Annotated in this window: 56 protein-coding genes, 1 pseudogene, 1 riboswitch and 1 other annotated feature (1 of these 59 running past the window's edge); of the genes and pseudogenes, 46 read left to right on the top strand and 11 right to left on the bottom strand. The window is 42.9% G+C overall.

The window, feature by feature from the left end; all coding sequences use genetic code 11:
* On the top strand, nt 1-510 hold the 3' portion of the coding sequence (locus KHM83_RS14355; RefSeq protein WP_213237722.1) for a class I SAM-dependent methyltransferase. The gene continues 411 nt to the left of window position 1, outside the view; 510 of the gene's 921 nt are visible here — the last part of the coding sequence; its start codon lies beyond the left edge, outside the window; its stop codon occupies nt 508-510.
* A 21-nt stretch (nt 511-531) separates the two neighbouring features.
* On the opposite strand, the gene KHM83_RS14350 is transcribed toward KHM83_RS14355, so the two are convergent.
* On the bottom strand, nt 532-1,470 hold the full coding sequence (locus KHM83_RS14350) for an AEC family transporter (protein WP_213237721.1): 939 nt from the start codon (nt 1,468-1,470) through the stop codon (nt 532-534).
* Between the two features lie 244 nt (nt 1,471-1,714).
* On the opposite strand from KHM83_RS14350, the gene KHM83_RS14345 reads away from it, so the two are divergent.
* From KHM83_RS14345 to recQ, 5 genes are all read left to right on the top strand, one after another.
* Nucleotides 1,715-2,722: a threonine ammonia-lyase gene (locus tag KHM83_RS14345; RefSeq protein ID WP_213237720.1), complete on the top strand. Its 1,008-nt coding sequence runs from the start codon at nt 1,715-1,717 to the stop codon at nt 2,720-2,722.
* A gap of 289 nt (nt 2,723-3,011) precedes the next feature.
* Nucleotides 3,012-3,806 carry a transporter substrate-binding domain-containing protein gene (locus KHM83_RS14340; protein WP_213237719.1) on the top strand — a complete coding sequence of 265 codons (795 nt, stop codon included), beginning with the start codon at nt 3,012-3,014 and terminating at the stop codon, nt 3,804-3,806.
* 90 nt (nt 3,807-3,896) lie between these two features.
* On the top strand, nt 3,897-4,601 hold the full coding sequence (locus KHM83_RS14335) for an amino acid ABC transporter permease (protein WP_213237718.1): 705 nt from the start codon (nt 3,897-3,899) through the stop codon (nt 4,599-4,601).
* On the top strand, nt 4,585-5,331 hold the full coding sequence (locus tag KHM83_RS14330) for an amino acid ABC transporter ATP-binding protein (protein WP_213237717.1): 747 nt from the start codon (nt 4,585-4,587) through the stop codon (nt 5,329-5,331). Before KHM83_RS14335 ends, KHM83_RS14330 begins: the two co-directional genes overlap by 17 nt.
* A gap of 298 nt (nt 5,332-5,629) precedes the next feature.
* The gene (gene recQ, locus KHM83_RS14325) at nt 5,630-7,438 is read left to right on the top strand and encodes a DNA helicase RecQ (protein ID WP_213237716.1); all 1,809 of its coding nucleotides are present in this window, start codon (nt 5,630-5,632) and stop codon (nt 7,436-7,438) included.
* A gap of 124 nt (nt 7,439-7,562) precedes the next feature.
* Here the strand turns inward: recQ and KHM83_RS14320 are convergent, their stop codons facing one another.
* Entirely contained in the window at nt 7,563-8,408 is an 846-nt protein-coding gene (locus tag KHM83_RS14320) for a DegV family protein (protein ID WP_213237715.1), read from the bottom strand.
* A gap of 282 nt (nt 8,409-8,690) precedes the next feature.
* Here KHM83_RS14320 and KHM83_RS14315 point away from each other — a divergent pair, with 282 nt between their 5' ends.
* Nucleotides 8,691-9,305 carry a DNA-3-methyladenine glycosylase gene (locus KHM83_RS14315; RefSeq protein WP_213237714.1) on the top strand — a complete coding sequence of 205 codons (615 nt, stop codon included), beginning with the start codon at nt 8,691-8,693 and terminating at the stop codon, nt 9,303-9,305.
* Nucleotides 9,306-9,442: 137 nt separating this feature from the next.
* On the opposite strand, the gene KHM83_RS14310 is transcribed toward KHM83_RS14315, so the two are convergent.
* On the bottom strand, nt 9,443-9,898 hold the full coding sequence (locus KHM83_RS14310) for an ImmA/IrrE family metallo-endopeptidase (protein WP_213237713.1): 456 nt from the start codon (nt 9,896-9,898) through the stop codon (nt 9,443-9,445).
* Entirely contained in the window at nt 9,891-10,244 is a 354-nt protein-coding gene (locus KHM83_RS14305; RefSeq protein WP_213237712.1) for a helix-turn-helix domain-containing protein, read from the bottom strand. Before KHM83_RS14305 ends, KHM83_RS14310 begins: the two co-directional genes overlap by 8 nt.
* A gap of 465 nt (nt 10,245-10,709) precedes the next feature.
* On the opposite strand from KHM83_RS14305, the gene KHM83_RS14300 reads away from it, so the two are divergent.
* From KHM83_RS14300 to KHM83_RS14195, 23 genes are all read left to right on the top strand, one after another.
* Complete coding sequence (locus tag KHM83_RS14300; protein WP_213237711.1) at nt 10,710-11,021, top strand: hypothetical protein; 312 nt, start codon at nt 10,710-10,712, stop codon at nt 11,019-11,021.
* A gap of 4 nt (nt 11,022-11,025) precedes the next feature.
* Complete coding sequence (locus KHM83_RS14295; protein ID WP_213237710.1) at nt 11,026-11,439, top strand: phage tail terminator family protein; 414 nt, start codon at nt 11,026-11,028, stop codon at nt 11,437-11,439.
* A 281-nt stretch (nt 11,440-11,720) separates the two neighbouring features.
* Nucleotides 11,721-13,037, top strand: a complete 1,317-nt coding sequence (locus tag KHM83_RS14290; RefSeq protein WP_213237709.1) for a phage tail sheath C-terminal domain-containing protein — start codon at nt 11,721-11,723, stop codon at nt 13,035-13,037.
* A gap of 23 nt (nt 13,038-13,060) precedes the next feature.
* Nucleotides 13,061-13,534, top strand: coding sequence for a phage tail tube protein (locus KHM83_RS14285; protein WP_213237708.1), 474 nt, complete (start codon nt 13,061-13,063; stop codon nt 13,532-13,534).
* 22 nt (nt 13,535-13,556) lie between these two features.
* On the top strand, nt 13,557-13,982 hold the full coding sequence (locus KHM83_RS14280; RefSeq protein WP_213237707.1) for a phage tail assembly chaperone: 426 nt from the start codon (nt 13,557-13,559) through the stop codon (nt 13,980-13,982).
* Between the two features lie 190 nt (nt 13,983-14,172).
* Nucleotides 14,173-16,332, top strand: coding sequence for a tape measure protein (locus tag KHM83_RS14275; protein WP_213237706.1), 2,160 nt, complete (start codon nt 14,173-14,175; stop codon nt 16,330-16,332).
* The gene (locus tag KHM83_RS14270; RefSeq protein ID WP_213237705.1) at nt 16,332-17,042 is read left to right on the top strand and encodes a LysM peptidoglycan-binding domain-containing protein; all 711 of its coding nucleotides are present in this window, start codon (nt 16,332-16,334) and stop codon (nt 17,040-17,042) included. The genes KHM83_RS14275 and KHM83_RS14270 overlap by 1 nt, the downstream gene beginning before the upstream one ends.
* A gap of 1 nt (nt 17,043) precedes the next feature.
* The gene (locus tag KHM83_RS14265) at nt 17,044-17,973 is read left to right on the top strand and encodes an XkdQ/YqbQ family protein (protein WP_425513878.1); all 930 of its coding nucleotides are present in this window, start codon (nt 17,044-17,046) and stop codon (nt 17,971-17,973) included.
* Nucleotides 17,973-18,221 carry a DUF2577 family protein gene (locus KHM83_RS14260; RefSeq protein WP_213237703.1) on the top strand — a complete coding sequence of 83 codons (249 nt, stop codon included), beginning with the start codon at nt 17,973-17,975 and terminating at the stop codon, nt 18,219-18,221. Before KHM83_RS14265 ends, KHM83_RS14260 begins: the two co-directional genes overlap by 1 nt.
* Nucleotides 18,218-18,610, top strand: a complete 393-nt coding sequence (locus KHM83_RS14255; RefSeq protein WP_213237702.1) for a DUF2634 domain-containing protein — start codon at nt 18,218-18,220, stop codon at nt 18,608-18,610. Before KHM83_RS14260 ends, KHM83_RS14255 begins: the two co-directional genes overlap by 4 nt.
* A complete protein-coding gene (locus KHM83_RS14250) occupies nt 18,610-19,629 on the top strand; it encodes a baseplate J/gp47 family protein (protein WP_213237701.1) in 1,020 nt (339 codons plus the stop codon). Before KHM83_RS14255 ends, KHM83_RS14250 begins: the two co-directional genes overlap by 1 nt.
* A gap of 2 nt (nt 19,630-19,631) precedes the next feature.
* Nucleotides 19,632-22,511: a DUF4795 domain-containing protein gene (locus KHM83_RS14245; protein WP_213237734.1), complete on the top strand. Its 2,880-nt coding sequence runs from the start codon at nt 19,632-19,634 to the stop codon at nt 22,509-22,511.
* A gap of 3 nt (nt 22,512-22,514) precedes the next feature.
* Nucleotides 22,515-23,132 (top strand): putative phage tail protein, encoded by a 618-nt coding sequence (locus KHM83_RS14240; protein WP_213237700.1) that lies wholly within the window; start codon nt 22,515-22,517, stop codon nt 23,130-23,132.
* 11 nt (nt 23,133-23,143) lie between these two features.
* The gene (locus tag KHM83_RS14235) at nt 23,144-25,570 is read left to right on the top strand and encodes a hypothetical protein (RefSeq protein ID WP_213237699.1); all 2,427 of its coding nucleotides are present in this window, start codon (nt 23,144-23,146) and stop codon (nt 25,568-25,570) included.
* Between the two features lie 10 nt (nt 25,571-25,580).
* Complete coding sequence (locus KHM83_RS14230; protein WP_213237698.1) at nt 25,581-25,922, top strand: hypothetical protein; 342 nt, start codon at nt 25,581-25,583, stop codon at nt 25,920-25,922.
* A 32-nt stretch (nt 25,923-25,954) separates the two neighbouring features.
* Entirely contained in the window at nt 25,955-26,065 is a 111-nt protein-coding gene (locus tag KHM83_RS20040) for a CD1375 family protein (RefSeq protein ID WP_425513877.1), read from the top strand.
* Nucleotides 26,066-26,132: 67 nt separating this feature from the next.
* The gene (locus KHM83_RS14225; protein ID WP_213237697.1) at nt 26,133-26,495 is read left to right on the top strand and encodes a hypothetical protein; all 363 of its coding nucleotides are present in this window, start codon (nt 26,133-26,135) and stop codon (nt 26,493-26,495) included.
* The gene (locus tag KHM83_RS14220) at nt 26,482-27,210 is read left to right on the top strand and encodes a peptidoglycan recognition protein family protein (RefSeq protein WP_213237696.1); all 729 of its coding nucleotides are present in this window, start codon (nt 26,482-26,484) and stop codon (nt 27,208-27,210) included. The genes KHM83_RS14225 and KHM83_RS14220 overlap by 14 nt, the downstream gene beginning before the upstream one ends.
* A gap of 179 nt (nt 27,211-27,389) precedes the next feature.
* Nucleotides 27,390-27,704, top strand: coding sequence for a hypothetical protein (locus KHM83_RS14215; RefSeq protein WP_213237695.1), 315 nt, complete (start codon nt 27,390-27,392; stop codon nt 27,702-27,704).
* A gap of 539 nt (nt 27,705-28,243) precedes the next feature.
* Nucleotides 28,244-29,392 (top strand): lysophospholipid acyltransferase family protein, encoded by a 1,149-nt coding sequence (locus tag KHM83_RS14210; RefSeq protein WP_213237694.1) that lies wholly within the window; start codon nt 28,244-28,246, stop codon nt 29,390-29,392.
* On the top strand, nt 29,392-29,538 hold the full coding sequence (locus KHM83_RS14205; RefSeq protein ID WP_213237693.1) for a hypothetical protein: 147 nt from the start codon (nt 29,392-29,394) through the stop codon (nt 29,536-29,538). Before KHM83_RS14210 ends, KHM83_RS14205 begins: the two co-directional genes overlap by 1 nt.
* On the top strand, nt 29,529-30,749 hold the full coding sequence (locus tag KHM83_RS14200) for a sodium/glutamate symporter (protein ID WP_246543120.1): 1,221 nt from the start codon (nt 29,529-29,531) through the stop codon (nt 30,747-30,749). Before KHM83_RS14205 ends, KHM83_RS14200 begins: the two co-directional genes overlap by 10 nt.
* Nucleotides 30,750-30,792: 43 nt before the next feature.
* Nucleotides 30,793-31,047, top strand: a binding site (T-box leader).
* A gap of 81 nt (nt 31,048-31,128) precedes the next feature.
* A complete protein-coding gene (locus tag KHM83_RS14195; RefSeq protein ID WP_246543119.1) occupies nt 31,129-33,621 on the top strand; it encodes a valine--tRNA ligase in 2,493 nt (830 codons plus the stop codon).
* 199 nt (nt 33,622-33,820) lie between these two features.
* Here KHM83_RS14195 and KHM83_RS14190 read toward each other — a convergent pair whose 3' ends face one another.
* Together KHM83_RS14190 and KHM83_RS14185 are read right to left on the bottom strand one after the other, a co-directional pair.
* Nucleotides 33,821-34,063 carry a hypothetical protein gene (locus KHM83_RS14190; RefSeq protein ID WP_213237691.1) on the bottom strand — a complete coding sequence of 81 codons (243 nt, stop codon included), beginning with the start codon at nt 34,061-34,063 and terminating at the stop codon, nt 33,821-33,823.
* Between the two features lie 34 nt (nt 34,064-34,097).
* Nucleotides 34,098-34,496: a nuclear transport factor 2 family protein gene (locus KHM83_RS14185; RefSeq protein WP_213237690.1), complete on the bottom strand. Its 399-nt coding sequence runs from the start codon at nt 34,494-34,496 to the stop codon at nt 34,098-34,100.
* A 194-nt stretch (nt 34,497-34,690) separates the two neighbouring features.
* Here KHM83_RS14185 and KHM83_RS14180 point away from each other — a divergent pair.
* From KHM83_RS14180 to KHM83_RS14165, 4 genes and pseudogenes are all read left to right on the top strand, one after another.
* A pseudogene (locus KHM83_RS14180) lies at nt 34,691-35,051 on the top strand (ATP-binding cassette domain-containing protein); the annotation flags it as partial.
* Nucleotides 35,052-35,235: 184 nt separating this feature from the next.
* On the top strand, nt 35,236-35,706 hold the full coding sequence (locus KHM83_RS14175) for a hypothetical protein (RefSeq protein ID WP_213237689.1): 471 nt from the start codon (nt 35,236-35,238) through the stop codon (nt 35,704-35,706).
* A 186-nt stretch (nt 35,707-35,892) separates the two neighbouring features.
* A complete protein-coding gene (locus tag KHM83_RS14170; protein ID WP_213237688.1) occupies nt 35,893-36,381 on the top strand; it encodes an RNA polymerase sigma factor in 489 nt (162 codons plus the stop codon).
* The gene (locus KHM83_RS14165; RefSeq protein ID WP_213237687.1) at nt 36,374-37,429 is read left to right on the top strand and encodes a hypothetical protein; all 1,056 of its coding nucleotides are present in this window, start codon (nt 36,374-36,376) and stop codon (nt 37,427-37,429) included. Before KHM83_RS14170 ends, KHM83_RS14165 begins: the two co-directional genes overlap by 8 nt.
* Before the next feature lie 329 nt (nt 37,430-37,758).
* Here the strand turns inward: KHM83_RS14165 and KHM83_RS14160 are convergent, their stop codons facing one another.
* On the bottom strand, nt 37,759-38,418 hold the full coding sequence (locus tag KHM83_RS14160; protein ID WP_213237686.1) for a peroxiredoxin: 660 nt from the start codon (nt 38,416-38,418) through the stop codon (nt 37,759-37,761).
* Between the two features lie 216 nt (nt 38,419-38,634).
* Nucleotides 38,635-39,393 (bottom strand): peroxide stress protein YaaA, encoded by a 759-nt coding sequence (yaaA, locus tag KHM83_RS14155; protein WP_213237685.1) that lies wholly within the window; start codon nt 39,391-39,393, stop codon nt 38,635-38,637.
* 241 nt (nt 39,394-39,634) lie between these two features.
* A riboswitch (cobalamin riboswitch) is annotated at nt 39,635-39,813 on the top strand.
* A gap of 137 nt (nt 39,814-39,950) precedes the next feature.
* Between yaaA and KHM83_RS14150 the strand changes: the two genes are divergently transcribed.
* On the top strand, nt 39,951-40,340 hold the full coding sequence (locus KHM83_RS14150) for a TrmO family methyltransferase domain-containing protein (RefSeq protein WP_213237684.1): 390 nt from the start codon (nt 39,951-39,953) through the stop codon (nt 40,338-40,340).
* 255 nt (nt 40,341-40,595) lie between these two features.
* On the opposite strand, the gene KHM83_RS14145 is transcribed toward KHM83_RS14150, so the two are convergent.
* Both KHM83_RS14145 and KHM83_RS14140 read right to left on the bottom strand, forming a co-directional pair.
* Nucleotides 40,596-40,952: an RNase H family protein gene (locus KHM83_RS14145; RefSeq protein ID WP_246543122.1), complete on the bottom strand. Its 357-nt coding sequence runs from the start codon at nt 40,950-40,952 to the stop codon at nt 40,596-40,598.
* Nucleotides 40,949-41,380: a hypothetical protein gene (locus KHM83_RS14140; protein ID WP_213237683.1), complete on the bottom strand. Its 432-nt coding sequence runs from the start codon at nt 41,378-41,380 to the stop codon at nt 40,949-40,951. Before KHM83_RS14140 ends, KHM83_RS14145 begins: the two co-directional genes overlap by 4 nt.
* A 343-nt stretch (nt 41,381-41,723) precedes the next feature.
* On the opposite strand from KHM83_RS14140, the gene KHM83_RS14135 reads away from it, so the two are divergent.
* The 4 genes from KHM83_RS14135 to KHM83_RS14120 all read left to right on the top strand — a co-directional run bounded on the left by KHM83_RS14135 (nt 41,724) and on the right by KHM83_RS14120 (nt 46,790).
* Nucleotides 41,724-42,533, top strand: a complete 810-nt coding sequence (locus tag KHM83_RS14135) for an MBL fold metallo-hydrolase (RefSeq protein ID WP_213237682.1) — start codon at nt 41,724-41,726, stop codon at nt 42,531-42,533.
* A 66-nt stretch (nt 42,534-42,599) separates the two neighbouring features.
* Complete coding sequence (locus tag KHM83_RS14130) at nt 42,600-43,691, top strand: amidohydrolase (RefSeq protein WP_213237681.1); 1,092 nt, start codon at nt 42,600-42,602, stop codon at nt 43,689-43,691.
* A 227-nt stretch (nt 43,692-43,918) separates the two neighbouring features.
* Nucleotides 43,919-45,325, top strand: coding sequence for an AbgT family transporter (locus KHM83_RS14125; RefSeq protein ID WP_213237680.1), 1,407 nt, complete (start codon nt 43,919-43,921; stop codon nt 45,323-45,325).
* A gap of 31 nt (nt 45,326-45,356) precedes the next feature.
* The gene (locus KHM83_RS14120; protein ID WP_213237679.1) at nt 45,357-46,790 is read left to right on the top strand and encodes a M20/M25/M40 family metallo-hydrolase; all 1,434 of its coding nucleotides are present in this window, start codon (nt 45,357-45,359) and stop codon (nt 46,788-46,790) included.
* A gap of 260 nt (nt 46,791-47,050) precedes the next feature.
* Here the strand turns inward: KHM83_RS14120 and KHM83_RS14115 are convergent, their stop codons facing one another.
* The gene (locus tag KHM83_RS14115) at nt 47,051-48,046 is read right to left on the bottom strand and encodes a YhdH/YhfP family quinone oxidoreductase (RefSeq protein ID WP_213237678.1); all 996 of its coding nucleotides are present in this window, start codon (nt 48,044-48,046) and stop codon (nt 47,051-47,053) included.
* Between the two features lie 318 nt (nt 48,047-48,364).
* Here KHM83_RS14115 and KHM83_RS14110 point away from each other — a divergent pair, with 318 nt between their 5' ends.
* The 7 genes from KHM83_RS14110 (at nt 48,365) to KHM83_RS14080 (ending at nt 57,547) form a co-directional block, all read left to right on the top strand.
* Nucleotides 48,365-49,036, top strand: a complete 672-nt coding sequence (locus KHM83_RS14110) for a DsbA family oxidoreductase (protein WP_213237677.1) — start codon at nt 48,365-48,367, stop codon at nt 49,034-49,036.
* Between the two features lie 284 nt (nt 49,037-49,320).
* Complete coding sequence (locus tag KHM83_RS14105; protein ID WP_213237676.1) at nt 49,321-50,964, top strand: GGDEF domain-containing protein; 1,644 nt, start codon at nt 49,321-49,323, stop codon at nt 50,962-50,964.
* 231 nt (nt 50,965-51,195) lie between these two features.
* Complete coding sequence (locus KHM83_RS14100) at nt 51,196-52,629, top strand: sigma-54 interaction domain-containing protein (protein ID WP_213237675.1); 1,434 nt, start codon at nt 51,196-51,198, stop codon at nt 52,627-52,629.
* A gap of 334 nt (nt 52,630-52,963) precedes the next feature.
* On the top strand, nt 52,964-54,280 hold the full coding sequence (locus KHM83_RS14095; protein WP_213237674.1) for an acetyl-CoA hydrolase/transferase family protein: 1,317 nt from the start codon (nt 52,964-52,966) through the stop codon (nt 54,278-54,280).
* Between the two features lie 17 nt (nt 54,281-54,297).
* Entirely contained in the window at nt 54,298-55,602 is a 1,305-nt protein-coding gene (locus tag KHM83_RS14090) for a GntP family permease (protein ID WP_213237673.1), read from the top strand.
* A 74-nt stretch (nt 55,603-55,676) separates the two neighbouring features.
* Entirely contained in the window at nt 55,677-56,588 is a 912-nt protein-coding gene (locus KHM83_RS14085; protein WP_213237672.1) for a beta-keto acid cleavage family enzyme, read from the top strand.
* An 8-nt stretch (nt 56,589-56,596) separates the two neighbouring features.
* Nucleotides 56,597-57,547, top strand: a complete 951-nt coding sequence (locus KHM83_RS14080) for a 3-hydroxyacyl-CoA dehydrogenase family protein (protein WP_213237671.1) — start codon at nt 56,597-56,599, stop codon at nt 57,545-57,547.
* Nucleotides 57,548-57,671 lie beyond the last annotated feature (124 nt).

Below are 57,671 nucleotides of genomic sequence, written 5' to 3'. Positions count from 1 at the left end.
GAGATCAATGATGGCGCACCGTTTGATAGTATCTATGCTGTCAATGCCAACTATCGGATTATCGACATGGAATCGGCGTTAAAGAAGATGAACAATAGCGTTCGAGAAAATGTCGTCCTTATATGGACGATGCAGCGTCATATGTTTGATCAAGTTTTGAATCAGTTCTCTGTCAAAGGAATTGAGCGGTGTCAGGAATACATATACCTGATTAATTTGCTTTACAGTTTGGGAATTGATCCACAGTTAACGATTAAGACAGTCACGAAATCTATGGCACTTGAATCGCCGGAAGCGTCTTTGAAAGCATTAAAAGAAATATGTAATGAGCATCATTTACCCTATCAGGACGCAAAGAAAATATTTGAAAGCGCCATTATTGTAAAAGAGGGCATAAGCTATTATCAGCGTCAGCTTCAAGTGGCTTTTATCCATTTCAAACCGACATTTCGCTTCAAAGAAGCGCATGAGGATGTGCATGAGGATGTGCAAAACGTTTCTGAGCACTAACATTTTTTGACAAGGTCGCCTTTAACCGATCCATTGACTGGATATTTCAAAAAAAGTGATCAATCCCGGTAATGTAATGATCGAAGAAATGGTTGACAGTGCAATGACTTGTGTAGAGAAAAGATAATCGGTTTTATAAATTTGGGCGAACATCGCACTAATGATGGCAGTTGGTGCAGCGACGCCAACGAGCAGTGTGATTTTTGCCGTCATTTCAAGCGGAATAAAGTAAAGAACGAGCATTGAAACCGCCGGTATAAGGAGCAGGCGCACCAGTGAAACGCGCCATGCCGCCCAGTTTTTTAAGCTGTCAATTAAGTTGAGCTGCGCGAGGAAACAGCCGAGGACGAACATTGCAATTGGCGTGTTGAGCTGTGCAATGTAGCTAACAGTCGTGTAAACAGTGTCTGGCAGTTTAACCGGTGAACAGAACAGTGCAACACCGATATACATTCCGACGATTCCCGGATTGAGCAGAATTTTTTTTAGGCTGAACTGATACTTATCCCCCTCGAGGAGAAAAACGCCATATGTCCAGACGACGACTGCCATGCAGACGATATGTCCCGTTGCTAAAAACACGCCGTAATCGCCAAACATCGCATTGAGCAGCGGCAGTGCCATAAACCCATTGTTTGAAAAAATGGCACACATCTGGCGATCTGCGTAATTGTCGAATTTTCCGGGACCATATAGAAATCGTGAAATGGTAACGGCGACTAAGAACATGAGGATTGCAGAGAGAAAAGTAATCCCAAGTGTTTTGGCCATGTTAATGTCAAATGCGCGCTGAAATGAGGCGACAATTGCACAGGGAATGACGAATTTGGACAGCAGGTTTGACATGCTCTGTGTCGTATCGTTATTAAATATACGATAACGGTACAGTGCGTAACCGGCGGCAACGAGCAGCGCCATAATAACCATTTGATTCAGTACGATTAGTCCATTAGTAAACATAGAATAGGCTCCTTTTAAAATGTCATTTCTATCATATCGCATTTTTGATAAATTGTGCGCAGTTAATTAAAATAAGTTAATATTTTATACAAATACATTTTTATGTATTTTATTTTACCGCAAGATGCACTATAATAATGATGATAAATGAATGGCGGCTAATTTCTTCGACAGTGATTAGCGGCTTTTTTTTGAGACGGTGGCGATGAGACACTGTACAAAGAGATGAAAAGGGGCAAAACGATTGACTGAACAAGGATTGAAGGCAATAAAACTTTCAGATATAGAAGCTGCTTATCAACGTATTAACGCATATATTTATAAAACGCCACTGGAGAAATCACATTATTTGAGCCGAGAGGACCGAGCGATTTTTCTAAAACTTGAATGTCAGCAAGTTGGAAAATCATTTAAAATAAGAGGTGCGGCAAATAAGCTCAATCTTTTGACAAAGGCGGAAATTGAAAAAGGTGTTGCCACAATTTCATCGGGCAACCACGGCATTGCCGTTGCTTATGCAGCTGCTAAGCTCGGCATTTCGAAAGTTCGAATCATTGTGCCGGAAACGACGCCTGAAAGCAAGCTTGAAAAAATAAGATTCTATGGCGGCGAAGTTGTTTTGCTGGGTAACAATTATGACGAAGCGCATATGATGGGAATGGCCTATATTGATAAATACGGCATGGTCTATATTGACGGCGGTGATTTTGACGCTGATATTTATGCGGGACAGGGGACGGCGGCACTTGAAATTATGGAACAGAATCCGCTGATAGATGCCATTTATGTTCCTATTGGCGGCGGTGCTTTCGCCATCGCGTCAGCGGTTGCTGCGAAATCCGTTAATCCAAATGTAAAAGTTTATGGTCTTTATTCAGAAGCGTGCCCTGCTTGGCTTGAATCAATCGAACAGGGCAAATGCCTTGTGACTTATGACAGTGCACCTTCTATTTGCGAAGCGATGGTCGGCGGTATTGGCGCGTTAGCTTTTGAGATGCGTCACTGGTTAGATGGTGCTTTTGAAGTGAAGGAATCGATCATTCGTGAAGCACTTTGCCATGCTGTTCTCAATGAAAAAATTGTTGTGGAAGCTTCAGGCGCCGTGCCGATTGCAGCTGTAATGCAATATGGTGATAAATTACCGGGAAAACAAATTGCCTTGATCTTAAGCGGCGGCAATGTAGACAGTTCACTGCTACAGTGTACTTTGGCGGATCATTTATCAATAAATCAATCAACTAGCCATCAATAAAGCTATCAATATATGATCAATAAAGAAAACGTCATTTCATGACATGCTATTATTTTTTGATGAAATTTGTTTAAAGTTATGAAAACCATGTATTAATAGTTGGAAGATTTGCATCCGGCTATCGGTTTAACACCATAAATAAGGCAATTGTATCATTACTTTTCGTTGATCCTTCATGTCAAGTAGGTTGAATTTTAGTACAATAATACTGTTGCGTATTGTCGTGAAAGGATTAAAACTTGAATGATGTAATTGCCTCAAATAAGTTAGAATTAAGGAGAAATGGGTTATGAAGAAGTTTGTAATATTGTTATTGACATTTGTCATGTTGTTTAGCATGACAGCATGCGGTGCTAAAGAAGAAGCGGCACCAGAAAAGACGAAACTAGTCCTTGGCACATCTGCGGATTACCCGCCTTTTGAATTCATCGTTTTAGATGATAACGGCGATCAGGAATACGCAGGGATTGATGTTAGCTTTGCAAAGAAAATTGCAGATGATATGGGACTTGAACTCGAAATTGTCAACATGAGTTTTGACAATCTGATGGCATCGCTGCAAAAAGGGGAGATCGATATGGTGATTGCAGCCATTGAAGCGAGTGAAGAGCGTGCAGAAGTCGCTGATTTTTCCGATCCGTACTATACGGATCTTCCGCCGATGGTTGTGACAAAAGCTGAAAATGTAGGCGATTATACATCGCTTGAAAGCTTTGACGGCAAAACCGTTGGTGCACAAATGGGAACGACTAAAGCGGATATCGTTTCAAATGATATGATGGGTGCAAACCTTGTCACCATGTCAACGGTGACAGATCTTGTCAATAACGTCGTTTACGACAAATGTGATGCCATCGTTCTTGACGGCGCCGTCGCACAGCAATATGCTGAAAATGATGATAATCTTGCAATTGCAGAGGTTAGCCTCGGCGAAGCATATCCTTACTGCGTCGCAGTACAAAAAAATGATCCACTTGGGCTGCTCGAATCAATTAATACAACTGTAGCAGCTGTTACAACTGACGGTTCAATGGATACGTGGATTCAAGAAGCAAATGATTTAAGTGATCAAGCGATTGAATAATAAAATGAATGAAGTATTGTGTATGACGCATGAACGCCGAATGACGTTCATGCGTTTACAACAATGATCGAATGCTTGGAAAGGATTATTATGTCTCCGACGAGTTTTTTTAACTTATCTTTTTTACCTAAATATACGTCTTTTTTCATTAAAGGTGTTGAATACACACTCTTAATTTCCATTGTATCTGTTTTAATCGCCGTCATTCCGGCACTGCTGCTGGCATTGATGCGACTAAGCAAATCACGGGTTATTAGAAGTATTTCCGGCATATACATTGCCATTTTTAGATCGACGCCGCTGCTCGTTCAATTGGCACTTGTTTATTATGGCCTTTTTAATTTGGTGAAAATACCGTCGTATCATTTATTTGGTTTTATCAATCTCGCCATGTTTATTCCGGGGGTTGTTGCATTGGCACTCAACAGTGCTGCCTATGTTGCAGAAATTTTTAGAGCGGGCATTCTCGCAGTGGACTCTGGACAGAATGAAGCGGCAAGGAGTCTCGGGCTTCCGGCATCAGCTTCTATGCGATATGTCGTATTGCCTCAGGCGATTAAAAATATTCTGCCGGCGCTTGCCAATGAGGTAATCACTATGGTCAAAGAATCATCCATTCTATCCACTTTGGGCATGATGGAGCTGATGTGGGCGGCAAAGACCGTTTCCGCAACGACCTATATTACCATTGGCCCTTATGTCCTTGCGGCACTCGTGTATTTCACCATCAATTATCCTGCAAGCAAGGCAATTGATGCGATAGAGAGGAGAATGAGACGTGGCGACAAGCGATAAACTCATTTCGGTAAAACAATTATCAAAGACGTACAATAAAGGTGAAGTGGTTGCCCTCAATAACTGTAATATCGATATTTACCGTGGTGAGGTCGTTGTGATTATCGGGCCTTCCGGTTCGGGTAAATCGACGCTGTTACGCAGTTTAAATATGCTTGAGGCGCCGACGAAAGGCGATATTTTCTTTGAAGGTGTCAATTTGGCAGACAAAAAAGTCAACATTGATTTACATCGTCGCCGTATGGGCATGGTATTTCAGCACTTCAACCTCTTTCCGCATATGACGGTTTTGCAGAATATCACACTGGTGCCGACAAAACTCAAAATCAAAACGCAGGCTGAAGCAAATAAAACGGCGTATGCCCTGCTAGAGCGCATTGGTCTTTCTGATAAAGCCAATGAATACCCTTCGATGCTTTCGGGTGGACAAAAACAGCGCATTGCCATTGTGCGCTCACTGGCGATGAACCCTGAGGTCATGCTCTTTGATGAGCCGACGTCGGCGCTGGATCCTGAAATGGTCGGCGAAGTCCTTTCGCTGATTAAAGACCTTGCTAAAGAGGGGATGACCATGGTCATCGTGACGCATGAAATGGGATTTGCCAAAGAGGTGGCAACGCGCGCCGTCTTTATGGCGGATGGTGCCATTTTAGAAGAGAATACGCCTAAAGCACTTTTTGATCAGCCTGTAGATCCAAGGCTGAAAGATTTTCTTTCAAAAGTGTTATAACGGAAAGTTCACTGATTTTTGAATTTTGGTTAAAAGTTGTGTTTTGGACTTGAAACATAACAGATCGGTCGATAGAATGAAACTGGGCTCAATCATATACGTTCATATACGTTGATTGGGCACAGTTTTTTTACATAGCATTACAGATAGCTTGCAGCAGATAGTTTGACTTTTCAAAACGGTACATTGGTGAAGACAACACGATGAACGCGCAAGGGTTCGATGACATTTATCAACACATACATGACACATTTATAAAGTGATAGACGCATGTGACATCATATTAAAAGGAGCTGACATGGAAACACTGTTAAAACGATACTTTGGATATGAGACATTTAGAGAGGGACAGGCAAGTATTATTGAGCAGGTGATCGGTGGTCGTGACGCATTGATTATTATGCCGACCGGCGGTGGCAAATCGCTTTGCTACCAGATCCCGGCGCTTCAGAAGGAAGGCATGACCATCGTTATATCACCACTTATAGCCCTGATGAAAGATCAGGTGGAAAATCTGATTCAAAATGGTATCGCTGCGACATTCCTCAATAGTACATTAAGCCAATCAGCGCTGAATGAGCGTATCTATGAACTGGAAAACGGTCGGTATAAACTGCTCTATGCGGCACCGGAAGCCCTGTCGACCCCTTATTTTAATAGACTCTGTCAGAAGCTGACCATTGACATGATTGCTGTGGATGAAGCGCATTGCATCAGTCAGTGGGGACATGATTTTAGGCCCAGTTATCGGGCGATTTCTGGATGGATAGAAACACTGCCAAAGCGCCCTGTTGTCGTGGCGCTTACGGCGACTGCGACTAAAGCAGTGCGAGAAGATATTCTTTTGCTTTTAAAACTACAAGACCCCTATGTCCATATTAATGGCATTAAACGGGAAAATCTTTTCTATGATGTTGTAAAGCCTGTTCACAAATACAATTATTTAAAAAACTGGTTAGCGAAATCGCCTGAAACACATACTGGAATCGTTTATGCCGCGACGCGAAAAACAGTCGAATCACTAACAGATAAACTGCGAAAAGATGGTTTTAATGCCTTGGCATATCATGCGGGGATGTCCGCCGAAGCACGCAATCAGACACAGGATGATTTTATGCAGGACAAAGTATCTATTGTCGTGGCAACCAATGCTTTTGGCATGGGCATTGATAAACCCGATGTGCGTTTTGTCATTCATTACAATATGCCAAAGAATATGGAAGCATACTATCAGGAGGCAGGACGTGCCGGCCGCGATGGACTTGAAAGCACGTGCCTGCTGCTTTACGATGCTTCGGATATCGTTAAGCAAAAACTGCTCATTCACCAAAGTACATCAGATACCGAAAGGCACCAGATCATGCTGGAAAATCTTCAAGCCCTTGTTCGTTACTGCCATACGAGTGCTTGCCTCAATGCAGAAATGATGCGCTACTTTGGTGAAACGGTTACGGAAGAGACTTGTGGATATTGCGGGAACTGCACGGACTTGACAGCTGCTGTTGACTACACTGTGGAAGCTCAAAAAATACTCTCTTGTGTTTACCGAGTGGGGCAGCGGTTTGGACTCAATGTTGTCATTGACGTTTTAAGAGGATCCAAGTCGCAGCGCATTATGGACTGGCATTTAGATGAAGTGTCTACCTATGGTATTATGCAGGATCGATCGGTTGCTGAAATAAAGGAATTGGCAATGTTTTGCATCGCTGAGGGATATCTTACCATGACGGCAGATACGTATCCTATTTTAAAACTCAACGCGATGTCACAGCGCGTTCTAAAAGGAAAGCAACGTGTATTAATGAAGCCGTCGAAACAATTTGAACGTGCAAAAATTGAGAAAACCGGCAGTAAGAAGACACGCAAAAAGAGCGGTTATGAAGGCGATTCGCCAGTACTCTATGAAGCATTGATCGCACTTCGCAAAACACTGGCAGAGGAAAAGGGTGTGCCGCTTTACATTATTTGTTCCAATGCTGTACTGGAAGCACTTGCAGATGAGCAGCCGTTAACAAAAGATGATTTTTTGACCATTAAGGGCATCGGTGAAAAGAAATTTGAAACTTATGGTGAGCGGATGATCGATGTGATTAAAGCTCACCAATAAACACCAATAAACACCAATAAACACCAATAAACATCAATAAATACTGATTAACACCAATGGGAACTTATTGCCTCACGGTAGCACCACTGCATAATCATTTTATCGCAACAGTCGTTGCGGTTGATTAATCGCTAAAGAAAAAGAGACCGATTCCGCCGATTCCCAGATGGCTGGCTAATGTGCTGCCAATTGAACTGATTGTTAATTCTGCGGTGCGGAAACGTTCTTTGATCATCGATTCAATGAGCAATGCATCGTTAAGGCTATCGGCATGTGTAATGCCAATGCGAGGCGAAGCCGTGTTTTCGATACGTTCAGTCATCATACTTAATAACTTCGCATAGGCGCGTTTTCGACCGCGTTCTTTACCGACCATTTCGATAAATCCCTCGCGAACGTTTAAAATGGGTTTGATCTTTAGAATTTGCCCGATGGTGCCTTCAAAACGATTAATGCGGCCGCCCTTGACGAGCCATGAGATATCATTAATGGTAAAGATATGCTGTATTTTTGAGATGCTGCTTTGAGCTTCTTGAATAAGTACTTCAAATGATGTTTTGGGATTTAGCTTTACGAGTGATTCGAGGATTAGCGCGGTAGCGGCAGAGCCCGATTTGCTGTCAATACATGTCATCTTAACATTCGGATATTTTTCTTTTAGTGCTTCAATGACCAAAGAGGCGGTTTGGCATGTACCGGAAAGTGCGCTGGAAAATGACAGATAGATAAAGTCCTGCTGTTTCTTGCAGCACGTTTCAAAGATGGAAAGCATTTTATAAGGGGTTGGCTGAGCCGTTTTAGGATAGATGCCGTTGCGCATGGCGTCGTAAACAGCTTCGGGTGTGATATCGATTTTATCGTCGTAGGAGTCTTCCCCCAGTGTTATGGAGAGTGGCAGCATTTCAATATGGTGTTCTGCAATATAGATTGGATTCACATCGCAAGTGCTGTCAATAATGAGTTGTGTCAAAAAAATCACCTGCCTATATGTTATTGTACTAGATGTCGAGAGGGACGATTTAACTTCAAAAAATGCATGATCGTACATGCAAAGTCGAACGCGATGTTACGCCAAGTATTATACGCCTATCCAGTCGGATTTTCAAGTGAACGACAATAGCCGGGGCAGCACTGTGATCGAAAAGCGTTTTAAAAGCTTGAGCGGTGAAAAGGCAGGCCAAATTAATATTTTGACCATAGGAAAAGGGCATAAAACGAAGGAAGAGAGTATAAAAGATTGAAAGAGAGCGTTATGAGAAAGATTGACAAAGTATTTTACAATAGAGATGCTGTCACTGTTGCAAAGGAACTATTGGGAAAAATGATTGTATTTAAGGATGCACAGGGTCTTTATAAGGCAAAAATAGTCGAAACAGAGGCCTATATGGGCATAACAGATAAAGCGGCACATTCTTATGGTGGTAGGAGAACGAAAAGGGTTGAAGTCATGTATGGCGAGCCAGGACACGCCTATGTTTATATGATTTATGGGATCCATTTTTGCCTCAATGTGGTGACAGAAGCACGTGATAATCCACAGGCAGTACTTATTAGAGGCATTGAGCCCATTGAAGGCATTGAGCAAATGGCGCAAAACCGCTATGGGAAAAAATATGAAAATTTAACAAGTCAGCAGAAGAAAAACATGGTGAACGGTCCGGGAAAGCTATGTCGTGCACTTGGAATCGACAGGCGTCAAAATGGCATGGATTTGTGTGGTGATACCTTGTATATTGTTGATTCTGACATTAGTGATCCGTTCTCAATTGCCTCGGCAAAGCGCATTGGTATTGATTATGCCGAAGAGGCGCGCGATTATCTGTGGCGATTTTACATTGACGGCAATGCGAATGTATCTGTTAAATAGGAAGCACTTTCTTTAAAAGATAACGAACAGAAAAAGATAACGAACAGATAAAATGATAAATGCACGGTATGTGATGACCTATATTTCAAATAATCATCATATGCCGTGCATTTTTGAATTGAAAAGAGTGTTGCGGATCAGAGTATTTTCATAACACCCAAAGGCTCAAAATAAATTATGTATGACTGTAAGCGTACATATGTGCCGTGCTTCTCGTGATAACGTGCAATGGCTGCCTCTAAAAATGGTTCTGAGACATTTAGAAATGCAGCGAGTTCTTCTTGACCGGAAACATGTGCTTCGTAGGCAGCAATAATCTTTTCAAGTGGTACGAGTCTTTCATAAGCCCACTGTCTTGCTCTCAATTCTTGTTTTTCGGCATTGACATCATTGGGATCGAGCAGATTGCCGTGACTGGTTTCATAGTGACCGACTTCTTCGGCAAGAATTTCAGTATATTCACTTTCGGTTAAATCCTTGCTGATGATAATCAGGTCATCGGCGTATAGGCCTTTTACTTTGTCTGTCGGCATATCTGCATCTACGATGTCAATGCCCTTGCTGTGTGCATAATCTGTCAATTTATTAATCATTCGGTCTCCGTTTTGATTTGACGTATTGGATAAAATTCATCACTTCTTGCTGTTCTTCTGGTGTGAGGTCGTCAACGGCATGGGCAGCAATTGTTGTCGGTGGTGACGTTGTTGCAGAAACAGACGATCGCTCAGCACTGAGTCCAAGCAGGTAATCCAGTGAAACGCCGTAATATTGTGCTAAAATGCGCGCATATTCCATAGAGGGTTCGGCTTTGCCGGATTCCCATCTTGAAATCATTGATTTTGACGGCGATACGCCGTAACGTTTTAAATCAATGACCATCTCGTCCATTGTGATTTCTTTTTCTTTTCTCAATTGCCTTAATAGTTTCGCCGTATTCATGGTTTAAGACCTCCTCACATAAACATTATAACTGAAAGTTGCCGAAAAAGGAATATTTTTTTAAAGAAATTGAAATTTGTTATTGACAAAGGAACAAGAAGGGGTTATGATAAGGGTGCGGTTCCGATAAAGGAACTTAAGCGATATCAAATTTTCGGCATATCGAATGGCATTGCGATACTGATTGATTAAAAAAGACTGCTTGCCGGATTGATTGTCCGTGATGCATTTTGGTGATGCTATTGGGAATGATTGAAAAGACAGTGTTTTCATGATAATCGGCAGGGCGATTAATACCGCTGGCAGCAACATGTGCGGTTTTAGAGCGGTTTGAAAAGATGCTGTTTGCAAGTGATTAGGCAGGGTAAATTTTTTTATCTTTAAAGTTCCTACAAAGGAACTCGGCGGTTGTCATGTCATCTGAACTTATCGGCATGGATCTAATAAAAGAAAGTGAGGTGGTGTATGTTGAAGATTACTGATGAAAGCAAACAGCTTTCTGATGACATTGTACATGTCAAAATGAAGCTCGCTCTGGCAGAGCGAAAACTTGAAAGACTGGCCAATGCTTATCGTCCAACAGCCATCATGGGCATTGATTATGCGAACCCAAACGGGAATGGTTGTTATCAGCCCATTGATATAGAAGAACTGGCGGTTTCAATTTTTATGGTTCGAGATGAAATTGAACAATTGAAAGTGCAGCTGAAAAAATTAAAGCTGAAGCAAGCGCACGCAAATCCAGTCGCGATAAAGCGTTCGCTCGGAAGGAGGTGATAATATGATCAATGAAGTTTTAACAGGCATTACGGAGAAGCTCAGTGAAGCATACCCATCCATTCCGATCAGTACAGAACAATTGGTACAGGGCAGTGATCCGGCGTTCTTTATTGAACCAATCGCACCTATTTTTACGAAACATCTCGCGGGACGCTATTTGTTTGAAACGGTTATCGACGTCGCTTATTTTCCCGGTGATGTGTCCACGCGGACGGCAATGTACCAAGTGGCGTTGACATTGTTTGAAAACCTTAAGCGGGTTGAGGTTGCAGGCACTGTTATCGAAAGTCCAACGATGACCTACAGCATTGATTCGGATGTGCTGCATTTTAAAGCGACCTATAAATTTATGGTCAAGGAACCGGCAGCGATGCCAGAGGATTACATGGGCAGTGTCACAGTGACGACGGCCTAAATAAATCAGCTTGATAAAGCATCCAATATAAATGCTTATCAAATAGAGTGCTGTTGACAGCGATATGAAAAATGATGATGACAATGCGAGATTAACGAAGATAGCAGTGATAAAGTGGCAGACCTCATAAAGATTGCGCAGGTACTGACCAGGCGTCATAGGGGTGTAAGCCATTCGCTATTTCTATTAATTGCATGCGAAGCATAGCGAACTGTCGGCAACAAACACAATTTCTTTCACGGCTGAGCAGATCAGCCAAATACAAGCGGAGGTGAAGTTTTATGGCATTAGGCGGTGGCACTTTTGTAACACAAAACAAAGTATTGCCAGGGGCGTACATTAATTTCGTCAGTGCTGCAAATGCGTCGGCGGCATTATCAGATCGCGGTATTGCAGCTGTACCAATGAACTTGGACTGGGGTGAAGACGGCATTATCACACTCGACAGCACGTCATTTCAAAAGGATTCTCTTAAAATGTTGGGTTATGCCTATGATGCAGAGGGGTTAAAGGATCTCAGAGAAATCTTTAGAAATGCGTCAAAGGTTTATGTGTATCGACTCAATGCAGGGGATAAAGCAACAGCGACAGCTGGGCTCTTAACTGCAACGGCAAAGTATGCCGGTACGCGGGGCAATGATTTGAAAATTGTTGTTGCAGCAAATGCAGATGACGAACTCAAAATGGATGTTTCCACCTATCTTGAAACGAAACATATTGAAACCCAAACGGTTTCAACTATTGACGGTCTGGTATCCAATGATTTTATCAATTTTTCGGGAACAGGCGATTTGACGGCGACGACAGGCGTTGAACTCACTGGCGGCACGAACCTTGCCAGTGTAACGGGTACAGAATATCAGGCGGCGTTAGATGCATTTGAATCCTATGGTTTCAATGTTCTCATTTGTCCGACAGCAGATACGACTACAGAAGATTTGTTTATTGCATATGCGAAACGACTTCGCGATGAAAACGGTATTAAATTCCAAGTCGTCGTCTACAGACGTTATGCCGATCATGAAGGGGTTATCAGTGTTGAAAACACAGTGACTGACGCAGATGCGGCGGCACATGCCATGGTTTACTGGGTTGGCGGTGCACAGGCTGCGGCGGCGATTAACAAATCAACCACCAATAAAACCTATGACGGCGAGTATGCACCGGATGTGGCTTACACGCAAAGTCAGTTGGCAGCAGGTATTACAGCGGGCAAATACATGCTCCACAGAGTTGATGACATGGTAAAAGTCCTGTCGGATATCAATACGTTTGTTTCATTTACCAGTGAAAAATCGAGTGACTTTGCATCCAATCAAGTGATTCGCATTCTCGATCAAGTGGCAAATGATACAGCATTGATCTTTGCACAGCGCTATCTGGGTAAAATCCAAAACTCGGCATCGGGTCGCAACGCATTCTGGTCAGAACTCGTTGCAATGAACAAAGAGCTTCAACGACTTCAAGCCATTGAAAATTTTGTATCCGATGATCTCGTCGTCGAAGCCGGAGAGGCTAAAGACAGCGTTGTCGTGACGAATCCAATTGATCCGGTGGTTGCGATGGCAAAAATCTACATGACGACAATTGTGAACTAATGTAAACAGTGGGAGGCAATAATATGGAAAATACGACAATGATTTCACCAGATGCCGTCAGCGCATCACTTGCTCAGTGCTACGTCATCATTGACGGGAGCCGCTACAACTTTATGCAAGCCATTAATTTAGAGGCCAGTGTTGACAAGAATAAGGTGCAGCTGCCGATTTTAGGCAGGGTGATGAAGGGCAACAAAGGCACGACGATGTCGGGAACCGGTTCTGCCAGCTTCTATTACAATACGCCAATTTTCAGAGACCTTTTGAAAAAATACAAAGAGACCGGTAAAGACCTCTACTTTGATATTCAAGTGGTCAACGACGATCCATCCAGTGCAGCGGGAAGACAATCCTGTACACTTGTCGGTGTCAACCTTGACGGCGGCATTCTCGCCAAATTTGATGCGGATGGGGATTACCTGTCAGAAGATATCAGTTTTACATTCGAAGATTTTGAATTCCCAGAAAGCTTTGGTATGCTTTCCGGCATGATTTAAGGAACAGAGAGGAGTCTTTCATATGAGCTTAAGTGCATTTCTTGCTCAAAATGTTGAAACGACGACACACGTTGAAGCGTTTATCGCTTCAACGCGTTTCAAGATAGATAATGAGCCAGTGTCATGGCAATTGCAGTCAATTACAGCAGACGTGGATAAGAGTATCCGCAAATCCAGCACCAAACACGTTCCCGTACCGGGCAAACGCGGTCAATTTACAAAGGATACGGATTACGATCTGTATTTGACAAAGCTTTGTGTCGCCTGCATCAAGTATCCGGATTTAAACAGCAAAGAGTTGCAAGACTCCTATGGCGTCATGTGTGCAGAGGATCTACTCGGCAAGATGTTACTGCCCGGAGAACTCAATAACCTGCAAATGAAAGTGCAGGAAATCAACGGTTACAGTACATCAATGGATGAATTGGTTGAAGAAGCAAAAAACTAATTGACGGCGGCGACGCCGATGCCAACTACGCCCATTACTGTCTCCATAAGCTCAGATTGCTGCCTTCTGAATTCTTAGCACTGCCGCGTGAAGAACGGGCATTTATGATGGCATCCATCAACCTTAAAATTGCACATGAGAAAAAAGAAGCGAGCAGGCTAAAAAAGAATAAAAAAGCGAGGTGATTATTATGGGTACGTTAGAAAACGCGATTCAATTATATGATCGCATGCCGGTAGCATTGTCGGCCATTGACGCGTCTGTCAGTCGTGTGAATAATTCATTTGAAGCATTTAATGTGATGGCAAGCAATACCGCTGCGGTAAAATCGTTTCAATCAACTCAGTTAGCCATTGTCGATGCAGAAGATTCAATTTACGGCATGAATACGGCAGTGGCAATTGCCAATGACCATTATTTGGAGATGTCAAAAGTGATTATTGATTTAAGCAATGCACAACAGCGTATTGGAAATTTTGATGCTTCTGAGGCAGAGGCAGTAGACTACACAGTGGCTGAAATGAGTGAACATTTTGATGATGCAGCGGCAAAAGCAAAAAAATTAAATGAAGAACAAGAAGCGATCAAAAAGCAGGCTGAAGAAGCTAGAAAGTTAATAAAAGGATTAGCAGACGCCTATTTAAGTTTTTCAGATGATATTGGGATTGATCTTAGTGTAGATAACTTAGTGGAGATGTCAGATTCGTTTTCGACGATGCGAATGAAAATTGACAATATGAATGACGGCCTTCAAAGTACAGATGTACTTCAAGATCGCATTTTAGGCGCTGCCGAAAATTCACGATCCTCCTACGAGGACACGGCAGCAGCCGTCATATCACTGGGTGATTCTGCAGGCGATGCCTTTTCCGGCAGTGATGAAATTGTAACCTTTGCAGAGCAGATGAATAAGCAATTTAAGATTGGTGGCGCGACCATTGAAGAACAGTCTTCGGCGATAGAATCGCTGACACAGGCAATGGCAGCAGGCAGTTTTGACAGCAGCAGTATGGACACTTTGCTACAAACAGCACCAATGCTGACACAAGCAATTGCGGATTCGATGGGTGTTGGCACAGATGGTCTCAGTGAACTGGCGGCCTCAGGTGCCATTACGGCAGAGGTTGTTAAAAATGCTATGTTTGCAAGTGCCAGTGAAACAAACCAGCGATTTGCCGAAATACCGGCAACTTTTTCAGATGTATCATCACAAATTTCAACGCGCTTTGCAACGGATATGCAGCCTGTCTTTGACCTGTTAAGCAATGGGGCTACTTTTGTAAGTGATCATTTGTCATTACTGATGCCTGTTTTTTATGGACTGGCAGCAGCCGCAGGTGTTCTCAGCGCAGCGATGGCTATTCAAGCGGCAATGAATGCACTAAGTGCAACGACTTTTGGTGCTTTGGCGACAGCGATGTTGGCGAATCCCGCAGTATGGTATGCATTAATCATTGGTGCTCTCGTAGCACGACTATACAGTTGGATACAAGCAAATGGAGGTGTAGAAGCTTCTTTGGTACTACTGAAAAATACAGCACTGAATGCCTGGGAATTTATGGGGATAAGCATTGCGATCCTTAAAGATAATATAGCGACTAACTTTGAAAACATGCTCCTGGCTGGTAAATCATTTGCCACTGGGCTCGCGAATGCCTTTGATTTGATGGCGATCAAATTGGCGTTGACCTTTCAAGGTATTGTCAATAACGGCATTGACATGATTAATGCACTGATCGATGTGGTCAATCTTATCCCAGGCGTACAAATAGATGCTGTTGAAAAAGTGACATTTGCAGCTGAGATTGAATCAGAAAAAATGGCTCAAATCGAAGCACGCAATAAGGATCTTGAAGCCTATCAATCTGAAATTGCCTCAAATAGGCAGGTGCGCACTCAGAATATTGAAAAGATGAGAGCTGAATACGAATCCAATAAAGTTGAAAGAGAAAATCAGTACAACGCAGCAAAAGCAGCACATGAAACCACGTCGGTATCTGAATTCGAATCGGCGTCAGACACAGCATCCTCATACGATGCCGTTGCAATGCAGCAGATGAACGACAGCAGCTACGATTCCCGCTATACTGGCGAGGGCGTCGGAAGCGCGTATGCTTCACCAACATCCAGCTACTCAGACAGTGCTTCGACTAGCGATGAAGATTTAGGCTACATGCGCGATTTGGCAGAACAAGATGTCATCAATCAATTTACCACGGCAGAAGTAAAAGTCGATATGGCGAATACGTTTGGCGACATTCGTGAAACCGCAGATTTGGATGGCGTCCTTTCATTCTTTACGGATAAGCTGACGGAACAGCTTGCTGTGGTCGCAGAGGGGGTTTACTAATGTACAGTGTTTTCTTTGGCGGTATTCGCATGCCGGTAACACCCAGCAGCATTACGACAAAAATTAAAAACTTCAATAAGACATTTGAACTGCTTGGCGGCGGTGAAATCAACGTTTTAAAGCAGCCGGGGCTTTCAACAATTTCTTTTAAACTGTTCATCCCGCACATGGCATACCCTTTTGTCGAAGAGCCGGAAGCGCTGCAGCCGCAGAACTATTATCTCGATCTCTTTGAGCTTCTCAAGAAGCGATCACAGCCGTTTGCATTTGCCATCTCAAGGCTTACGCCAAATGGACTGCCGCGATTTACCACGAGCAGCAATGTCTCACTTGAGGCATATACCATTGAGGAAAGTGCTGAAAATGGTCTCGATCTTTGGGTGGACATCAGCCTTAAAATCTACAGGAAAAGCGGCTTTACAAAATTGCCGGATCCTCGGCTGAACAATCCATCGAATAGGGATTCGTCAACAGAAACCACTTCGGAAGACGGATCTTCGGATACCGTCAATATTCCGGCAGATGAGATGAATGAGGCGCGCATTGCAAAAGAACCGTCTAAATTCTATACGGTGAAAGCCGGTGATACTCTTTGGGCAATTTGTCGAAAAGAGCTGGGAAATGGGGAAAAGTACGGTGAAGTGGCAAAGCTTAACGGCATTGCCAACCCCAACCGCATTTATCCGGGGCAGGTGATCTATTTTGAGTAGCATGATTACAATGGGACACAGCGGATGTCTCTATAACATGGATGCCGTCGATACGGTTACACTGGAGCGTGATCGATATGGGACTCCTGCAAAGCTGACCTTCAGCGTCATCAACGATGTGAATTTAGCCGTCGAAGAGGGCGCGTTAATTGAATTTGTTTTTCATGATGATCGCGTCTTTAGGGGCTACGTTTTTAAAACCAAGTCAGATGCGGACAAAATTGAAGTGACGGCTTATGACCAGCTGCGGTATTTAAAGAACAAGGACAGCTTTGACTATAAAAATATTAAACTCAACAGATTAGTAGAACTGATTGCTCAAAAGTATGGTCTGCGAACGGGTGCGCTCGTCGATACAGGCTATGTCATTCCAGCTCGTAAAGAGCGGGATTCAACACTGATTGACATAATCAGTACGGCGATCAGTTTAACACTGACCAACAGTAATCGGCTTTATATTTTAAGGGACAACTATGGCGAAATTGTACTGGAAGACATCGAATCACTGCGTTCAGGGATCGTTTTAAACAATGCGATTCCCAATTTTACCATAGAGAGTTCCATTGATGATAAGACTTACAACGTCATAGAGGTGAAGTCAAACGATGAAACGATAAAACCCACTGTTGCAAAAGATGATGCGAGCATCAAGAAATGGGGCGTGCTGAAGTATGTCGATGGCTCGTTAAAAGAAGGTGAAAATCCGAATGCCAAAGCAAAGGCATTGCTGGCACTTTATAACCATCGTACCCGTAGCTTTTCTGCAAGTGATCTCCCCGGAGATGTCAGCATTGTTGGCGGATCGAGTTTGGCAGTCATGGTAAACATCGGTTCAGAAGCAATCAAACAGTACATGGTGGTCGATTCGGTAAAGCACAGCTTTACCGGCGACCTGCATGTCATGTCGTTGAAATTATTGGGAGGTATATGATGAATTTAGCGCAAACCATTAAAAAAGCAGCGACTGAAGCCGTGAACGCCAGTATGCCTGCTGACATTATCATCGGTGTCGTTTCATCGCTTTCACCTTTTGAAGTGGCCACGGAAAAGATGGCGATTGATGAAGATTTTATCATTCGAACCGATGCTGTGGCAGCGTTTGAAATAGGGGATACAGCTGTTTTACTTCAAGCGGGCGGCGGTCAAAAATTTGTTGTCTTGGGGAAGGTGATTGGATGATTCCTCAAAGCCAACTGCAAAATATCGAAATCACCACGAGGTCGACATCAACATGGCAGCTTGATTTAGAAGCGAAGAAATTGGGTGGCCGAATAGAAGGCATTGATGCTGTCAGGCAGATGATTTATACGGTACTAAACGTTGAACGCTACCGCTATGCTATTCATTCTTGGCGCTTTGGTGTAGAACTGGATGATCTCTATGGTCAGTCGATGGATTACATCTATCCGACAATCGTTCAGCGCATTACAGAGGCATTGATGATGCTTGACACAATCCAATCTGTTGACAACTTTTCATTTGATCGCAAGAAGGAGGCGTTAATCCTTACGTTTAACGTTTCCACAATTTACGGTGATCTAAATGTAACAAAGGAGGTGACGCTGTAGTGTATGAAGAGATGACTTATGACGTGCTATTAAAACGAATGATGGCGGCGCTCCCCGATACCATCGACAAACGCGAAGGCTCTTTGGCATTTTATGCCTTGGCACCTTCTGCCGCTGAAATCAGACAAATGTATATTGAACTCGATCAAATTGTCGCCAATCGTATCATTCAAACAGCAGATGATGAAACCGTTCTGGCGCGTGCGCTTGAGTACGGTATTGAGCGCGAAGCGGCAACGCATGCCATTGCAAAAGGGGAATTTAATCAAGAGATTGCACTGGAAACACGTTTTTCATGCGGGTCGCTATATTATCGGGCAACGTCAAAAATTTCAGACGGTATTTACGAAATGACCTGTGAAACAGCGGGGATTGAACCAAATAGCAATCTCGGGAAGCTCATCCCCGTTGGCTATATCAAAGGACTTACCAGCGCAAAGCTCACAGAGGTTTTGATTCCGGGAACTGAGATTGAAACTGTTGCAAGTGTTAAACAACAATTGCTTAAGCGTATGCAAAATCCGCCGACGAGCGGCAACAAGGCGCATTACTTTAACTGGGCAATGGCGGTAGATGGTGTGGGTTACGCAGAGGTTGAACCGCTCTTTAACGGTGCGGGTACCGTTAAAGTAACCATTGTCAATGCTGAAAAACAGCCTGCGGAAGCAGCGTTGGTTGAAGCGGTGGCTGCTTATATTGAATCCGTGCGTCCCATTGGCGCAGCGGTTACGGTGACTTCGGCAGCGCGTGTTGACATCAATGTATCGGCAACGGTGACACTGGCGGAAGGGTACATGTTGAACGATGTCCAAACAGCTTTTTTTGAAAGTCTGGATGCCTATCTGAAAGCCATTGCCCTCATGGAGACCTATGTCGGCTATGCCAAAATCGGTGCTATTCTGTTATCTGTTAAGGGTGTACTGGATTATACAGACCTCACCATTAATGGCGAAGTGGTTAACATTGGCATTCCCAGCGGCTATGTACCGGTACTTTCGACCGCGATTTTGGAGGTGTAACGATGGCCTATCCAGAAAATGCAGATATTTTTCAAGAAAAACTCAATAAAAAAGAAGCCGGAAACTATGTCGTTGAAGAACATGTCACACTGACAAATGGCAAATACGAAGGTTTCTTGATTCACGATAATGTGTCAACGGCATCCATCAATATTTACCGAGGGCCTAAGTTTACGGGCGGACAGATTACGAATTATTCTGTTACAACTGATTCAGACCGTGCCTGGAAAAAGTTCATTCGCGTATTTGATGCGGGGACAGAAGCCTACATTAATTATGAAACAGTAGGCGACCAGGTGGAAGCAGAGGATATCAATACACTCCAGACATCTGTTCACGCGGTACAGCAGGATGTCATTGATTATAAGGCTTCCAACAATTCTGTGATTGCACTTCATGATGAGCGTATTGCCTCAGTGGAATCTGAGAAAGCAGACGAAAGTTACGTCAATGAACAGCTCGCGTTAAAATCAGATACAGCCAATACCTATACGAAAACGGAGACGGATGCGCGCATTCAATTTGTCGTGGATACCGCACCAGAAGCGCTGGATACCCTTAAAGAAATTGCAGATGCGCTCGACAATGACCCTGATTTTGCGGCTACCATGACGGCTCAGCTTGCATCGAAAGTTGATAAAGCGGCAGGCTACGGCCTCTCAGCCAATGACTTTTCAGATGTGCTGAAAGGCAAACTGGACGGTATCGAAACCGGCGCAGAAGTAAACAACTTAACAGATGATGCTGCTTCTGAACTGACAGGAAATAGCGACAGCAGTTTGCACTATCACACGGCAGATCGCAATCGCGCCAACCATACGGGGACGCAGACGTCAGCCACCATCAGTGATTTTGTCACACGTGTTCGAACGACCGTATTGACAGGACTGAGTACAACGACAAATACAGTGATTACAGCAGCGGATACGATTTTAACGGCTTTTGGGAAATTGCAGGCGCAAGTAACGGTTAATAAATCAGAGGCGGATCTGCATGCAGGCAGTACCAATAATCCGCATGCGGTTTCAAAGGCGCAGGTAGGACTTGGCAATGCTGATAACACAGCAGATTTGAGCAAACCCGTATCAACGGCAATGAAAACGGCTTTAAATCAAAAAGCACCGCTATCGCATGTTGGAGCGACTGGAACAGCACATGGTGACGCAACGGATACCATCAGTGGTTTTATGAGTGCTGATGATAAGAGTAAACTTGATGACGTCGAAGATTCCGCAAACCACTATGTGCATCCCGCAACGCATTCGCCGGCGATAATCGTTCAAAATACTACCAATCGCTTTGTGACTGACGCTGAAAAATCGACATGGAATGCAAAAGCTTCTACAGCAACGGCGACAACCACTGCAAATGGCCTTATGGCCGCAGCGGATAAAGCGAAGCTAGGCACCATTGAGAGCAGTGCAGAAGTCAATAACATTTCTGATGCAAATGCAGCAGATCTCACCGATGGTGGTGCCAGCACACTTCACTATCACATCGCAGATCGAAGTCGTGCCAATCACACGGGTATGCAAACCGCATCAACGATTAGTGATTTCGCAGCAAGTGTTCGTTTGGCGGTATTAACGGGGCTGAGCACAGCAAGCGGTGCCGTGATTACAACAGCTGATACCGTTTTAACGGCACTTGGGAAGCTTCAATCACAAGTGACTGCCAATAAAACAGAAGCGAGTACGCATGCCAGCAGTACTGCCAACCCGCATACTGTGACGAAAGCACAGGTGGGACTTGGCAGTGTCAATAACACAGCAGACGCTGACAAACCAGTGTCGACGGCGATGCAGACGGCGTTGAATACGAAAGCACCAATATCGCATGTTGGCGCAACTGGAGCAGCGCACGGAACGGTGAATGGTAATGTCAACGGCTTCATGAGCGTGGCGGATAAGTTTAAACTGGATGTTATTGAAGATTCAGCGAATCATTATGTACATCCTGTGTCGCATCCTGCAAGTATCATCAGTGATTTTGCAGCAAGTGTTCGTTCGGCGGTATTAACGGGGCTGAGCACGGCAAGCAGTGCCGTGATTACAACAGCTGATACCGTTTTAACGGCACTTGGGAAATTGCAGGCGCAAATCAGCGCTAATAAAACAGAAGCAAGTACGCATGCCAATAGTACCACTAACCCGCACAATGTCACAAAAGCGCAGGTGGGACTTGGCAGTGTTAATAACACAGCGGACGCTGACAAGCCGGTATCGACAGCGATGCAAACGGCTCTGAATGCAAAAGCACCGCTCGCATCGCCCACTCTGACTGGCGTTCCTAAAGCGCCTACTGCAACAACAGGCAATAACTCAACGCAACTTGCCACAACCGCTTTTGTGCAGAATGCATTAAGTACAGGTGGATATGGCGATATGCTCAAGTCTGTTTATGATGCAGATGGTGATGGGGTTGTGGATGAAGCGATGAAGCTGCACACAGCACGTAATATTACCCTCACTGGCGACGCGACGGGTTCCGTTTCATTTAATGGCTCAGCAGATGCCAGTATGACCGTTACCGTTATTGATAACAGTCATCGCCACAACTATATTTACAGTAGTGATGATCGGGATGTGAAGCCATCGGTAACGCCAAAACATTACTTATCCAGTTATTTTGCCTCAAAAGGCGGTTTGACGGGAGCGGCAGATACGAATTATATTGACTTGATGGTGCTAAATACTTATATAAATGTGGCAGGTGGATATGTCAACGCTTTGGCATTTGATAAGACATCAAAGAAGATTCAGCACTATCAGGCAGCTCAAACAGATTTATCATGGGGAACGCCGAAGACAATTGCTTATCAGGAAGATTCAAAAACACTGACATGGGGCGATTTGAAAAATGGCTTTACACTGGGAGGTTAAAACATGGCATATGGAGAAACCACATACGGCACAATTTTATACAGTGAAGATGGTTCTGATGCTGTGTCGCCTTTACTGGGTGAAACAGATTTATCCAAGTACTTACCAACATTTTTGCTTGATTTTCAAGAAATGAGCATCATTCAGCAGGCCATTGCGTCGCGTTACGATGAGCTTAAACAAGCCGTTTCGGATGTTGACAATCAAATGGACATTGGCACAGCAACATGGCTGCTAGAGGTTTTTGAAACGGACTTTGGCATAGACTCAGACCCCAGTAAGGCTCATGCATACAGGCGAGAAAATCTCTTTGCCAGACAGCGCGGTGCCGGAACTGTGACAAAGGCATTGATTGAGAATACGGCAGAAACATTTAGCGGTGCTGATGTTGAGGTCATTGAATACCCAAGTGAATCGAGAATTGAAATCAAATTTGTCGGTGTTAGAGGCACACCACCCAATATGGCAGGTCTGATTGAAGCAATTGATCACATTTTGCCGGCACACATTGCTTATTCATTTGTCTATACCTATTCTTGGTGGGGACGAATTGCAGAACTTGAATCATGGCATGCACTGATGGATGTCGCACCAACTTGGTACGATGTCAAAGCTTATTAGGAGGTAATAAGATGCAACAGACGAGTCATTTTAACTTAAAACTGCCTGAGTACACAGATGTACCAGATATTGCAGACATTAATGACAACTTTACAACACTTGATGGAGAAGTCGCAAAAGAGGCTTCGCCAACACAGTCAGGTCGCTTATCAGCAGCCGATAAAATTATTTTAAACGCACAAAAGACATTGCATGTGAATACAGCAGTAAATGATGCTTATACACTTGCCATTGAAGGCATTACGTCAATGACACAGTTGATTGGTGTACCTTTACACTTTAAAGCTACTGTTGCAAACAGCGGAGCAGCAACACTTAATATCAATTCACTGGGAACGTATAATTTAGCAAAAGATTCATCGGCAGATATTGAAACGGGCGATATACCGGCTAATGCAATTGTTACGGCAATTTGGGATGGCAGCCGTTATCAGTTGATGAATGTCTCGAATAGCGTTACTAAAAGCGCTGTACAAACACTTTCAAACAAGACGCTTGCTTCACCTGTAATGACAGGAACACCAACGACACCAACGGCAGCTGCTGGCAGTAATTCAACACAGGTGGCTTCAACAGCCTTTGTTAAAGCTGCCACGGATAAAGCAATGACGGCAATGACTGCCGGCGGGACTTCAACAGCTTTAACACTCAGCAATACGGCTTATTCGACACTTAGAGACGGTATGCGATTTACATTTGTTGCACCGGCTGCCAATAATGGTGCTGCGACAACGATCAATCTCAACAGCTTAGGTGCAAAACCGCTTTACAAACCGGCGACATCAGCACCCCCTAACTTAAAAGCTGGTAATGCCTATGACGTCTGGTACAACAGCGCGGGTGACTGTTTTTTTATCAAGGCTAGTGCGGTAGGAACAGCAACAGCTGCTAACGTACTAGCCGGGAAGACATTCAGCAATGATGATGATGTGGAACTGGTTGGGACGATGGCAGATAGAAGAGGTGCGGAAGTTTATTATGGAGTTGATCATATTCAAAATTATGAAATTGATCAAAACGACTCAAATTCAGCATTTTTAAAATACAAAGCACAAGCATCAGGATACTACGAAGCAGATTCTACAATCATCAAAGCAAGAGTACAGAATTTAATAGCGAAAAATATTAAAAGTGGTGTTAAAGTAGGACATATTGATAATGCATCATCAAATGTTATCGGGACCTTCACTGCCGATGCAACAGCGACGAGCGCAGACATTATCAGTGGCAAAACAGCTGGTATCAATGGTGAAATGGTAACAGGAAGTATCATACATCGAAGCAACGAGAATTTCCATCAACCATCGGTATCACAAACAATGTCAGTAGCTGACGGTTATGGTGTTTATCTAAAGCCACCGGCGGGCTACTATAATGGAGATTCCTGGGTCAGGGCATTAACACCAGATTTAAATGCAACAAATGTGAGAGCCGGAGTTGATACGAATTTGGGAATGGTTGGTACATTTACTAGCGATGGCAATTTAGTTTCAGATGCAGTATTGCCGGGCTATAGAGGTTATTCAAATGGTGTGGCGATAGATGGTACGATGCCAAATAGAAGCCTTGAGTATCATAGTCCTGCTAACGAGTCTATGGCTGGGGTACTTACAGAAGGTAATGCAAATACCAGAGTATACTTAAAACCACATTGGGGGTACTACGATGGCACCACATGGGTAGCTCAAGATGTACCAACACTGACAAGTGGAAATATAAAGTCTGGTGTGAACATTCTAAATGTCACGGGAACTGTTAAAGAGGCAAAAGATGTTGCAATTTCTAGAGCGCATCCAGCATCATTTCTTGTAGGAACTTATGTTCCAGGAGCGATACCGAAAGTTATTCGAAATGGTTTCTATTACAGTTTTGTCACAATAAGTGGTCAGTTGCATCGGTACAAATACAATACAGACGGAACGCTGTTAGAAGATATTGTTATTAATAGCAGTTATTCAGATCTAACAGGAACAGTTGATGCATTCGATGAGTCTGTCAGCGCTCACAATGGTACGAATACTTATCGAGTATTCAATTTTGATGGAACATTATTAATGAATGCTGCTTCAGGTGCACCTAATCAAGCATGGAATTTTGGCTGTAATAAATATGGCGATAATTTATCCACATACCACGATTTATATTACTTTTCAATTTATGATCGAAATCGGACGGAAATGATTCGCGTTACCTATACCGTAGCAGAAACAGAAATAGACCATAAACCACTCACGTTCATTGATCATGATATAGTAGCTTATGTAAATAAATGGGATTTTGGACTTGTGGTAAAATCTGCTGCTGGATCATGGACTGACTTTAGATTTAGATCAAATCCCTATCCAGATATGAATACATGGAGAGATACTAATTTCAACATGATGTCAGCTTTATCCATTGCTAGAATGCTCAGAACACCACAAATTAGATTATTTTAGGAGGAGAAAAATGAAATACGTAAAAGTTAAGAATTACATTATGAATAATGGTACTTGCGATTATAAGGGATTAAACATTGAAAAGTTTGTAGGTGGCGGACAACTCTATCGACGAAATCATGTAGATTGCGTTATTGCAACTTATGAAGACACTATACCGTCACATTCAGAATTAGAAGAAGTTTCAGAAGAACTTTACAATTCTACAAAATCAGAAATTGATTTGGAAAATAGGGATGTTAAAAGCTCCGATGAGAAAGTAATTGATATTGAAAAGAAAATAATTCAATCGGAAACAGAGAAGATTGACATTTTTGAAGCTTTAGCTGAAATCTATGAAATGATGGTTTAAGGATCACATATTAGAAAGGGAAGGTGAAAGATATGATTAAGGTATATTATAAACTGGTTAAAGAAGGACGACGCTCAATTGATCAGGTTCCAGCAAATTTGAGGGCAGCAGTTGAAAATCTATTAACTAATGACAGGGATTAGAGGAATTATCAAGTACAAATGAATTAGAGAAGGTTATTTTTACCGAAATCAAAGGAGAGTGTCAATTTTGAACAACGCAATTGAACTCGTTAAACAAAGCGACAGCGCAATCATCATTTTGCTTGTTGTCATCGGCATGCTAATCGTTGCATTAATGCCTGTCATCAAAACGGTTTCAAGCATTGGCATAGAAAAACGCAAACAGGCAACTGAACGAGAAGGCTTACTCATCAAAGTCATCGAGCGCAACACCGAAGTAAACGCTGCTTTGAAAACACTGATCGAATCCGATCAGAAATTCTGTGCTGAATGCAAGAGCGAACAGCAGGCGCTGTTTCGACAGCTCTTTGACAATCAGGCAATTGCCAATGTCAAACTCGCAGAAATTCAGGCAGTGATGAGAGGCGGTGAACCCATTGACGATCTTTGATGCTGACGGCTTCATCCATGTGGCGACATTAGAGGGTATCCCCGTCTTCGTTAGTAAAGTTCCTGAAACATCGGTGGAATATCAATCAACCCGGGTTACCGATAAACGTTACATCGTCATCCACAACGCAGGTAATGCCCATGCCGACGATACGGCAAACAATCGCTTCATGAAGCAAGACGATTACATCCTTTGGCATTTTACCGTCGATGAGGACAGCATCACACAGGGACACAGCATTCTTCGAAGCGGTTACCATGCGGGAGACGGCGGTTCGGGGAAAGGCAACTTGTACGGCATCGGCATCGAAATCGCCGATAACGGCAATGTTGCCAAAGCCTGTGAAAATGCCTTTGTGTTGTGCAAGGCGCTGCAACAGCAGTCGCCTTTTACAGCACTTGAACTCGAACCGCATCAATTCTTCTCAGGCAAATATTGTCCGCAGTGGATCTTGGACAATTGGGGGTGGCAAGGCTTTATTTTAAGATACGAAGCTTATTTACAAGCCACCTCAGTACCTGCTTGGAAAACTGCAATTGTTCATGAAAGCCATGTAAATCAGATCATTACAGATTTAGAAAGGTGGATGCGAGACATTGATACGCCAATGCCAACATGGGCAGTGTTGGCAAGCATCAACAATGCTTACCGAGCACTTTTAATGCATATGCATGCACTGGCTTCTGAGACGGATGCAAAGCAAGAAACATCCTAACAAAGCAGATTTTGCATAACACATAACATATAAAATATAACACATATCACATAAAACGAGCGTAGGATTACTTACGAAAAGCAAACGTAATAGATGCTTTTGAAGGCCTGCGAGGACAGCAATTCAACACATGATGCATGCATATGATAAAGTTCACAATGAATGAGAGGTGATGAATCATGAAAGCATTTTTAATGGATTACAAGGTGTGGATCGTAGTCGTACTGGCGATGATCACCATCATTATTTTTGAATGGCAGCAATTCAAAGTACTAACGTATCAGCTAATGCTGCAAGCGAAGATCTTGGCAAAAGACTTTATACTATCATCAGGCGAGGCGCAGGAGACATGGGTTGTTGAGAAACTTTACGCGATATTGCCTCATGCGCTTGCAGCACTGATGACCAAAACGATGCTGCGCACCGTAGTGGCCTATCTATATCATGAAGCGAAGGATTACCTAGATGACGGCATGATGAACAACAGCATATAAATAAAGTGAATCGTTTTAAAATAGCCCTCAGAACCTGCGCGATAGACGCGACATGGTGATCGAGGGCTTTTTTATGTCCCCTGTACTTACTTATTGAATAGGACAGATATAGGGATTTAACAGTTGATCTGTACAAAACATGGCACTGGGATAAATTCAATTTATAATGCACAAAAAATAACAAAAACAGTATCAGGTCTATCATTTGATTTAAGGATCAATATTGAGCATACTTGCTATTTTGCTACTGATAAACTAAACTAGTAATATGCGGAAATGAGATTGATATTCTTTATTAGTTAGAATTTAGGGTATAGAAAACACAATATGGCAACTGAGCGAAGGTTTTAACAGAAACTTAAATTGAACGCAACATCCGTATGATATGCTTGCATAACAGATCATTTCATGACGGCATTTAAAATCACATTGTATAATACATTTTAAAATCACATTTAAAACCACGATACACCACTGCAAGGATGTGGCTGATGATCGTGCAACCATGTACATTTGAGAAAAGACAGTAGAGGCCTAATATGCGCACATACAAAAAACCAAACTTCATCATCAGTTGGATTATTTTAAGAGTTCTCGCTGTGGTGATGAAGCGAAAAAGTAAGATGACCAGCAATACCGAAGCGATCAAGGGGCTCAAGCCGCCGTATCTCGTACTGGCTAACCATTTGAACAACTGGGATCCACTTTATATTAACGCAGTGGTGCCGGAACCCATTAGTTTCATTGCAGGTGAACGTATTTTCGCTAAACACCGCTGTTTTCGAAAGCTGCTCGAATACGTTGGCACGATTCCCATTGTCAAGTCGGAGACGGATCTAACCGCAGCGCGCAAGGTTATGCGTGCCAAAAAAGCGGGGCGCGTCATCTGTATTTTTCCAGAAGGCAATCGGTCATGGGATGGTATTTATCGGCATCCGGTTGATTCGACGGCAAAATTGATAAAGTTGCTGCGCATTCCAGTCGTAACGGTACAGATAAAGGGCTCGCTGCTCAGTCAGCCAAGATGGTCTCGAACGTTTCGAAGAGGGCCTGTGGAATTGGATTTCAAAGTGCTTTTTCAGGCATCTGAGATTGAAGGACTTGAGACGAATGCTATTTTAGAGAAGATGAATACGGCGCTTTCACATGATGAATACGCATGGGTCGAATCGCACGGTTTTCAATACAAAGGCAAGAAACTGGCAGAGGGCATGGAAAGCTTTTTATATATTTGCGATCATTGTGGTGCTGAGGGGAGTATCAGCACGTCAGATGACCTTGTGACTTGTGAACGCTGCGGAACCAGTTATCGCTATAATCTGCATGGATTACTGGAAGGTAGAGATCGCATCATTTCCCCTAGGATTTGGAATGAACGGCAAAGAGCACGTTTGAAACGTCGATTAAAGAATGGGCGTGTTGTCAAGGGCGTGGGAATGGTGACGATTTTAGACGCGTCGAGAAATGTTCATGACCGCATGCATGGCGAGCTTACGTTTGGAATCAATGGCTTCACAGTGAATACATTGAACATCCCGTTGGCAGAGCTGCATGGTGTCAATGTGCAAAAGGGCACGCAATTTGAATTTAGATACGATGAACACATTTACGTGATTGAATTTGATCGTCAAGGCGACTCAGTTTTTAAATGGCATGAAGCCTATCTCATCATGAAAGGAGCCTACTGATGAATGACAGTTGGTCATTAATGCTCTATCTCTCTTACCTGTCAATCTTCATCGGTATTGCTGCACTGATTAAGGCGAAGGTGCCGTTTTTAAACGCTATGTCATGCCAACCGCTATCCTCGCTGGATTCATTGGTATGCTGTTAGGGCCCGAAGTGCTGGGGATCGTTCCCTTTGATCAGGCAATTCTCGGCAATATTGTTTACCATGCGATGGCCATTGGTTTTATTGCCTTATCACTAAAGAGCAGAACGCGCGAGACATCGCCGATCGTTTTAAAATCAGGCATGCTCATTGTTTCCGTTTACATGCTGCAAGGGATTATCGGCATTGTCCTGACGCTGATTTTTATGGCGTCGCTTAAACCGGACTTGTTCGTCGGTTTTGGATTGCTGTTGCCGCTCGGTTACGGTCAAGGTCCCGGACAGGCTTTTTCCATGGGGTCACAATGGGAAAAACTCGGTTTTCAAGGCGGCGGGAATATTGGTCTCACCATAGCCACCTTTGGATTCCTGTGGGCAATTCTCATAGGCATTCCCTTTATGAATTATCATTTGAAACGGCATCAACTCAAGGCGAAGGCAGATACACTGCATCGTGAACGATCACCCTACTTGGCACAGTCGGAACCTGATGAACTGCCGCTTGGCGATGCGCTGGATCATTTAACGCCGCAAATCGTGCTCATTGGCATCGTCTATTTGGCAACTTATTTGAGCATTTTGTTTTTAGATCATCTGATTTCACCGATGGGGACTTTTGGCAAAACATTTGTAACGGTCTTATGGGGCATGCAGTTTAATATTGCCGCGGGTTATGCCATTATCGTACGGCTCATCATGGATCGCTGGCTTAAAAAGGGTATTTTGAAACGTGATATTACGAATAACTATTTGTTGCAGCGGATATCCGGCGGTGTCTTTGACTATATGATTACAGCGGCCATTGCGGCGATATCGATCAGTGCCGTTCAGCAGTACTGGTTGCCAACAGTTCTGATGACAACCCTTGGCGGTGTTGTGACACTTTATTATTTAAAGTTTATGGTGAAACGCGTTTATCAAAAAAATACACTGGAAAACCTCATGGGTTTTTATGGCATGCTGACGGGCACGATTTCTACGGGAATGGCACTGTTGCGTGGAACAGACCCGGAATTTGATACCGATGCGGCATCGAATTTAGTCTTTGGATCGGCAGTGGGCATGGCATTTGGGACACCGCTACTCGTCATTATCAACATTCCGATTATGGGCTATGTTGACGGCAATACATCGCTTTACGGCCTCACCATTGGCTTGCTGGCAGGGTATCTTTCATTGCTCGTCTGGTTAATGCTTCGACGAAGACAGGCTTGACTTTTTTGGAAGAATGACCTAAGATGGTAAAAACGAACACGAAAAAATGGCGTTGATAAGGAGGAGTACATACGTACCGGATGCTGAGAGAGAAGATGGCTGGTGGAAATCTTCGTGAAGGATGTATGGAAGTAGCCTTTGAGCAGTGGACCGAAAAGCAATATGCCAAGTAGGCTTCAACGGAAATTTCCACCGTTATGAGGAAAGCAATATCGGATGTGAGCATCCCGTATTGACAGAGTGCAGATAGTCATATCTGAATTTAGGTGGTACCACGGACGCAAAATTCGCCCTAAGCAATTAGTTTTAGTTGCTTAGGGCTTTTTTAATTTGAAGAAAAAACATCTTTACGTGTTCGGTAAAAAGGAGGTATGACAACATGCAAGATCAAATGAAAACACGCGGACGAGTTGAGTCGGAAAATCAATTATTTGGTGAACGCGCAGAAAAAGGGCATCATAAAGTGATACAGCATGCGAAAGCAAGTGATGCAAAAACCACCCCAAAACATTACGACTTTAAAACAGTTGAAAGCGACATGCAGGCATTTTGGCGTGAAGCGGCAATCTACAAATTTGATGACAGTAGTGATAAGCCGCTGTACGCCATTGATACACCGCCGCCAACGGTTAGCGGGAGCCTTCACATTGGGCACATCTTTTCCTATACACAGGCTGAGATGATCGCTAGATATAAGCGGATGCAGGGGTATAATGTCTTCTATCCCTTTGGTTTTGACGATAACGGTTTGCCGACGGAGCGCCTTGTTGAACGCGAAAATGGCATCTTGGCAAAAGAACTGCCAAGAGAAGTGTTTATAGAAAAATGCATCCAGACGACGTCAAAGTACGAAGCAGCATTTAGAGCGCTGTGGCAGACACTTGGATTTTCAGTCGACTGGTCATTACAGTATGAAACCATTAGCCCGAGGGCTCAAAGCATTTCACAAAAGTCTTTTATTGCACTCTATAAGGCAGGCAAGGCTTATCTGAAACAGTCGCCTGTTCTTTGGTGCCCGCTGTGTCAGACGTCCATAGCGCAGGCGGAACTGGAAGTCGCGACACGCGAGACGACATTCAACGATATCGCTTTTAAGGTTGATGGCGAAGTTCTTGCAGTTGCAACGACGAGGCCTGAACTCCTATTTGGTTGTGTCTGCCTCTTTGTACATCCGGAAGATTCGCGATATCAGCATTTAATTGGCAAGAGGGCGCGTGTCCCGCTGTATGATTATGACATTCCCATCATGGCAGATGATGATGTTGAGCGTGAAAAGGGGACGGGCGTCGTTATGTGTGCGACCTTTGGTGACAGTACCGATGTCATGTGGTATGATCGCTATCAGTTGCCTTACCGGGCGGTTATGACATTTGAGGGGACGATTGATAGAGCGGTTCCGATCATTGGCGGCATGCCGGTTTTAGAGGCACGGCAGCAAGTACTCAAAGCATTGGCAGAAGCAGGATTGCTCTTGTCGTCAAAGACCATTGAGCACGCTATTGCCATACATGAAAGATGCGGTCACGATACAGAGATTTTGCCGTCACGGCAATGGTATATTGATATTTTAAGCAATAAACAGCGCTATTTGGAAGCGGCTGACGAAATCAACTGGTATCCGGCTCATATGAAGCATCGCTATCTCACTTGGGTTGAAAACTTAAAATGGGACTGGTGCATTTCAAGACAGCGCTATTTCGGCGTTCCCTTTCCTGTTTGGTATTGTCAAAACTGCGGTGCTGTTATGCTGGCAGAGGAAGCAAAGCTGCCGGTAAATCCGATGGAATCAAAGCCGGATAAGCCGTGTACATGTGGATGTACTACATTTGAACCGGAAATGGGTGTCTTTGATACTTGGGCGACGTCCTCCATGACGCCGTTTATCAATGCCAAATGGGGTGAAGCCGAAGACCGTACTGAGCAACTAATGCCTATGGCACTGCGAACACAGGCGCATGAAATCATCAGAACATGGGCGTTTTACACTATCGTCAAGAGTCTTTACCATACGAATCGCATACCTTGGAAAGATATTATGATCAGTGGATTTGTCCTCGCGAAAAAAGGCGAAAAGATGAGCAAGTCAAAGCAAAATGCCGCTATGGCACCGGATGCATTGATTAAAACGCACTCTGCCGATGTTATTCGCTATTGGGCTGCCAGTGCCAAATTGGGTACGGATACGTTTTTTGATCTTGATGAATTAAAAGGGGCGCGTAAATTTATCACGAAGCTTTGGCATGCGACAAAATTTGCAGCACAGCATTTAGAAGACTACAATGGAGAGCTGCCAGAAACCCTCTTGCCGATCGATCGTTGGATTATTGAAAAGTGCCGGTTGACGGTTAATCAGGCAAAAAGTCAGCTGGATGTTTATGAGGTTGGTGCAGCACGGCTGGCACTGGACGGTTTCTTTTGGCACAATTTGTGTGATGATTACTTGGAAATCGTCAAAGAGCGCCTGTACCAGCCGGAGCATCGCGGTTATGATGCGAGGCGGTCTGCACAGTATGCGCTTAATGACTGCTTTATGAACATGCTGAAATGTTACGCTATCTATGTGCCGCATATCACAGAGTACCTTTATCAAAATTTCTTTAAGGCAAGCGAACAGGAAAATTCTCTGCATCAGATGCTATGGAACCAAAGAGAAACGGGCGATACGGCGATCTTGGCATTTGGCGAAGATGTTCAAAAGACTGTCAGCGAGGCGAGACGGTATAAGTCGACAAACGGGCTGTCTTTAAAAGCTGAGCTGGCGCTGATTGAAGTAAAGACGAAATCTGAATTTCAAGCATGGTTTAGAGAATCTGAAAGTGATCTTTTAGCATGTTGCCGTGCTGGAAAGCTGGTGTTCACTGAAGAAGTATAAAATTACCCTTTAATCGAAGCGTAAGACATCAAATTTTATCAAATCCAAACCTTAAAAAGCGATGTTGAAATGTACTGTAAGAAGCAATAAGTAAAAGGTATTAAGTAAAAAACATCAAAAAAGCATTATAAAAAGCGCTATCAGGAAGCATTCCGCTCATGATAGCGCTTTAAAAATATTGGATTGCAAGGATGTTCATTTACATTGGTAAGGATACGCCGGCTTCTTTGAGCTTTTGGGCAAGTGCCGCCATATAGGGTTCGGACCCTTGTTTAAATGGTCCGTGGACACCCAGCGTCACATCGAGAAAATCATTGTATTCAGGGCTGACATGAGTTTCCCAGCGCGTGATTTCGCCGACTACATTTGTTTTGACAAAACCATAGGCATAAAAATCAACCAAGGTGCCGTCTGGTTTATGGCCGCCAAAGTGTGTTTGCATGACAAAACCATTGTCAGATGGCCATCATTCCCTCTTAAGCGCCGTGAAGCGGTGAAGTCGATGTTGCCCAGCCTTCGTCAACTTTGACGCCTGTTGGTGTTTCTTTGAAATGGACAAATTCCATTGATTCCTGTGTTTCTCTTTTGCCGGTTGCTTTGTCAACTGTTTCAACGTCATATCGGATGGCACACCAGTCATCTTGGATAATCATATTGTGGAATTTTCCGAGGAAAATATCTTGCTTTGCAAACAGGTCGCCCATCATATCCTGATATTGTTTCAATGTAAGACGATGTCCATAAACATTGTACATAGAGGCATCATCATAAAGTGTGTTGCACCATACGAGCCAGCTTTCATAGCCGCCGTTCCAATTTTTAAAGCCTGTTTCGAGCCTGTCTTTGATGGCTTCTTCCATTTTTTTATTACTCATTTTTTTGTCTCCTTTTGTTATAATTTGCGTGTTTACGCAGTCTGTCGATTGTGTGCTGCGTTTCATTTCGCATGTGTGATTGACAAGTTCATCATACTGGGAAAGTATTTATGTAATGTTTAGGAAATGTCGCTGAAATATTAATCGAAATGCTTTCTGAAATTTTTTTATGCCGTTGACAATCAAAGAAGAAAAAATACGATACGATTGTTGGCGAAGGCGGTTCAACGCTGTCAGGCGGAGAAAAACAGCGTGTTTCCATTGCGAGGGCGCTTTTAAAAGATGCGCCGATTGTATTGTTGGATGAGGCAACTGCGTCATTGGATGCTGATAACGAATATGCGATCCGCAAGGCCATTGAAAAATTAACGGCAGATAAAACCGTACTGGTCATTGCGCACCGGCTCAATACCATCAAAGATGCTGATCAAATTATTCTGCTCAATGAGGGTTCTGTTGAAGAAGTGGGGACGCATGAAGCGTTAATGAAAAAAACAGGCGCATTATTATCGTATGTACACAGAGATGAATCGCGCAAAAGCTTGGGCGCTGTAAACGTTATATTTAACGATAAAACAAAAAGCAAAGAAAGGTGTCTGCAAGTTGTTTACTTTCGCAAAGTCGGCAATGATTGCAGGACATCTTTTTTTATACATAGACAAATACTTGACTTAATTGGATAAAAAAGGTAATATATTGAATATGGTAAATAATACCAAATAAATATTGTGAGGTTAATATGGACTTTTTTCTGGCTTCGATTGGCACTGCTGCGTTTTTATTGATTGCAGTTCTCTTGTTAAGTGGTATTGTCGGATACATATTGTCAGCACTTGGTTTAATGCGCATGGCGCAAAACAGGGGGATTGACAACGCTTGGCTGGCATGGATACCAGTAGGAAATTTATGGATCATGGGGCAATTGATTGGCCCTTTGCGATTTGGCGACAAATCATATGATCATGCGGAACACATACTCGTTGTCGGTTTACTGCTATCAGTTGTTTTAAGTAGAGTACCGGTTATCGGCGCTTTGCTTCGGATTATCATGTCATTGCTGACGATCTATACATTTTTTATGATTTTCAAACAGTATGCAGAAGATCGTGCTGTACTCTATACCGTGATTTCAATTCTTTTACCAACGCTTGTTCCCGGTATTCTCTTTTTTAGCATGAGATTTAATGAGCCGAATATGTTGACCTATTGAGCAATAAAGCAGACTGCGTATTTGGACTGATTAGATGACAGCATTTTAAGATTTGATAAAATAGAGAAAATGGTATAATATCGTAATGAATTGTTTAGCGTGCTAATGGCACGCTTATTTTTTTGCTTTTGCCTGTAGCATAATGACTCGTTGAAAGGTGTTTAGGGTGAAAGGAGGGGATTTAATATGGAGCCACAGCCATTGTGTATGGATGAAAGTGCCGAAGCGGTTATAAAATGCTATAGCAACATGGTCTATCGTCTTGCTTTTGCGCGAACGGGAACAAGACACGATGCCGATGAGATTTATCAAGAAGTCTTTTTACGCTATATCAAAAAACAGCCGGTTTTTGAAAATGAAGACCACAGAAAAGCATGGCTTATCAAAGTAACGGTTAATTGTTCCAAAAAACTATGGGGTTCTGCCTGGAAGAGAAAGATAGTGCCTTTAGAAGAAACCCTGCCCTTTGAAACAAAAGAGGCCATTGATCTTTATAATGAATTGCAGCAGCTACCGACAAAATATAGAGAGGTTATTCACTTATACTACTATGAGGATATGTCCACAGAAGCCATTGCTGAAAGCTTAGAGCGAAAGAGCTCTACGGTAAGAACGCAGCTTACACGTGCGAGAGCAATGCTAAAAAATATACTGGAGGAGGATCAGGATGTTTAAAGAAAGCTATCACCGTATGAATAGTCATATTTTTCCAAGCGAACAGCTGATGCAGGACGTTTTAAGCGCGGCTCGCGGTAAGCATTGCAAGAAGCGCATGATATCGCTAAGATTGAAAAGAAATATCATGATGCTCGTCGTTTTTAGCGCAATTTTAGTAATGACGATGCCTGTCATTGCATCCACGGTAGAACCGATTTACCAGCTGATGTATATGGTTTCGCCAAGCGTGGCGCAATTTTTTATGCCGGTCCAAAAATCCAGTATTAGCAATGGTATAAAATTAGAGGTCGTTTCTGCAAATATTCATCAGAAAACGGCAGAAATCTATGTGACCATGCAGGATCTAACTGAAAATCGCATTGATGGCACGACAGATCTCTTTGATAGTTATACAATTAATCGTCCCTTTGATAGTTCAGCCCATTGTCAGATGATTGGGTATGATGAAAAAACAAAAATCGTTACGTTCTTAATTACAATAGACGAATGGGGTGGACAAAATATTGACGGGGATAAAATCACGTTTTCTGTGCGAGAATTTTTAAGTCAAAAAAACAGCTATGAAGATCTGGCGATTCCCGTCTCACTTGCCAATATAGCGGACGCCGAGCATACACAAACCGTATCGTCGAATGGCGGCGGCGGACGAGATTATCAAGGCTATTTGGAATTTGAGAAAAATCCCATTGCGCTCGTGCCGTCAGTTCCCATGGCAAACTTTCCTATTGACGGCATCGCATTCACGGGTATTGCCTATATAGACGGTGAGCTGCATATACAAACGGCTGTAGAACACCCGCTTGACAATGATAATCACGGATTCTTTTATTTGAAAGATGAAAACGGCACTGAAATTGACTGTGATTTTAGCTTCTACTTTTCCGAGACAGACGAGCAGATCGGCCGCATTGACTATCATGAATGCGTCTTCGATGTACCACTCGAAAACATAGCAGCGTACGCTTTATATGGCGACTTTGTGACTTCTGGTATGAAGACGGAAGGCGACTGGCGGGTTACGTTTCCTTTAGAAAGTGTGGAATAACTTATCGAACTGCGATGGTAGATCATTTAGAATAGCGCTTTAGGTGAAGTTTTAGGTGAAGGATTAACGAAAGATTAACGAAAGATCATCAAGTAAGTTTCTTAAATGCAAAATTGCTGAAATTAAAAATACCTTCCAAAATTATATTGCTTTGGAAGGTACTTTTTTAGGTGCTTTTTTAATTGAGGAAACGACATCATTTCTTTAGATTGTCATAGCAGGAATTGTTTTAAGACCAATAGCATTTTTTAAACGATGCTTCCAATTGATGATGGTCAGACACAAGTTCTCGTGTGACACCGGTAAATCATTCTATGGATTATACCGTATTAAAGCTTTTTATGGCAGAGCCACCAGTCTTTGCAAGTGATTTTGCCGGCTGCTGCATCGGCTAATCGTTGTGCTTTCAGTGCTTCGGTATTTGCTGGCGGCACAATGACATCTGAACCGAGCCATGCGTTGTTCGGATAGTTTTCAGGTGCGGCAACACCATTGGCATCAGTCACTTGCAGAGCGTTTAATGCACGGAGAACTTCATCGACACTTCTTCCGATTTCTTGCGGATAGTACATCATCAGGCGCAGGACACCTTCGGGATCGACGATAAAGACGGCGCGAACTGTATTGGTTCCCTTACCTTGGTGCAGCATGCCAAGTGTTGTGGCAACAATGCCGAGTTCATCTGCGATAACCGGGAATGGAATAGTGGTATCTGTATTTTCATTGATCCACTCAATCCATTTAATATGTGAGAAAACTTGGTCGACTGATAAGCCGATCAATTCAGTATTGAGTGCTTTAAAAGCCTCATTCTTCTTTGAAAAAGCGACGAATTCAGTGGTACAGACAGGGGTGAAATCGCCGGGATGGCTGAACAGTACAAACCATTTGCCCTTATAGTCATCAGGTAGTGTTTTAACACCGTGTGTTGTCGTTACTTGCATTTTCGGAAAAGCGTCTCCTAGTAAAGGTAATTTAGCGGGTTCCATTGTTTGCCTCCTTAGAAATAATATGATTTTTAGTTTAACAATTGTGTGATGAGAATTTGATGTCACTATGTAATGTCTCAGTGGGAAAAGAACAAGTGAAAGAAAACTATTCTCAATTTGTAATGATTACAATATGAGAATAACATTCTATAAAGCATATGTCAATAACAATCTTAAATTTTTTTTCGCCATGTTTGAAAAAGATTTGGAAGGGAATTATTTACGTAGGGTTGGACGTTTGATAAAAACATAGTGTGTATCTGTTGAAACGTTTTCATCATAGGCATAATCGAGGCGGTTGAAATACTTGATCCCATCTGGGGTTTCAATTTGATTTTCTGCCATGTAGCGCACCATTTCGCCGCGTGCCATTTTGCAGAGGGTTGCTTTTTCAATGCGCTTGCCATTAATATTTTCGCTGAATTCACAGGTGATGACCTTAACGTGTTTAGGCAGATGAGGTTCGATGCTCCGACTGTATTCTTTAGAGGCGAGATTGATAATGAGATCGGTTTCCTTAGCGAGATGGAGCGCTAATTTTTTTCCCCAAAAGCGATAAAGGTTTTGATAGCCGTTTACCTTTAACTTAGCCTGCATTTCCAGTCGGTAGGGTGTAACGCCGTCAAAGGGGCGCAAGACGCCGTAGAAGCCGGAGAGGATTCGCAAATGGGTTTTAATATATTCAAAATGGCGATCTTCAAAGACATGCGGTGCCATATATTGATACTGAATGCCTTCATAAGCGAGAAGAGCAGGGGTCAGCCGCCGCGTGATATCCATTTCACGCACGCGTTCTGTGTTGAGTGTAGCGATGGAATCGTTGCAGGCCCACAGTTTTTTAAGTGAAGCGTAATCAAAAGTTCGGAGTGTTTTTAAAATTTCAGTCGTTTCATTTAAAAAAGCAGGGAGCGTTTCATAGGGGAGACTGTCAATGTCGAGATTCATTTTTTTGGCAGGTGATATGATGAGTATCATTTGAATGATGCTCCTTTCAATAAAAATAATGAGAATGAACTTTATACTTCAGGCTGATATCGCAAACATTATAGCAAAGGATGAGTAAAATGCCTACCCCGTGCTTAAAGGAAGAATGGTATTTTAAATGACCAAAGAGTCGTTGATGGTTTACAACATGCAACTATTTTAACCGAAATAATATAAAATTGCGTAAAAATCTATCTAGACAAAAATGTTGAGAAACGATAAAATAAGTAACAATAAAATAGTAAGCATTGGTCTGCACAATGTGCCGTTAAAAGGGAAACAGGTGTGATTCCTGCACAGTCCCGCTGCTGTATTTGAGGAGCCTATTACAGATGCCACTGCCGTAAGGTGGGAAGGCGTAACAGGTGAAGAGCCATAAGTCAGAAGACCTGCCAATGCCGTTTGCAAGAACTCTACGGACGATGGAGTGCAAGGCTATTAAGATAGAGCCTTTTTATGCCGTGTATTGCCATCTATCAACTGATAGGTGGCATTTTTATGATACTCTTATCGCCATACACCTTTTTTAGAATGCGGAGGCGATGGATATGCAACTAAAAACCATTGGGATTATTCACCCTGTAATGTGTTTAAAAGCGTCAGATTCATGTCATACATTTGACATTGTTTTGGATGCTGCCTTTATGCCGGCTATCGTGGGACTGACGCCAAAACTCAGCGTGATGATTACGTATTGGGATATGACTTCAAAACGCGATGTACTGATGCTTAAACCGCCGGGTTCAGTTGTAGATTTGGGCGTTTTTGCATCGAGATCTCAAAATCGCCCTAACCCGATATTACAGGCGATTGCTGAAATTGTCGATATTGCTGAAAATACGTTAACCGTTACTTGCCCGGAGAAAATGGACCAATGTCCCGTGTTGGATATTAAACCGTATATTCCCGTTTTAGACGCAATTAAATTTCATCATTGACATGAATGGGTCAAATCTGAATGGTTACATGATTGAGTCATACAGTAAATGGCAATGGTGATATAATGGGGTATTTTGTCGAGAGCCATGTTGACATCGAGAGTCATGTTGATATTAAAAGTAGATTGATCGGTTAAGTTTCGATCAAGAGGATACATCAGTGGATTATCACACTAGATTTTGCGAGTGCCCCTCCAAATCTGTGTATAATAATATAAAAAGTCATCGCCCATATAGGTAGTGGGGGGTGACTTTTTAACGTTTTGCAGCTTCTTTGGCCAGAAGGTCGCAATAAGTGTTTTCGAATTGCTGCCGATGTGCTTTAACCCATTGAAATTCGATATACCGTAGAGCGCAGAGTTCATGGAGCTGCTGCCATAATCCAATATTTTTTGCCTTTGTACCATTGGCTGTCATCCAATGGTTATGCTGCCAGTGCTGTATCCACTCCGTGATGCCCTTGCGCACATACTGTGAATCGGTGACGATGCGCACATCATCCGAGTAGGCTGAAAGTGCCGCAATAACTGTTTCGAGTTCAATGCGCGATGACCCTTTGCCCGATATCGGAAAATGATTTGCCTGATAAGCGCCGTCAGTTGCCTTGATCAGAAAACAACCGCCCCCGGTTTCCAGAGATTCATTATAACTGCCATCCGTATAGATTTCAGTGATTGTACGTTTTGTGATTCTTGAATGACATAAAGATCGCCGTGGTCTGAAACGACGATATTGCGTTTATCATTGAAGGCGCGAATATCCTTACCGTCCAATAGACTGAAATCGAGTTCAAAATCGATAAAAAAAGAATCGGCTTTTTTATTGTGAAGCAAACGCCTGAATTGATCTTCATTTGCCATTAGGAAAACGGCAAGTTCGGTATGTTCTCCCCAAATAATGTGTTTTTCATGAGGGTCAAACATCAGCGAGGCTGTTTGATCTGACAGCCGATTATTAATCTCCAATAAATACCCTGATGCGCACTTTTGAGTGATGCGCATGTGTAAATGATGCAGCATCATATCTCCTTTATTTTCCAAGAGTCCATTAGCCGCCAAGTCAAACCGTTAAGGCGGTATAAGCGTCGAAATGGGATCGCTTTTCTACATCATAGCATAATGTAAAACGGTTGAAAATGCTGTTTGAGGCAACTGGCTAAAAGATACAGTTGCCAAATAGCGACGCCAGTGAATGACACCAATGAACGATGGCAATGAGTGGCAAAAGCGTGAAGGTCGGCAAAGTTTTGGGCATAAATTCATTTGGAAGGCTGTGTAAGGGGTAAAAATATGTTAAAGTGAAGAGAGGCTGTTCCAAGGTTACCAATCAGTATGACGAAGGAAGGCCGGCAGTAGAAATTCAGATAATCAGAGAGGTGAAAAAATGAAACTTACGGTATTAATGGACAACCATACACACATTAATGAATATTATTTAGGTGAACCGGCTGCCTGCTACTATCTTGAAGATGGTGATCGTCGCATTTTATTTGATGTTGGTTATTCAGATGCCTTTTTGCAAAATGCCGCAAAGATGGGCATTGATTTGGGAACAGTTGACACCATTGCGTTTTCACATGGTCACGATGATCATACACGCGGCCTTCAATATCTGAAAGACAAAATAGATCTGCAATCAGTAAAGGTTGTTGCACACCCGCTGTGTTTTCAGCCTAAACAAGCTGAGGGGAATGATGTTGGTGCGCCCTATAATACAGCTGAAATGGCTAAAATGTGTGAATTATCACTGACGAAAGAACCTATGAAACTAAGTGATCACATTACTTTTTTAGGTGAAATTCCAAGGCTTAACGATTTTGAAAAGCCGAAACTTAAAAGTCAAATTAATATTGACGGCAATTGGGAAGATGATGCCCTTATTGACGATACAGCTCTTGTCTATGATTCGGCTGACGGGTTATGGATTATCACGGGTTGTTCACACAGCGGGATCTGCAATATTACGGAATATGCGAAACAAATTTTTAAGACAGAGCGGATTGCAGGGATCATTGGCGGTTTTCATTTATTTGAAGTGAATGAGCAAGTTATAAAAACCATTGATTACTTTGAGGCAAACAAAGTGGCGCAACTCTACCCTAGTCACTGCGTTTCGTTTAAAGCAAAGGCTAAAATACATGAGCGCCATCCAATACATGAAGTTGGCGTTGGTTTAACAATGCAGTGGGATTAGCAATGCGGGAGGAACAACAATAATAATGTTCACTTTAGTAAAGACAGACGAGGAGGAATTGCAGCAATGTCGTTTAGCGTAGTAGAAATCTATAATCAATTGCATAAAATGCCTGAAACGGGCTTTGAACTCTCGAAGACAAGTCGCTTTATTTCGGATACACTCACTGAGTTGGGTTATGAAGTGATTGATAATGTAGGACAATGCGGTTTAGTTGGTATTTTGGATTCCGGTGTGCCCGGCCCTGTATTGGGGTTTCGTGCCGATATGGATGCGCTTGCGTATGAAATAGACGGTAAAACTGTAAACCGTCATACGTGCGGTCACGATGCCAACTGCGCGATCGCATTGGGTGCAGCCTGCATTATTAAGGAAAGAGGCATTTCAAAAGGGAAAATGATGTTTATCTTTCAACCGGCCGAGGAAAAGGGGACGGGTGCAATGGCAATGATTCAGAGCGGTCGACTTCCGGCAATGACAGAGCTCTTTGGCATGCACTTAAGAGACTATACCGAACTGTCATTGGGGGAAGCGCTGCCGGGACTCAATCACAGCGGTGCGTGCATGATGCGCGTTGTCATTCACGGCGTCTCATCTCATGGTGCACGGCCTCATCTGGGCGTTAGCGCTGTTGATGCGGCAATGCTTGCAGGAATGGCCGTCAACGCCGTACGGGTCGATCCAACTGTTGCACATTCAGCAAAAGTTACGGGGATTCGTTCACACGGCACGGCTTTTAATATCATTCCCGATACGGTTGATATGAATATTGACCTTAGGGGGCAAACCAATGAAGTGCTGGATACATTGATTGAACGCGTTAAAACAGCAATCGAAGGGGCGGTCGGTTCAATTGGTGCAACGGCAGAGATCGATATTCTTGGTCATATTTACGCGGCGAACTTGGATCAGCCGATGGTAGAAGAGGCTGCTGCGGCAATTGAATCTGTACTGGGTGTATGCCAGCCGCCTGCGGTAACCCCCGGCAGTGATGATTTTCATTTCTTTAAACGTCATTTGGATATTCAAAATACGTTTATTGGTCTCGGAGCTGATTTAAAGCCGGGGCTGCATCATCCTGAGATGACCTTTGATTTAAAGGCACTTGAAATTGGTCGAGATATTGTCGTCGCTTTTATACAGAGGCGGTTAGGCTAAAAATTAGATTAAAGTCCGGAGAGCTTAGGAACGCATTTTGTAAGAACGACAGATTGCGATTCTAGGTTCTTTTTTCTTTTTAATTGCTGAAGTGCGGTGTAAGCGTGAGGAGCAGAAAGCACTCGTTTTAAAAGTCAGATAATTCAAAAAACACCTTGTGTTTAAGGATATAAAAAACTATAATGACTACATACTGGTAATACCACAAAAATGAAGGGGGGATCTATTTGTCAGATCATCAAGGCAGTTCACAAATTAAAGTATTTATAAGTGCTATTGTCATGCTCGTGGTCATGTGGATGGCAACGGGCGTATTGACGTATATCATTCCAAGCGGCACCTTTGACGGTACATGGGTACCATCAGATCAGGCGGGCATTTCATTTTTGAAGTGGCTTGGTGCGCCAATTTTAGTTTTATTCAGTGATTCCGGCGCCTTGGTCATAGCCATTATTCTATTCTTATTAATAATCGGTGGCTCAATTTATCTCTTGCAGGAGACAGGACTGGTGGAAGGCGTGATTTTAAAAATTGCCAAGCGATTCGAAAACAATGCTTTTCAGTTAATGGGCATTCTCATTTTATTTTTTATGGCTCTGGGGGCTTTTGTGGGTGTTTTTGAGGAAGTTGTACCGTTGGCACCGCTTGTACTGATCCTCAGCAGAAAAATGGGATGGGACGATCTGACGGGAATGGGTATTACGGTATTAGCTTGCGGTGTGGGTTTTGCTGCAGCAGTGACGAACCCCTTTACAATTGGCGTTGCACAACAATTGGCTGACTTGCCGGTATTTTCAGGTGCACCGTTGAGAGCGCTTGTATTTATAACCGTCTACATTGTATTATTTGCTTACTTGTATCGACACGCACAAAAGCACAGTACTGTTACCGGTCTTAAAGCGAAAATGACCGAAACGGAAGATCTGTTTGATAAAGTCGATAGCGAGGTCGTTTCGGCATCCCCAACAACACCGCCAAAACGCGCTTACACTTTTTTTGTTCTCGTGATGTCAGTTATGCTCGTTTATGTATTGATCTCGCCATTTGTGGCGTGGATGCGCGATTTGAGTCTTATTGTTATTGCATTGTCATTTCTCATTGCAGCGCTAGGTGTCGGTATGATGACATATGGTGCGAAAGGCGGCGTGATTAAGCGCTTTTTAAAGGGAGCTGTCGACATGTCGCCGGCGATTATTCTAATATTGCTGGCAACGAGCATTAAATATGTTATGATGGAAGGCCAGATTCTCGATTCGATTCTTTATTACGTTTCAACCGCAATGATGGGGCTTCATCCAATTACAGCAATTGTCGGCGCGTTTTTTCTGGTGATGCTGCTGAATTTTTTTATTGGGTCGGGCAGCGCAAAGGCCTTTATTCTCATGCCGATTCTTATGCCGATGATGGATATGTTGGGAATGGGACGTCAACTTGGTATTTTGGCATTTCAGTTTGGAGACGGTTTCTCAAATATTCTTTATCCAACCAATGCCGTTTTGCTCATTTCGCTGGGACTAACGCAGATTTCCTATGGTAGGTGGCTAAAATTTATTTTACCGTTGCAAGTGATGCTGCTTATACTTTCGATTGCTTGGCTCGCCGCAGGTTATGTCATCGGCTACGGCTTGACTTAGCGATTTTTAAGGAATAAAAGGAGGTTGGCCTATGTATTGGGCTCTGGGTATTTTATTTTGCTTGATCGCTTTTATGGGCGTGATCATAATACGCACGGTATCATTTGTACCGAAGTCAAAAATGGCGACAAATTTCAGAAAAGAAGCCGTTGACTTCGATAAGGCACTGTTCCATTTCAGTGAATTGCTAAAAATCAAAACCATTACCTATACAGATATTTCGCGAATTGATGAAACACAGTTTAAGATTTTCAAAGAAAAATTGCGCGATTTTTATCCAGCTGTTCATGAAAAGCTAGAAGTAACTTATGTTGAACCGCGTGGGATATTAATCAAGTGGTTGGGGCATGCGCACGAATCGCCCACAGTGCTGATGAGCCATTACGACGTAGTTCCCGTCGATGAAAAAGCATGGTCGGTGCCGGCATTTTCAGGTAAAATTGACGAAACGTATATTTGGGGACGCGGCACATTGGATACAAAGATAACACTTGTCAGTATTCTTGAATCCGCAGAACATCTACTAGCAGACGGTTTTATGCCGGCAAATGATTTATACTTTGCATTTGGCGGTGATGAGGAGATTAGCGGACCATCGGCACCCGCCATCGTTGAGCTGCTTAAAAGTCGCGGTGTTAAACCGCATCTCGTACTGGATGAGGGCGGCGCCATTGTTTCAAATGTCTTTCCCGGTGTTGATAAGCCGTGCGCTTTTGTAGGCATTGGCGAAAAGGGGTATGTTGATTTAGAAATAGTGCTTAGAGGACATGGTGGTCACTCATCGTCACCGCCGCCTCAATCGCTGACGCAAAAGCTTGCACATGCGATTACTGCACTTGAGAAAAAACCGTTTCCCGCTGAGCTCTCTCCGCCGTCAAGAGCACTTTTTAATGCTTTGGGCAGGCATTCAACAAGGCTGTACCGGATGATATTCGCCAATCTATGGTGCTTTGAACCCTTATTGAAATGGCAATTTACCAAAACTGGCGGTGAAATGAATGCGCTGATTCGAACGACAGTTGCTGTGACGAAGCTAAAAGGCAGTGACGCTTTTAACATATTGCCGGATGAGGCTGCCATGGGTGTCAATATGAGACTTCTGAGACGAGATTCAACGAAAGAGGCAATTGATCGTGTTAAGCAGATCATTGGCGGTGACTTCGAGATAAACGTCGTCGAATCACGTGAGGCATCACCTTACACTGATGTTGAAAGTGCACAATGGCAAATAGTCGCAGAGACGATTGAAAATGTCTATGCCGGTATTGTCGTCGCACCCTATTTAATGCTTGGCGCAAGCGATTCGAGACATTATACAGCAATTGCCGACCACATATTGAGATTTTCGCCTATGGTATTGGATGATGTTGAACTCGGTCGCATTCACAGCTACGATGAGCGAATCAGCATTGAAAATTATGAAATGGCAATACAATTTTTTACAAAGATCATGCGGCAATGTTAATGATGCATCACCAATATGCCGGCAATGCGGACAGTGTTGCGAGTACGGCAGAAGAACTCAAAATGCTTATCAAAAAAATTTAAAGTGCAATAAACTAAAAAACGACTGAAGCCATTCTCACTTGAATAGCAACAGTCGTTTTTATTAAAATCAGGAAATTGTCACCAATAACGTTTAGGCGGCATTCTTTTGATTAAAGATTAAAAAGACTGGATCATTAAGATTGAGCCCTGAAACCTAAGCGATGATTAGTGATAGGGTTAATCGTCAAGCTTAATAATGGTGCGTCCTTTGTGCTGTCCGCTTAGCATAAGGGAAATGGCGTTTGGCAACGCAACCAGTGTGATAGTTTGGTATTGATGCTGTAAGGTATCAGGTTTCCAGGCATCCGCTAAGCGTGCCCAGATAGCAAGTCGATGTGCCATAGGACAATTGACGGAATCGATGCCGAAAAGTGTGATACCGTTGAGAATAAATGGGTAAACCGTTGTCGTAAAATCTGCGGCGGCTACATTGCCGCAGCAGGTAACACACCCACCGTATTGTGTTGTTTTAAGCGCTGTCGCAAGCGTGTTGCCGCCGACAGTATCAATAACGCCTGCCCAGCGGCTTCGAAGCATGGCACGACCGCTGTCGTCATCCATTTCACGGCGATTGATAATATCAGCAGCACCCAGTGACATCAGCATCTCACGCGCCTCTGATTTACCGGTAGCACCGATGACGCGGTAACCCAATTTGGCGAGAATGGAGACTGCCATTGAACCGACGCCGCCGGTTGCACCTGTGACTAAAATATCGCCGTCTTCCGGCTGAACGCCACCCCGGAGCAGTTTATCAATGGAGAGTGCTGCGGTAAAACCGGCAGTGCCGTAAATCATGCTTTCTTTCAGCGTGAGGCCATCTGGAAGTGCAACAGCCCAGTTCGCAGGGACGCGAATGTAATTGCTGAATCCGCCAAAGGTATTCATGCCGAGGTCATAGCCGGTTATGATGACAGGATCCCCAACTTTAAATCGGCCAACGCGTGAAACGACAATGGTACCTGCGGCATCAATGCCTGGGGTATGCGGAAACTTTTTTGTGACACCGCGATTACCACTGGCAGAAAGTGCGTCTTTATAATTCAAAGATGAGTAAGCGACTTTGATGAGCAATTCGCCATCTGGTAAATCTTCAATAGCGCGCTGAATAATTCGCTGCTCAAATTGACCATTTGTGTTTTCATATGCTTCGAGTGCTCTGAATGTGTTCATAAATTACCTCCGTTGTCTTCCCCCCTCCTATGTTTCATCAATACCCAAACCCTAAAGATGAAATCAGGCAAGCGACGTTAATTGAAAAACGTTATCGATTATTGAAGCGATTTCACAGGCTCTGCAACGATGTTATGCACATGCTTATTTTGAGTGTCTGTGGTAAGATATTAGAAAAGGATAACGTCTATAGGCGGCGTTGTTATAATTGATTATACGTTTATAGCAAACAAGCGACAATGCAATTACTTGAACAGTGAAGGCAATAAAATGGCCTCTTGACAAAATGAGGCCAAAGAAATATTGAGGAGGATTGACATGAAAATAGAGATATGGTCTGATTTTGCATGCCCGTTTTGTTATATTGGTGAAACGGCGATGATGAAAGCGCTTGAAGCAATGGGATTAGCGGAATCGACAGTGGTTGAATTTAAAAGTTTTCAGCTGGATGTGAATGCTAAGCGCGTACCCGGAAAAGATCTCAACGAAATGCTTGCTGAGAAATACAATATTAGCTATGAACAGGCGAAAACGTCGAATGCCAACATTATCAAAATGGCGGCCGAAGTAGGACTTCATTACGACTTTGATCACATAAAACCAAATCATACCGGCATGGCTCATGAAATGCATAAGTTTGCCGAAGCCAACGGCAAAGGAATGGAAGCGGCTCAACTGCTTTTCAAAGCTTATTTGGAAGACGGTGTAGATATTGGTGAGATGATATCGCTCTTGCAGATCGCAGAACAAATTGACCTTCCGCCAGAGGCGTTAAAAGAGGCGCTTGATGAAAAACGCTATTTAGAGGCAGTCGTTACAGATCAGGCGATTGCCCATCAGCAACGCATTCAGAGTGTGCCGTATTTTGTCATTGACCGCCAATATGCGATCTCAGGTGCTCAAAGCATTGATTATTTTAAAATGGCATTAAGACAAATACTGAATGAAACGCAAGGGCGTGAATCAGAATTGCCTATAACTGGGCAATAGCAAATATATTTATGGATGTGGATGCTGGCAATTTTCGTATATTGAAAACAGTATGGAAAATGAAATAATTGTGATAATGAACATGTACTGTAGATATAAGTGAATACACGAGTTTATGAAAGCTGCACTGCTATTGCCGCAATGATACGGCGCTTGGTGCAGTTTTTTATTGAGAAAAAGCGGATGACTACGACATTGACTGTCTGTCCTATACGGGCATTTAGTACTATTAAAGCACGGTCTGTGTGTGCTATAATAGTTGCAATAATTATTGAGGAGACATTATGCGAAGTCGCTTGTTGATTACGGCTATTTTGCTGTTGACCGTTATAATCAGCTTGTTTTCGGCTGTCCAAAATAGTCATTACAAAGCATTTGAAACAGAAGGCTCAATTGTCGTACCAAGAGAGGCTTTTACCCCATCTCTCGTTGCGGCGAACCATTCGGAAAGCGGTTTGCAGCAGCATGTGTATACGACGACTATTCCTAAAGAACAGTTTGGCAATACGGAGACAGATAGTTATGCACTGGTCATCTATCGGCTTGCTGACAATGCTTTCAGGGTCTATTTCAATGAAATCATGATTGGTACAAAGGGCGATTTTATAAAGGGCAACAGTAATTACTGGAACGGAATGCACGCCTTTATCATTGATCCGGAGCTGATCGAAGTACAAAACACTTTGGCGATTGAAACTGTTGCACAATATAAAACTGGCTTGACCATTGCGCCGATTTATATAGTCCCAACGAACCAAGCCCATCCGATTATTGCCAATATGCGTTATTTCGGGGAACAGCTGAATACACTGATGATCGGATTTTTATATTTTTCGGCAGTCATTACACTGATGTTTTACTTCATTAATAAAGAGCGTGACCGTAACTTTGTCTATCTTACTGTGGCGACGCTTTTGGCAGGCTTTTATTTTTTCGATTATTTGCCGCTTGAAAGTGTCGGCATTTCCTATTTGCTCTATAAAAAAGTTGTTATGGGGAGCCTTTTTATCAGCATTGCTTTTTATTCTTTTGTCGTCAGCAGGTATTTTGAAAAGCCGTGGATTCGAAACCTCGGTATTCTTATGCTTGACGGCACACTCATCATTCTGTTTATTGCTAATGATATGGTGATGTTTAAGATGCTTTATACGTACTGGTACTTTATGGCGTTGATTAACGTTTTCAGTTGGGTGATTGTCTGTTTTGCGTATTTGAAAAAGCGCCTTGCCGCCTACATCTTTTTTATGACGGCATTAATGTTGGGCATATATGGGGGCATTACTGTCGTTATGGATGCATTAGGGTATTATTTCAACCTAAATTCCCCCATTGTCTATATTAGCTTTCTTGCCGTTATTCCCGTACTTTTGGTATACGAGGCTATTTATGAGAAAGACCTTATGCTGGTTAAAGAAACGTATCTGAAAGAACAGGCATTTAACAGTGCGATGACAGACAGCTTAACAGGTTTATGGAATCAGCGCTATATTACGCGCATGTTTAATGATTATATGACAAATGATACATTTGTGCTTATGGATATTGATAATTTTAAGCAGATCAACGATACTTACGGTCACTTGGCCGGAGATTACGTGTTGATTACGTTAGCTGAAATTATCAAGGAGCACTTTCGCAAAACAGATATTGTCTGCCGCTATGGCGGCGATGAATTTATTATTATTATGAAAAACTGTGACTGCACAGTAGGTTATCGTATTTTTGAAACCCTTCGACATACGGTTGAAAACTATACCTTTACTTTTAACGGGCAGAAAATAGCAGTTACTGTTTCGGCAGGAATGCTTGACGATGTAGCGTCACAGACTGTTGAGCATGTATTTAACAGGGCGGATACACTGCTTTATCAGGCTAAATCATATGGTAAGAACAAGATTGTGACGGGAGCTGATATTGAAACCGTATAAATCCTTGCAAGATGCAACGGCATAATGCGCCTGTGCATTATTTTGCAATTTTATTTTTGCAATTATGCATTTTAATGCATTAGTGCAAAGGCTGGTTTTTAGATAATCTTTGAAATTTACCTAAAGTGAGTTTCAATATCTCATGGCATGTGACTTGCAATATGATAATGAAGGAAGAAAAATGAGTTAGGTTATTGGCGGTTTTTTAAATGTAGGAAGAGGGTGAAGACGATGGAGATTTTACTCGAAGATGTCTTGGATGCAATCGACGATCCGGCATATGTATTAAACTGTGACGGCAGTTTTGTATTTGCAAACAAGGCATTGATTAAAGTAACGGGTTATTCACGAAAGGAATTCTACGAACTGAACGTTTTTGACATGGAACAAAAAGGACGTATCTCACCACTGGTAACACGAACGGTCATCCGAACAAAGCAAAAGGTGATCGCTTGTCAGCACGTAACGCATAAAAACGAAATTGTCAGTCGCTTTATGATTACGCAATCTCCCATTTTTGATGCCAATGGTGATGTTATATACCTCGTTGGCTTATTGAAAGATGTTAAGGATATCAATGTCAAATACCAAAAAGCACTTGAAAATAGTGATGTTAGTATTTTCAGATATCGTGACGAACAAAAAAGCAAATCAAAATCGACGGCAATTATCGCAGAGAGCGATAGGATGAAGAAGTTATTAAACCAAGCGAAAAATTTAGCATCAGTTGATACAAGTGTTTTACTCTTGGGTGAATCTGGAACTGGGAAAGAAGTCATCTCTAGTTTTATTCATGAAATGAGTCCTCGTTCTGACCAACAGATGATTAAAATAAATTGTGCTTCATTGCCGGAAAGTCTTTTAGAGGCAGAATTGTTCGGCTATGAGAAGGGGTCATTTACAGGTGCACTGGACACAGGGAAAATTGGGCTCTTTGAACTGGCGCATGGCGGCACGCTATTCTTGGATGAAATTGATGCCATGCCGTTGGCAACACAAGGAAAGCTGCTTCGCGTATTGGAAAGCAAGATGATAAAAAAGATCGGCAGCATTCGGGAACAGTTTTCTGATTTTAGGCTGATTACGGCAACCAATGCCGATCTTGAGGAGCTTGTCGCACAAAAGCGTTTCAGACAAGATCTTTATTTTCGATTAAATGTCGTGCCGCTAAAATTACCACCGCTTAGAGAACACAGCGAGGACATTATCCCTTTGGGACAATTTTATATTCAACATTACTGTCAGAAGTACAATAAGAATAAGCAGTTTTCACAAAACGTTTTTAACATTATGCGGCAATATCAGTGGCCGGGCAATGTGAGAGAATTAAAAAATTTTGTAGAACGAATGGTCGTTATGACACAAACGGCGGTGATTGAACTCAATGATGTGCCCGAGGGGCTGCTCGCAGATATTGAAAGTCGACATCAGCGAGCAGCCGGTGAAGTCGATTCGCCTGTTTGGGTCTGTGAGATGAATGATAAGGCGAAAGAATTATTTGACTTGGAACACAAAAGTTATAAGGAACTTATGGATGCCTATGAAGCGGAAATTATCAAATACGCTATGCGAAAATACGGTACCACATACCGTGCCGCAGAAGTACTCGGTGTCAATCAGTCGACGATTCACCGAAAACATCGTAAATTGATTGAAGGCGTATAATGAATAGAAGCTATATCATGCACCTGAATCATATGCAGATACAACTTGAACGGAACCGTTGTAATGAATGATGAGTCTATGAAGACGCGTGCACGATGAAGAAAAAACATATGAAGGATAAAGAAAAAATACAGAATGAACAAATGACAAAAATAATGCCAAATGGCATTATTTTTTTTTACGGCTAATGCAATTGTGCGAAAGATGCATTGCTGCATTTCATAAACGTTGAAATTTCAACGTCACGAATTTGGCATCCTTCTTGCTCTTATATAAAGTGCAAGTCAAAGCGCGCAATTGAATTGCACACACGATGACCAAATGGAGGTAAGAGATGTATCAACAACGCTATCAGCAAAAACGCATTTCGGTTGAAGATGCCGTTGGCCTCGTTCAATCGAATCAACACATAGTCCTCGGCGGTGGGCCAATTGAACCATGGGAATTTATCGCCAATCTCCCGAAGGTCAGCGATAGGCTAAAAAACGTCAAGATTAGTGCGTTGCTCTCCATGAAAGCGCATGAAATCATGGTAAACCCCAAATACAAAGGTATTTTTGAACTGGATTCCGGCTTTTACAGTGGCGTCCACAGAGCTTCAAACAAACTTGGGTTGTGTTCGCATATGCCAACGCACCTTAGAAATTGTGCAGACGGGGTACTACGACGCGGTACGCCAGATATTTACGTCGTTACAGTAAGCGCAATGGATCAACACGGGTATGTGACAACAGGGCCTGGTGCTATTTATGAACCCGAGATGATACACAGTGCGAAAACAGTGATTTTTGAAGTTAATTCAAGATCACCAAGAACTTTTGGCGATACGGTTTTTCACATATCGGATGCTGATTACGTTTACGAAGTCGATCGGCCTGTGCCGGTACTTCCGTCGGCGCCAATATCCGATGAGGACCGTATCATCGGCAGCTATATTGCTGAGCTCATCGAAGACGGCTCGACGATCCAACTTGGAATTGGCGGTATTCCCAATGCAGCGGCTCAAGCGCTCATGGAGAAAAAAGATTTGGGCATCCATACTGAAATGCTTAATGACGCCATGGTGGATCTCGTTCGTGCAGGTGTTGTCACTGGGCGATGCAAAACACTTTATCCCGATAAAATTATCACATCATTTTGTATGGGATCTCAAAAAGTCTATGACTTTATTGACAACAATCCCGGCATTTTGCATTTTAAAGCGCAGTATACGAATGCGCCAGACTTGGTGAAGCAAAATTACAAAATGGTGTCTGTCAACACGACAATTATGGTTGACTTTTCTGGCCAATGTGCTTCTGAATCTGTTCGAAGCGAACAAATCAGCGGTACGGGTGGACAAGTTGAAACGTCAATCGGTGCTCAAATGGCAATGCACGGTAAGTCGATTATTGCACTTCATGCGACGGCTGAAATCAAAATGCCTGATACAGGCGAACGGAAGCGCGTATCGAATATTGTGCCGTTTTTAGAGCCCGGAACGATTGTTACTTTGACGCGTACAGATGTCGATTACGTTGTTACGGAATATGGTGTTGCACATTTAAAGGGGTTAACAGTAAAAGAAAGAACAAAGGCGCTTATTGCGATTGCACATCCGGATTTTAGAGCAGAACTTGAAGCGGCAGCGCAAAAGTATCATTTCATTTAATCAAATAGGAGGCTAAAATGCTAGGTGTTTTGGGGTTATTACTGGCAATTGTACTATTGATTTTTTTAGCGTATAAAGGCGTTGGCGCGATTCCTGCGGCGCTTATTTGCTCTACTGTCGTTATTTTAACAAATGGCATGCCCTTCTGGACGGGATTCTCAGAGGCCTTCATGGGTGGGTTTGCTTATTTTATGAGTTCTTATTTTCTCGTGTTTGTCACTTCGGCGCTCTTTGCAAAAGCAATGGACGATTCGGGTGCTGCGCAGGCAATTGCTTACCAATGCCTTGAATGGTTTGGGAAAAAGCGTGCGGTGCTGGTACTGATTGTCACAACGGCAGTGTTGACATATGGAGGCGTCAGCTTGTTTGTCGTCGTCTTTGCGACATATCCGGTTGCGATTGTGCTCTTTAAAGAGGCGAATTTGCCTAAATCACTTTTGCCGGGCGTTCTTGCATTTGGTGCAGCGACATTTACAATGACCGCGTTACCCGCATCCCCTCAACTAACAAATGTCATACCGTCACAGGTTCTTGGTACGACCTTGACGGCTGCTCCCGGACTTGGGATATTCGCTAGTGTGCTGATGTTTATCGGCGGCTATGCCTATTTTGTTTGGCAGGAGAAAAGACTCAGAGAAAAGGGAATTGGCTTTGTGCCAGGCCCAAATGACAACATTGAAAAATACGATGCCATTGATCGGGACACACTTCCGAATCCATTTATCTCGTTTATTCCAATGGTGTTTATACTTGCGGCCATCGTCTTGCTGCGCAATACGTTCTCATCAATTGAATTGATTGTCTATTGCATGCTTGCAGCGACGGCACTTGTGTTTGCTTTGAACTGGGGAAGACTCACCAATAAACTAACGACGATTAACAAGGGCTTAAAAGATGGTATGGCAATTATTGACGTTGCTGTTATCGTTGGCTTTGGCTTTGTGGTTCAGCAGGCACCTGCTTTCCAAAGCTTTGTTCAATTCGCGCTTGGACTTGATTTTAATCCATATCTTTCAGCAGTGCTTGCCACAGAAATTGTTGCAGGGATTACCGGCTCATCAAGCGGTGGTCTGACAATCTTCTTGAAAGCACTCGGCCAAGCCTATATTGACCTTGGCGCAGATCCGGCAGTATTGCATCGTTTAACGGCGATTGCAGCAGGCGGCCTTGATACGCTGCCGCATGCAGGCGGGATTTTCATCCTAATGGGCGTTGTCGGTGTCAACCATAAAGAAGGTTATCACCATATTTTCTGGACGACGGTATTTATGCCGATTATCATCGCCTTTATCTGTACTTTTATCGCCATTGCGATATTTTAGACAATTGAATTTGGGGGGTTGACGACGTGAATGATTTCATTCACCCAAAAGATTATTATATAGGAGATTAAGTTATGAGTAAAAGAATATTAAACTGTGCCATTACGGGCTCGATTCATGTTCCTTCTATGTCACCATATTTGCCAATTACACCAGATGAAATCGCACAAAATGCCATAGATGCAGCCAATGCAGGTGCAACGGCGGTTCATATCCATGCCAGAAATCCTGAAGACGGCAAACCATCTTCGGATTTGGAAATCTACGATACGATTATTCAAAAAATTCGCGCGGTTAATAAAGACGTGATCATCTGCCTTACAACAGGCGGCGGAGCAGGCATGACCGTTGAAGAACGCGTATCTGTTGTTCCTAAATTCAAACCGCAACTCGCGTCGATGAATGCAGGTTCTATAAACTGGGGTCTCTTCCCGGCTGCGGCAAAAATCAAATCATACAAACATCCATGGGAAAAGGCAATGCTTGAAATGACAAAAGGATTTGTTTTCCAAAACACTTTTGCCGACATGGAAAAAATGATTCAAATTATGAATGACAACGGTACAAAACCAGAACTGGAATGCTATGATGTCGGTCATATTTACAATGTTAAATTTTTAAAAGATACAGGTCTTATTCAAGGTAAACCATATCTACAATTTGTGCTTGGCATCAATGGCGCACTCGGTTCAAATGTAGCTGACCTCACAATGATGAAAGAAACAGCAGATCGTTTGTTTGGTGTAGGCGAATACAATTGGTCGGCATTCGGCGCAGGTCGTGCAGAATACCCAATTTGTATGCAAAACTTGCTGCTCGGCGGTCATGTACGCGTCGGTATGGAAGATAACCTCTATCTTTCAAAAGGTGTTTTAGCAAAAAATAATGGTGAACTCGTTGAAAAAATGGCGAGAATCATGCGTGAATTTGACTTTGAAATTGCTTCACCTGACGAAGCAAGAGCGATGCTTGGCATTACAAAATAGGAGGCAATATGAAAAACGTTACATGCTACGGAACTGGTGTTATTGGTACTGCATGGGGAGCAACGTTTTTAAAGGGTAATTGCAATGTCACTTTTTATGATATAGATACAGAGAAATTAGATGATACAAAAACAAACCTAGAAGAGATTTTGTCATTCTTTTGTACTTATGGCATGATGACTGCTGAAGCAAAGGAAAAAGCGCTAAAATCAGTGACTTATACAACTGATGTTAAAACTGCTGTTGAGCATGCTGAACTGATTCAGGAAAACTGTCCTGAAAAAATTGAGTTAAAGCAATCAGTACTAAAGTTAATTGAAGCGCATTGTCCTAAGGACACGATCATTGCTTCCAGCACATCGGGGTTATTGCTTTCAGATATTAGTAAAAATGCTGTACACCCTGAACGTGTTATTTGTGCACATCCATATAATCCTGTTTATGTGATGCCGTTGGTAGAAATTTCTACAAATGAACAAACCGATGCACAAGTCGTTGAAAAAGCAGTTGCTTTCTATAAGGGAATTGGCAAAGAGCCGGTTGTCTTAAAGAAAGAATCACCGGGTTTTCTCTGCAATAGAATTCAAGTTGCTGTTATTAGAGAAGCTTATGACCTAGTGCACCGTGGTGTTTGCTCAGTAGAAGATATTGATAAAGCGGTAACCTATGGCGTTGGATTACGATGGGCGATATTAGGACCTCACCTCGTTAACCACTTGGGTGGCGGTGCTGCCGGCTTCAGAGGCATTAACGCGCATTTAGCGGGTGCAATGAAAACGTGGCTGGAAGACATGGCAAAATGGTCTGATATTCCGGAAGGATATATCGATGTCGCAGAAGAAGGTATTAAGGAAGAAATGGCAAATCGCCCTAAGGGAACCGGCAATAATGAGCAGGAACTCGGGGCGTATCTCAACCAAGGTGTTCTTGAAATTTTGAAGTATCATAAACTCATCTAAATTTTAGACCAGCTAATAAAAGTCAACAACCAATTTTAAATTTTTTGAATAATGCTTGTCCTGAAAAGAAGGTACAGCAAAGCTAGCCATTTTGAAATACGAACAATAGCTTTCTGAAGTGACA

Source organism: Fusibacter paucivorans (assembly GCF_018390735.1).
Lineage (GTDB): Bacteria > Bacillota > Clostridia > Peptostreptococcales > Acidaminobacteraceae > Fusibacter > Fusibacter paucivorans.
This window is presented reverse-complemented; position numbering and strand designations above follow the sequence as displayed.

What these genes read in the sequence shown, in the direction of transcription:
- KHM83_RS14350 (WP_213237721.1), bottom strand. Translation starts at nt 1,470, where the DNA reads ATGTTTACTAATGGACTAATCGTACTGAATCAAATGGTTATTATGGCG.
- KHM83_RS14340 (WP_213237719.1), top strand. Translation starts at nt 3,012, where the DNA reads ATGAAGAAGTTTGTAATATTGTTATTGACATTTGTCATGTTGTTTAGC.
- KHM83_RS14335 (WP_213237718.1), top strand. Translation starts at nt 3,897, where the DNA reads ATGTCTCCGACGAGTTTTTTTAACTTATCTTTTTTACCTAAATATACG.
- recQ (WP_213237716.1), top strand. Translation starts at nt 5,630, where the DNA reads ATGGAAACACTGTTAAAACGATACTTTGGATATGAGACATTTAGAGAG.
- KHM83_RS14315 (WP_213237714.1), top strand. Translation starts at nt 8,691, where the DNA reads ATGAGAAAGATTGACAAAGTATTTTACAATAGAGATGCTGTCACTGTT.
- KHM83_RS14310 (WP_213237713.1), bottom strand. Translation starts at nt 9,898, where the DNA reads ATGATTAATAAATTGACAGATTATGCACACAGCAAGGGCATTGACATC.
- KHM83_RS14305 (WP_213237712.1), bottom strand. Translation starts at nt 10,244, where the DNA reads ATGAATACGGCGAAACTATTAAGGCAATTGAGAAAAGAAAAAGAAATC.
- KHM83_RS14300 (WP_213237711.1), top strand. Translation starts at nt 10,710, where the DNA reads ATGTTGAAGATTACTGATGAAAGCAAACAGCTTTCTGATGACATTGTA.
- KHM83_RS14295 (WP_213237710.1), top strand. Translation starts at nt 11,026, where the DNA reads ATGATCAATGAAGTTTTAACAGGCATTACGGAGAAGCTCAGTGAAGCA.
- KHM83_RS14290 (WP_213237709.1), top strand. Translation starts at nt 11,721, where the DNA reads ATGGCATTAGGCGGTGGCACTTTTGTAACACAAAACAAAGTATTGCCA.
- KHM83_RS14285 (WP_213237708.1), top strand. Translation starts at nt 13,061, where the DNA reads ATGGAAAATACGACAATGATTTCACCAGATGCCGTCAGCGCATCACTT.
- KHM83_RS14280 (WP_213237707.1), top strand. Translation starts at nt 13,557, where the DNA reads ATGAGCTTAAGTGCATTTCTTGCTCAAAATGTTGAAACGACGACACAC.
- KHM83_RS14275 (WP_213237706.1), top strand. Translation starts at nt 14,173, where the DNA reads ATGGGTACGTTAGAAAACGCGATTCAATTATATGATCGCATGCCGGTA.
- KHM83_RS14270 (WP_213237705.1), top strand. Translation starts at nt 16,332, where the DNA reads ATGTACAGTGTTTTCTTTGGCGGTATTCGCATGCCGGTAACACCCAGC.
- KHM83_RS14265 (WP_425513878.1), top strand. Translation starts at nt 17,044, where the DNA reads ATGATTACAATGGGACACAGCGGATGTCTCTATAACATGGATGCCGTC.
- KHM83_RS14260 (WP_213237703.1), top strand. Translation starts at nt 17,973, where the DNA reads ATGAATTTAGCGCAAACCATTAAAAAAGCAGCGACTGAAGCCGTGAAC.
- KHM83_RS14255 (WP_213237702.1), top strand. Translation starts at nt 18,218, where the DNA reads ATGATTCCTCAAAGCCAACTGCAAAATATCGAAATCACCACGAGGTCG.
- KHM83_RS14245 (WP_213237734.1), top strand. Translation starts at nt 19,632, where the DNA reads ATGGCCTATCCAGAAAATGCAGATATTTTTCAAGAAAAACTCAATAAA.
- KHM83_RS14240 (WP_213237700.1), top strand. Translation starts at nt 22,515, where the DNA reads ATGGCATATGGAGAAACCACATACGGCACAATTTTATACAGTGAAGAT.
- KHM83_RS14235 (WP_213237699.1), top strand. Translation starts at nt 23,144, where the DNA reads ATGCAACAGACGAGTCATTTTAACTTAAAACTGCCTGAGTACACAGAT.
- KHM83_RS14230 (WP_213237698.1), top strand. Translation starts at nt 25,581, where the DNA reads ATGAAATACGTAAAAGTTAAGAATTACATTATGAATAATGGTACTTGC.
- KHM83_RS20040 (WP_425513877.1), top strand. Translation starts at nt 25,955, where the DNA reads ATGATTAAGGTATATTATAAACTGGTTAAAGAAGGACGACGCTCAATT.
- KHM83_RS14215 (WP_213237695.1), top strand. Translation starts at nt 27,390, where the DNA reads ATGAAAGCATTTTTAATGGATTACAAGGTGTGGATCGTAGTCGTACTG.
- KHM83_RS14210 (WP_213237694.1), top strand. Translation starts at nt 28,244, where the DNA reads ATGCGCACATACAAAAAACCAAACTTCATCATCAGTTGGATTATTTTA.
- KHM83_RS14205 (WP_213237693.1), top strand. Translation starts at nt 29,392, where the DNA reads ATGAATGACAGTTGGTCATTAATGCTCTATCTCTCTTACCTGTCAATC.
- KHM83_RS14200 (WP_246543120.1), top strand. Translation starts at nt 29,529, where the DNA reads ATGCTGTTAGGGCCCGAAGTGCTGGGGATCGTTCCCTTTGATCAGGCA.
- KHM83_RS14195 (WP_246543119.1), top strand. Translation starts at nt 31,129, where the DNA reads ATGCAAGATCAAATGAAAACACGCGGACGAGTTGAGTCGGAAAATCAA.
- KHM83_RS14190 (WP_213237691.1), bottom strand. Translation starts at nt 34,063, where the DNA reads ATGCAAACACACTTTGGCGGCCATAAACCAGACGGCACCTTGGTTGAT.
- KHM83_RS14185 (WP_213237690.1), bottom strand. Translation starts at nt 34,496, where the DNA reads ATGAGTAATAAAAAAATGGAAGAAGCCATCAAAGACAGGCTCGAAACA.
- KHM83_RS14175 (WP_213237689.1), top strand. Translation starts at nt 35,236, where the DNA reads ATGGACTTTTTTCTGGCTTCGATTGGCACTGCTGCGTTTTTATTGATT.
- KHM83_RS14170 (WP_213237688.1), top strand. Translation starts at nt 35,893, where the DNA reads ATGGAGCCACAGCCATTGTGTATGGATGAAAGTGCCGAAGCGGTTATA.
- KHM83_RS14165 (WP_213237687.1), top strand. Translation starts at nt 36,374, where the DNA reads ATGTTTAAAGAAAGCTATCACCGTATGAATAGTCATATTTTTCCAAGC.
- KHM83_RS14160 (WP_213237686.1), bottom strand. Translation starts at nt 38,418, where the DNA reads ATGGAACCCGCTAAATTACCTTTACTAGGAGACGCTTTTCCGAAAATG.
- yaaA (WP_213237685.1), bottom strand. Translation starts at nt 39,393, where the DNA reads ATGATACTCATCATATCACCTGCCAAAAAAATGAATCTCGACATTGAC.
- KHM83_RS14150 (WP_213237684.1), top strand. Translation starts at nt 39,951, where the DNA reads ATGCAACTAAAAACCATTGGGATTATTCACCCTGTAATGTGTTTAAAA.
- KHM83_RS14135 (WP_213237682.1), top strand. Translation starts at nt 41,724, where the DNA reads ATGAAACTTACGGTATTAATGGACAACCATACACACATTAATGAATAT.
- KHM83_RS14130 (WP_213237681.1), top strand. Translation starts at nt 42,600, where the DNA reads ATGTCGTTTAGCGTAGTAGAAATCTATAATCAATTGCATAAAATGCCT.
- KHM83_RS14120 (WP_213237679.1), top strand. Translation starts at nt 45,357, where the DNA reads ATGTATTGGGCTCTGGGTATTTTATTTTGCTTGATCGCTTTTATGGGC.
- KHM83_RS14115 (WP_213237678.1), bottom strand. Translation starts at nt 48,046, where the DNA reads ATGAACACATTCAGAGCACTCGAAGCATATGAAAACACAAATGGTCAA.
- KHM83_RS14110 (WP_213237677.1), top strand. Translation starts at nt 48,365, where the DNA reads ATGAAAATAGAGATATGGTCTGATTTTGCATGCCCGTTTTGTTATATT.
- KHM83_RS14105 (WP_213237676.1), top strand. Translation starts at nt 49,321, where the DNA reads ATGCGAAGTCGCTTGTTGATTACGGCTATTTTGCTGTTGACCGTTATA.
- KHM83_RS14100 (WP_213237675.1), top strand. Translation starts at nt 51,196, where the DNA reads ATGGAGATTTTACTCGAAGATGTCTTGGATGCAATCGACGATCCGGCA.
- KHM83_RS14095 (WP_213237674.1), top strand. Translation starts at nt 52,964, where the DNA reads ATGTATCAACAACGCTATCAGCAAAAACGCATTTCGGTTGAAGATGCC.
- KHM83_RS14090 (WP_213237673.1), top strand. Translation starts at nt 54,298, where the DNA reads ATGCTAGGTGTTTTGGGGTTATTACTGGCAATTGTACTATTGATTTTT.
- KHM83_RS14085 (WP_213237672.1), top strand. Translation starts at nt 55,677, where the DNA reads ATGAGTAAAAGAATATTAAACTGTGCCATTACGGGCTCGATTCATGTT.
- KHM83_RS14080 (WP_213237671.1), top strand. Translation starts at nt 56,597, where the DNA reads ATGAAAAACGTTACATGCTACGGAACTGGTGTTATTGGTACTGCATGG.